At 49.2% G+C, this 57,671-nt stretch carries 56 protein-coding genes (2 of these 56 running past the window's edge); 15 read left to right on the forward strand and 41 right to left on the reverse strand.

Annotated features, from left to right (window positions below; all coding sequences use genetic code 11):
* On the reverse strand, positions 1–356 hold the 5' portion of the coding sequence (locus WG68_RS03040; protein WP_046556176.1) for a DUF2589 domain-containing protein. 253 nt of this gene lie to the left of the window's left edge; only the first 356 of its 609 coding nucleotides appear in the window; its start codon is at positions 354–356; its stop codon lies beyond the left edge, outside the window.
* Between the two features lie 442 nt (positions 357–798).
* Between WG68_RS03040 and WG68_RS03045 the strand changes: the two genes are divergently transcribed.
* From WG68_RS03045 to WG68_RS03075, 7 genes are read left to right on the forward strand one after another with little or no spacing between them, the layout of a single operon-like run.
* Positions 799–1,062: a superinfection immunity protein gene (locus tag WG68_RS03045; RefSeq protein ID WP_046556177.1), complete on the forward strand. Its 264-nt coding sequence runs from the start codon at positions 799–801 to the stop codon at positions 1,060–1,062.
* A 13-nt stretch (positions 1,063–1,075) separates the two neighbouring features.
* Positions 1,076–1,771 carry a YIP1 family protein gene (locus WG68_RS03050; protein ID WP_046556178.1) on the forward strand — a complete coding sequence of 232 codons (696 nt, stop codon included), beginning with the start codon at positions 1,076–1,078 and terminating at the stop codon, positions 1,769–1,771.
* Positions 1,772–1,793: 22 nt separating this feature from the next.
* Positions 1,794–2,942, forward strand: coding sequence for an efflux RND transporter periplasmic adaptor subunit (locus WG68_RS03055; protein WP_046556179.1), 1,149 nt, complete (start codon positions 1,794–1,796; stop codon positions 2,940–2,942).
* A gap of 1 nt (position 2,943) precedes the next feature.
* Positions 2,944–3,654, forward strand: a complete 711-nt coding sequence (locus tag WG68_RS03060; protein ID WP_046556180.1) for an ABC transporter ATP-binding protein — start codon at positions 2,944–2,946, stop codon at positions 3,652–3,654.
* Complete coding sequence (locus tag WG68_RS03065; protein WP_046556181.1) at positions 3,647–4,885, forward strand: ABC transporter permease; 1,239 nt, start codon at positions 3,647–3,649, stop codon at positions 4,883–4,885. The genes WG68_RS03060 and WG68_RS03065 overlap by 8 nt, the downstream gene beginning before the upstream one ends.
* Positions 4,878–6,005, forward strand: a complete 1,128-nt coding sequence (locus tag WG68_RS18995) for a sensor histidine kinase (RefSeq protein ID WP_052748927.1) — start codon at positions 4,878–4,880, stop codon at positions 6,003–6,005. Before WG68_RS03065 ends, WG68_RS18995 begins: the two co-directional genes overlap by 8 nt.
* Positions 5,989–6,741, forward strand: a complete 753-nt coding sequence (locus WG68_RS03075) for a LytR/AlgR family response regulator transcription factor (RefSeq protein WP_046556182.1) — start codon at positions 5,989–5,991, stop codon at positions 6,739–6,741. Before WG68_RS18995 ends, WG68_RS03075 begins: the two co-directional genes overlap by 17 nt.
* 21 nt (positions 6,742–6,762) lie before the next feature.
* On the opposite strand, the gene WG68_RS03080 is transcribed toward WG68_RS03075, so the two are convergent.
* The 3 genes from WG68_RS03080 to WG68_RS03090 form a co-directional block, all read right to left on the reverse strand.
* A complete protein-coding gene (locus WG68_RS03080) occupies positions 6,763–7,077 on the reverse strand; it encodes a HigA family addiction module antitoxin (protein WP_046556183.1) in 315 nt (104 codons plus the stop codon).
* 16 nt (positions 7,078–7,093) lie between these two features.
* Positions 7,094–7,375, reverse strand: coding sequence for a type II toxin-antitoxin system RelE/ParE family toxin (locus tag WG68_RS03085; RefSeq protein ID WP_046556184.1), 282 nt, complete (start codon positions 7,373–7,375; stop codon positions 7,094–7,096).
* A 72-nt stretch (positions 7,376–7,447) separates the two neighbouring features.
* The gene (locus WG68_RS03090; RefSeq protein WP_083981785.1) at positions 7,448–8,353 is read right to left on the reverse strand and encodes a tRNA/rRNA methyltransferase; all 906 of its coding nucleotides are present in this window, start codon (positions 8,351–8,353) and stop codon (positions 7,448–7,450) included.
* Positions 8,354–8,483: 130 nt separating this feature from the next.
* Between WG68_RS03090 and WG68_RS03095 the strand changes: the two genes are divergently transcribed.
* Both WG68_RS03095 and WG68_RS03100 read left to right on the forward strand, forming a co-directional pair.
* Positions 8,484–9,335, forward strand: a complete 852-nt coding sequence (locus tag WG68_RS03095; RefSeq protein ID WP_046556186.1) for a 23S rRNA (adenine(2030)-N(6))-methyltransferase RlmJ — start codon at positions 8,484–8,486, stop codon at positions 9,333–9,335.
* A complete protein-coding gene (locus tag WG68_RS03100) occupies positions 9,336–10,145 on the forward strand; it encodes a S1/P1 nuclease (RefSeq protein WP_046556187.1) in 810 nt (269 codons plus the stop codon).
* A 23-nt stretch (positions 10,146–10,168) separates the two neighbouring features.
* On the opposite strand, the gene WG68_RS03105 is transcribed toward WG68_RS03100, so the two are convergent.
* The 5 genes from WG68_RS03105 to WG68_RS03125 form a co-directional block, all read right to left on the reverse strand.
* Positions 10,169–10,714: a hydrolase gene (locus tag WG68_RS03105; protein WP_046556188.1), complete on the reverse strand. Its 546-nt coding sequence runs from the start codon at positions 10,712–10,714 to the stop codon at positions 10,169–10,171.
* Between the two features lie 14 nt (positions 10,715–10,728).
* Positions 10,729–11,412 (reverse strand): hypothetical protein, encoded by a 684-nt coding sequence (locus WG68_RS03110; protein ID WP_046556189.1) that lies wholly within the window; start codon positions 11,410–11,412, stop codon positions 10,729–10,731.
* Positions 11,405–11,977, reverse strand: a complete 573-nt coding sequence (locus tag WG68_RS03115; RefSeq protein WP_052748928.1) for a sigma-70 family RNA polymerase sigma factor — start codon at positions 11,975–11,977, stop codon at positions 11,405–11,407. Before WG68_RS03115 ends, WG68_RS03110 begins: the two co-directional genes overlap by 8 nt.
* 50 nt (positions 11,978–12,027) lie before the next feature.
* Positions 12,028–12,660 carry an energy transducer TonB gene (locus tag WG68_RS03120; protein WP_161796345.1) on the reverse strand — a complete coding sequence of 211 codons (633 nt, stop codon included), beginning with the start codon at positions 12,658–12,660 and terminating at the stop codon, positions 12,028–12,030.
* Positions 12,661–12,752: 92 nt separating this feature from the next.
* The gene (locus WG68_RS03125; RefSeq protein WP_046556191.1) at positions 12,753–13,076 is read right to left on the reverse strand and encodes a DUF440 family protein; all 324 of its coding nucleotides are present in this window, start codon (positions 13,074–13,076) and stop codon (positions 12,753–12,755) included.
* A gap of 118 nt (positions 13,077–13,194) precedes the next feature.
* Here WG68_RS03125 and rlmA point away from each other — a divergent pair, with 118 nt between their 5' ends.
* Positions 13,195–13,992, forward strand: a complete 798-nt coding sequence (gene rlmA / locus WG68_RS03130; protein WP_046556192.1) for a 23S rRNA (guanine(745)-N(1))-methyltransferase — start codon at positions 13,195–13,197, stop codon at positions 13,990–13,992.
* A gap of 19 nt (positions 13,993–14,011) precedes the next feature.
* Here rlmA and WG68_RS03135 read toward each other — a convergent pair whose 3' ends face one another.
* Both WG68_RS03135 and WG68_RS19000 read right to left on the reverse strand, forming a co-directional pair.
* A complete protein-coding gene (locus tag WG68_RS03135; RefSeq protein ID WP_235357658.1) occupies positions 14,012–15,223 on the reverse strand; it encodes a serine hydrolase domain-containing protein in 1,212 nt (403 codons plus the stop codon).
* A 16-nt stretch (positions 15,224–15,239) separates the two neighbouring features.
* Entirely contained in the window at positions 15,240–17,921 is a 2,682-nt protein-coding gene (locus tag WG68_RS19000; RefSeq protein ID WP_083981780.1) for a S8 family serine peptidase, read from the reverse strand.
* 155 nt (positions 17,922–18,076) lie between these two features.
* On the opposite strand from WG68_RS19000, the gene WG68_RS03145 reads away from it, so the two are divergent.
* Genes WG68_RS03145 through WG68_RS03155 form a run of 3 tightly spaced genes read left to right on the forward strand, consistent with a single transcriptional unit; the run spans position 18,077 to position 21,496 of the window.
* Positions 18,077–19,501 carry an efflux RND transporter periplasmic adaptor subunit gene (locus WG68_RS03145; RefSeq protein ID WP_046556194.1) on the forward strand — a complete coding sequence of 475 codons (1,425 nt, stop codon included), beginning with the start codon at positions 18,077–18,079 and terminating at the stop codon, positions 19,499–19,501.
* Between the two features lies 1 nt (position 19,502).
* Positions 19,503–20,270: an ABC transporter ATP-binding protein gene (locus WG68_RS03150; RefSeq protein WP_046556195.1), complete on the forward strand. Its 768-nt coding sequence runs from the start codon at positions 19,503–19,505 to the stop codon at positions 20,268–20,270.
* Entirely contained in the window at positions 20,267–21,496 is a 1,230-nt protein-coding gene (locus WG68_RS03155; RefSeq protein WP_046556196.1) for an ABC transporter permease, read from the forward strand. Before WG68_RS03150 ends, WG68_RS03155 begins: the two co-directional genes overlap by 4 nt.
* Before the next feature lie 43 nt (positions 21,497–21,539).
* Here the strand turns inward: WG68_RS03155 and WG68_RS03160 are convergent, their stop codons facing one another.
* Positions 21,540–21,956: an MAPEG family protein gene (locus WG68_RS03160; RefSeq protein WP_046556197.1), complete on the reverse strand. Its 417-nt coding sequence runs from the start codon at positions 21,954–21,956 to the stop codon at positions 21,540–21,542.
* A gap of 169 nt (positions 21,957–22,125) precedes the next feature.
* Here WG68_RS03160 and WG68_RS03165 point away from each other — a divergent pair, with 169 nt between their 5' ends.
* Both WG68_RS03165 and WG68_RS03170 read left to right on the forward strand, forming a co-directional pair.
* Complete coding sequence (locus tag WG68_RS03165) at positions 22,126–22,701, forward strand: thymidine kinase (protein WP_046556198.1); 576 nt, start codon at positions 22,126–22,128, stop codon at positions 22,699–22,701.
* 82 nt (positions 22,702–22,783) lie between these two features.
* Positions 22,784–24,307: a sensor domain-containing diguanylate cyclase gene (locus WG68_RS03170; RefSeq protein WP_046556199.1), complete on the forward strand. Its 1,524-nt coding sequence runs from the start codon at positions 22,784–22,786 to the stop codon at positions 24,305–24,307.
* Between the two features lie 20 nt (positions 24,308–24,327).
* Here the strand turns inward: WG68_RS03170 and WG68_RS03175 are convergent, their stop codons facing one another.
* The 29 genes from WG68_RS03175 to WG68_RS03315 form a co-directional block, all read right to left on the reverse strand.
* Positions 24,328–26,430 (reverse strand): YjbH domain-containing protein, encoded by a 2,103-nt coding sequence (locus WG68_RS03175; RefSeq protein WP_083981781.1) that lies wholly within the window; start codon positions 26,428–26,430, stop codon positions 24,328–24,330.
* Entirely contained in the window at positions 26,427–27,179 is a 753-nt protein-coding gene (locus WG68_RS03180) for a capsule biosynthesis GfcC family protein (protein WP_046556200.1), read from the reverse strand. Before WG68_RS03180 ends, WG68_RS03175 begins: the two co-directional genes overlap by 4 nt.
* The gene (locus WG68_RS03185; protein ID WP_046556201.1) at positions 27,176–27,871 is read right to left on the reverse strand and encodes a YjbF family lipoprotein; all 696 of its coding nucleotides are present in this window, start codon (positions 27,869–27,871) and stop codon (positions 27,176–27,178) included. Before WG68_RS03185 ends, WG68_RS03180 begins: the two co-directional genes overlap by 4 nt.
* Before the next feature lie 111 nt (positions 27,872–27,982).
* Positions 27,983–28,366 (reverse strand): hypothetical protein, encoded by a 384-nt coding sequence (locus WG68_RS03190; protein WP_046556202.1) that lies wholly within the window; start codon positions 28,364–28,366, stop codon positions 27,983–27,985.
* Between the two features lie 92 nt (positions 28,367–28,458).
* Positions 28,459–30,435: a polysaccharide biosynthesis protein gene (locus WG68_RS03195; protein WP_052748930.1), complete on the reverse strand. Its 1,977-nt coding sequence runs from the start codon at positions 30,433–30,435 to the stop codon at positions 28,459–28,461.
* A gap of 116 nt (positions 30,436–30,551) precedes the next feature.
* A complete protein-coding gene (galU, locus tag WG68_RS03200; protein ID WP_046556203.1) occupies positions 30,552–31,445 on the reverse strand; it encodes a UTP--glucose-1-phosphate uridylyltransferase GalU in 894 nt (297 codons plus the stop codon).
* 39 nt (positions 31,446–31,484) lie between these two features.
* Entirely contained in the window at positions 31,485–32,654 is a 1,170-nt protein-coding gene (locus tag WG68_RS03205) for a nucleotide sugar dehydrogenase (protein ID WP_046556204.1), read from the reverse strand.
* 204 nt (positions 32,655–32,858) lie between these two features.
* Positions 32,859–33,467, reverse strand: a complete 609-nt coding sequence (cysC, locus tag WG68_RS03210) for an adenylyl-sulfate kinase (protein ID WP_046556205.1) — start codon at positions 33,465–33,467, stop codon at positions 32,859–32,861.
* Positions 33,468–33,519: 52 nt separating this feature from the next.
* On the reverse strand, positions 33,520–35,247 hold the full coding sequence (locus tag WG68_RS03215; protein ID WP_046556206.1) for an SLC13 family permease: 1,728 nt from the start codon (positions 35,245–35,247) through the stop codon (positions 33,520–33,522).
* Entirely contained in the window at positions 35,244–36,665 is a 1,422-nt protein-coding gene (gene cysN, locus WG68_RS03220; RefSeq protein ID WP_046556207.1) for a sulfate adenylyltransferase subunit CysN, read from the reverse strand. The genes WG68_RS03215 and cysN overlap by 4 nt, the downstream gene beginning before the upstream one ends.
* The gene (cysD, locus tag WG68_RS03225) at positions 36,665–37,585 is read right to left on the reverse strand and encodes a sulfate adenylyltransferase subunit CysD (protein WP_456059085.1); all 921 of its coding nucleotides are present in this window, start codon (positions 37,583–37,585) and stop codon (positions 36,665–36,667) included. The genes cysN and cysD overlap by 1 nt, the downstream gene beginning before the upstream one ends.
* Positions 37,586–37,765: 180 nt before the next feature.
* On the reverse strand, positions 37,766–39,175 hold the full coding sequence (locus WG68_RS03230) for an MBL fold metallo-hydrolase RNA specificity domain-containing protein (RefSeq protein WP_046556208.1): 1,410 nt from the start codon (positions 39,173–39,175) through the stop codon (positions 37,766–37,768).
* A gap of 22 nt (positions 39,176–39,197) precedes the next feature.
* Positions 39,198–40,352: a polysaccharide pyruvyl transferase family protein gene (locus tag WG68_RS03235; RefSeq protein ID WP_046556209.1), complete on the reverse strand. Its 1,155-nt coding sequence runs from the start codon at positions 40,350–40,352 to the stop codon at positions 39,198–39,200.
* Positions 40,349–41,416 carry a nitroreductase family protein gene (locus tag WG68_RS03240; protein ID WP_046556210.1) on the reverse strand — a complete coding sequence of 356 codons (1,068 nt, stop codon included), beginning with the start codon at positions 41,414–41,416 and terminating at the stop codon, positions 40,349–40,351. Before WG68_RS03240 ends, WG68_RS03235 begins: the two co-directional genes overlap by 4 nt.
* Before the next feature lie 229 nt (positions 41,417–41,645).
* Entirely contained in the window at positions 41,646–43,256 is a 1,611-nt protein-coding gene (locus tag WG68_RS03245) for an asparagine synthetase B family protein (protein WP_046556211.1), read from the reverse strand.
* Positions 43,240–44,565, reverse strand: a complete 1,326-nt coding sequence (locus tag WG68_RS03250) for a lipopolysaccharide biosynthesis protein (protein ID WP_046556212.1) — start codon at positions 44,563–44,565, stop codon at positions 43,240–43,242. The genes WG68_RS03245 and WG68_RS03250 overlap by 17 nt, the downstream gene beginning before the upstream one ends.
* 150 nt (positions 44,566–44,715) lie before the next feature.
* Complete coding sequence (locus WG68_RS03255; protein WP_052748931.1) at positions 44,716–45,366, reverse strand: transposase; 651 nt, start codon at positions 45,364–45,366, stop codon at positions 44,716–44,718.
* 221 nt (positions 45,367–45,587) lie between these two features.
* A complete protein-coding gene (locus tag WG68_RS19005) occupies positions 45,588–47,474 on the reverse strand; it encodes an acyltransferase family protein (protein WP_052748932.1) in 1,887 nt (628 codons plus the stop codon).
* Positions 47,475–47,575: 101 nt separating this feature from the next.
* Positions 47,576–48,994, reverse strand: coding sequence for a hypothetical protein (locus WG68_RS03265; RefSeq protein ID WP_046556214.1), 1,419 nt, complete (start codon positions 48,992–48,994; stop codon positions 47,576–47,578).
* 399 nt (positions 48,995–49,393) lie between these two features.
* On the reverse strand, positions 49,394–51,412 hold the full coding sequence (locus WG68_RS03270; RefSeq protein WP_052748933.1) for a secretin N-terminal domain-containing protein: 2,019 nt from the start codon (positions 51,410–51,412) through the stop codon (positions 49,394–49,396).
* Positions 51,413–51,490: 78 nt separating this feature from the next.
* Positions 51,491–52,063, reverse strand: a complete 573-nt coding sequence (locus WG68_RS03275) for a hypothetical protein (RefSeq protein ID WP_046556216.1) — start codon at positions 52,061–52,063, stop codon at positions 51,491–51,493.
* Complete coding sequence (locus tag WG68_RS03280; protein ID WP_046556217.1) at positions 52,060–52,623, reverse strand: hypothetical protein; 564 nt, start codon at positions 52,621–52,623, stop codon at positions 52,060–52,062. The genes WG68_RS03275 and WG68_RS03280 overlap by 4 nt, the downstream gene beginning before the upstream one ends.
* Positions 52,620–53,726 (reverse strand): hypothetical protein, encoded by a 1,107-nt coding sequence (locus WG68_RS03285; protein ID WP_046556218.1) that lies wholly within the window; start codon positions 53,724–53,726, stop codon positions 52,620–52,622. Before WG68_RS03285 ends, WG68_RS03280 begins: the two co-directional genes overlap by 4 nt.
* Positions 53,727–53,740: 14 nt before the next feature.
* Positions 53,741–54,607, reverse strand: coding sequence for a type II secretion system protein GspK (locus WG68_RS03290; RefSeq protein ID WP_161796346.1), 867 nt, complete (start codon positions 54,605–54,607; stop codon positions 53,741–53,743).
* Positions 54,597–55,271, reverse strand: coding sequence for a prepilin-type N-terminal cleavage/methylation domain-containing protein (locus WG68_RS03295; protein WP_046556220.1), 675 nt, complete (start codon positions 55,269–55,271; stop codon positions 54,597–54,599). The genes WG68_RS03290 and WG68_RS03295 overlap by 11 nt, the downstream gene beginning before the upstream one ends.
* Positions 55,268–55,696, reverse strand: a complete 429-nt coding sequence (locus tag WG68_RS03300; RefSeq protein WP_046556221.1) for a PilW family protein — start codon at positions 55,694–55,696, stop codon at positions 55,268–55,270. Before WG68_RS03300 ends, WG68_RS03295 begins: the two co-directional genes overlap by 4 nt.
* Positions 55,686–56,087, reverse strand: a complete 402-nt coding sequence (locus WG68_RS19010) for a pilus assembly FimT family protein (RefSeq protein ID WP_052748934.1) — start codon at positions 56,085–56,087, stop codon at positions 55,686–55,688. The genes WG68_RS03300 and WG68_RS19010 overlap by 11 nt, the downstream gene beginning before the upstream one ends.
* A 15-nt stretch (positions 56,088–56,102) precedes the next feature.
* Positions 56,103–57,299, reverse strand: coding sequence for a type II secretion system F family protein (locus WG68_RS03310; RefSeq protein ID WP_046556222.1), 1,197 nt, complete (start codon positions 57,297–57,299; stop codon positions 56,103–56,105).
* Positions 57,299–57,671 carry the end of a GspE/PulE family protein gene (locus tag WG68_RS03315; protein WP_046556223.1) on the reverse strand. 1,295 nt of this gene lie beyond the right edge of the window, so the window shows 373 of its 1,668 coding nt (coding positions 1,296–1,668); its start codon lies beyond the right edge, outside the window; its stop codon occupies positions 57,299–57,301. The genes WG68_RS03310 and WG68_RS03315 overlap by 1 nt, the downstream gene beginning before the upstream one ends.

Genomic DNA, 57,671 nt, shown 5'->3' on the forward strand with positions numbered 1-57,671 from the left:
TCGATAGTAATTTCTTCAATCCGCAATGCTGGTATCGTCAGCATGGTTAAAAATGGCACCTTTATCGATACTTCTGTCGAGATAAAATTACTGCTGACATCCGTACCCGGTGGCAAACCCTCATCGGTTAATTGCTGTGCCGTCTTGCCAACATGCGGGTTGGGTGTTGACTTGGTAAAGTCAAAATCAACATAGCGTAAGGCTTTGCCACTGCCGCTATCTTCAAACCCTACCGCCTGGATAAAACTAACCTGCGACATAGACGCCGCATGTTGTGCCTGCACGGCCGCCTGCAACGGGCCGCCAATGTAGACGCTGAAATCTAAACTATTGAGTTCCTGCACCAAATTTGGCATAACTCTCACTCCCTGCTAGCTGTACCTACTCTGTTAAGGCTTTTCGGTTGCCGCCAACTACTCACTCGCCGGCTGTTCACTACAGCTACTACAGACGGTACATCAGCACCAGTCCGGCAGTATATTAAGCCTAGTGGCTAGTGCTGAAATAACAAGCAAAAACACAAAGGGCCTGATGACATTTTGCTGATAATGCACTGACAAAATCTGCAGGTATTGCACCGCCCGCCGCCTGCTGAGCAATTTACCTGTCGTATGTCATGCCGCCCCCTGTCTGCGGCGTTTGCCTTTAGCCATAAATTTGCCGGAAATCACCGCAATTAACCGCTTATCATATTTTTACCCCAGTAATCGCATTTTTACCTTAGCATTCATCTTGTTCAATAAACCTTTGCAAAAAGTCGTTACATTTAACTTTTCGGTAAATTAGCAGGAGCATGTTATGTTTGAACCGTCAGAGTGGTTACATTTATTTGAGCAAAGCAGTGTCGGGTTTTTCCTTTGGTTTATCCCGCTATTTTTTGTCATTTATTTTATTCCTACCCTGGTTGCGTTGTTTTTTAACCGCCAGCATCTGGGGAAAATTGCCATAGCCAATATTCCGGCCGGCCTGTCGATGATTGCCTGGTTTGCACTGATAGGCTTAGCATTCAGTGGCAGACTGCTTACTAAAAAAGAAAAATTAAACAACATCGTTGTGAAGTGACTGGAGAATACTTATGAGTAAAAATGTTGGTCAGGCGCTGGTCGATATCTTTGTCGCACCCAAGCAAGTATTTACTGCATTGCCCGAGAAAAAAAGCTGGAGCTGGATAGCCCTGTTGCTCATTATCGTGGTGAGTACCGTCAGTATATGGTGGTTCTTTGCTGGCATGAGTCCGGAATGGATCGTCGAGCAACAGTTGGCATCTGTTGCCCATACCATGACACCTGCCGAAATTGAGCAAAGCCGGGCAGTTATGGGGCAAATGGCTGATAAAACAGGAATTATTGCGATTGGCGGCACAGTGATCGTAACGCCAATTTTGCTGGCCTTGGTGGCAGCTTACCTGATGCTGGTGGGAAACCCCGGCCAAAAACGCCCTTATGGTGACTGGTATGCTATGGCCGTCTGGAGTTATATGCCATACGTGATTAACATGCTTGGGTTGATGATATTGATCCTGTTAAGCAGTGATCCGAATATGTTACTTAACACCGCAAATTATCTGTCATTGAACCAACTACTACTCGGCTTGGAGACTACTCATTCCTGGTATAACTGGGCTGAAAACCTGAACTTAATCTATTTGTGGATAACAGCTTTGTTTGCTATTGGCCTGCACAGCTGGAGTGGTTACAGTGCCGCGAAAAGTAGCATCTTAGCCGCCTTACCCCTGCTGGTTATTTTTGGCCTGTGGGCTGTGTTTATCTGAATCGAGTAAACGGAATTAACCGATGAAAAAAATGCTGATATTGCTGGTGATTGTTGCGGTACTGGTGGGGCTGATTAGCCTGAGCCAATACCGCAAACAACAACAAACAACCAGTGTTACCACAGCGCTGGTCAGCGAAGGCGCATTGGCCGACAGCATTCTGGCGTCTGGTAACCTGGAGTTTAATACCCAAATTCAGATCCGCTCTGAAGTGACCGGCCGGGTACTGGAAGTGCTGGTTGAAGAAGGTGATGTGGTTGAACAAGGCCAGATACTGATGCGGCTGGACGACACCGCATTTGCAGCAGATGTGAACCGCACCCGTGCTATGGTGCAAAGTCAGCAAATAGATATTGCCCGCGCTAAAGCGCAACTGGCTGATTTACAGCGCCAGTTCAGCCGGCAACAACAGCTATATAGCAGCGGGCTTATTCAGCAGGAAACCATAGATAGCTTGCAAAGCCAGCTGGATATTGCCGACATTAATGTCCGCTCGAGTGAAGCCGCATTGCAACAGGGTCTGGCTACCCTGGCCATGGCCGAAGATAACTTAAGCAAAACGGTGTACCGGGCACCCATTGCCGGCTTACTTTCCACCGTAGACATTAAACCAGGTGAAACCGTAATAGCGGGCAGCACCAACATTATTGGCAGCCCGCTGATGACCCTGGCCGACCCCAGTGCCATCCTGGCTGAACTGCGGGTAGATGAAGCCGATATTGCCAATGTGCATCTGGGCCAACAGGCTGAAATTTTTGCTGCGGCTTATCCGCGCCAGGCAATTAAAGGCGAAGTGATTCAAATTGCTACCTCGGCCCGTTACATGAACCAGAGCCAGAGCTTATCATTCCGGGTTAAGGTGTTATTGCAGCCGGAAGATATTGCACTATATCCGGGGATGAGTTGCCGCGCAGAAATTATTCTGGCGCAAAAGCCGCAAAGCTTGCAGGTGCCTATTGCCGCTGTTCAGCAAAATGAACACTATTTTGTCTGGATAGTACAGGATGGATTAGCCACAAAACGCCAGGTAACCCTTGGCATGGCCAGCGATATTGCCCAGGAAGTGTTAACCGGTGTACAGGTTGGCGATGAGGTTATTACCGGCCCTGCCCGCACCATGCCTGGCCTGACCGAAGGGCGGCGTCTGACGACAGAACTGCGGGATAACTAGTATGAGTAACGCCGTGATCCAACTGCAGCAAGTCAGCAAACGCTATCAGATGGCCGATGAAACGTTCTATGCATTAAAGCAGGTTGACCTGACCATCACTGAAAATGACTACGTTGCGATTGTCGGGCCTTCAGGCTCAGGTAAATCAACCTTAATGAACATTCTGGGCTGCCTGGATACACCAAGCGCAGGCCACTATCAGCTGGCCAACCGGGACGTATCAACCATGAACGAAACCGAGTTGGCTGAACTTAGAAATGAAGCTGTTGGCTTTATTTTTCAAAGTTTTAACTTATTACCACGCGCCACTGTGCTGGCCAACGTTATGCAACCTCTTATTTACCGTGTCATGGCCAACAGCACACGCAAAGCATTGGCGCTGCAGGCATTACAGCGGGTTGGCCTGAGTGACAAAACCGGCCATTTACCCAATCAGTTATCCGGAGGCCAGCGCCAGCGGGTGGCAATTGCAAGGGCGCTGGTTACTAAGCCACGCATTTTGCTCGGTGACGAGCCCACCGGCAATCTGGATAGCAAAACCACTAAAGATATTATGGCATTATTTGATCAGTTACATCAGGAAGGCCATACCATTATTCTGGTTACCCATGAGCAGGACATCGCCGACCATTGTCAGCGGGTGATCCGCCTGGTTGATGGTGAAATTGAACAGGATTTTCGTAATCCGCAGGAACACGTCGCCCATGCTTAAATTATTACATGCCGGATTTGAAGGTAGCAAAGCGGCTTTCGGCTCTATTCGTGCTCATGGCCTGCGCAGTGCACTGACCACTCTGGGTATTATTATTGGCGTGGCCGCCGTGATAACGGTAGTGGCTATTATGCAGGGCCTAAGCCATAGCATTACCAGTCAGCTGGATGACTTAGGCAGCGATATGATTACGCTTAAAGCCTACACGCCAACCAATCAGCAAATGCTGGGGGTACAGAACCGGCTGCATTATGACGACTTTTTGCTGTTAAAAACCCGGGTAAACAATGTCGAAGATATGACCGCCAGTATGCAGGCCTTTAGTATGGGCTCTCAGGTGCAATATGGCCGTAACACCGCTCAGTCGCAAATTATCGGTACCGACAGCAGCTATCAGAATGTGGTTCGGGTTTACCCGGACGCAGGCCGCTTTTTATCCGGCAGTGATGATGATCGCCGCCGCCGGGTAGCTTTTATCGGCTCGTCGCTGATTAAGCAGCTTGATTTGCCGGCTAATCCGGTGGGTGAATTTATTAACCTGTCGGGTGACTGGTTCCGGATAATAGGTGTGGCCGAAACCCGCGGTAGCCTGTTTGGTTTTGATCAGGATAATTATATTATTGCGCCGTTCAGCACCATCCGCTCTTTAAGTGGTGAACGTGCCGCCCGCAATATAGAAGTGATGTTCCGGCCGGCAGCCGGGGCTGATCCACTGCAAATTCAGCAACAAATGCGTACTATCTTACGCCAGCACCATAAACTGGCCGCAGATACACCCGACCCCTTTGAGTTTGTCAGTGCTGAGCGCATGATAGCGCAATTTAATACCATTACCCGCAGTATTACCCTGGTCGCTGGCGGTGTGGTCAGTATCAGCTTACTGGTGGGTGGCATTGGCGTAATGAATATTATGCTGGTATCGGTTACCGAGCGTACCCGGGAAATTGGCATTGTTAAGGCGCTGGGCGCCACCCCGCAGTTTATTTTGATCCAGTTTCTGGTAGAAGCGTTGGTATTATCGCTGTTTGGCGGCATTATTGGCTTAGCGCTGGGTGCTGGTGTTGCCAGTTTTATTGGCTTAATGATGCCCGCCATGCCAGAAGCACTGATACCACTATGGGCCGTTCTGCTGGCCATTGGCTTTACCACCCTGATAGGAGTTGTATTTGGCCTGGCGCCAGCTATTAAAGCCTCGCGTTTAAACCCGATAGATGCATTACGTTATGAATAACCAGCAAAGTTACTGGCAGCAGCACTGGTATTATTGCTGGCACAGCAGCAAAGCCTACCGTAAAGGACAGGCATTAAGCTTGGTGTTATTTATACTGTTTTTTCTACTGTATTCCCTCCCCTTTATGCTGGGTGCGCAAGCTGAGTTTATTTTGTTTTTCTTGCTACGCTATGTATTGGAAGGTATCAGCTTTATATTGCTAAGCCATTTTTTTCTGCGCCCCGTGCTTAAGATCCATTTTCTACGGGGTTATTCCTGGCGGGCAGCCATTCAAATTATAATTTGGATGAGCCTGGCGGCGCTGATATTGGCATGTGTTAGCACCTTTGTCTCTTTTTTGCCTGCTTTGGCGAAAACCGATATGCAGCAAGTTACTCTGGTTAATAAAGACAGTGTTGAAGGGCTACAAATGCATTTTAGCCGTGCATCCATGCTGGTTATGCTGTGGTTGATGCACATCAGCTTGTTTTTGTTTTGGAGCTTAATTTACCTTGGCTGGCAAATGCGCCAAAGCCGTAAAGCCTTGCAGGAAGAAATGCAGCAAGCCAGATTACAGCAGTTAACCAATCAACTAAACCCGCATTTTTTGTTTAATGCACTAAACAGCATCCGGGCACTTATTTTTGAAGATCAGCACAAAGCCGCAGATACCGTGACCCAGTTAGCCGAATTATTCCGGGTGCATTTACAAGCACACTTGCGGCCCACTGCCAGCGTGCAGGAAGAATGGCTGTTATGTCAGCATTACCTGAAAATAGAACAGGTCAGGCTGGAGCAACGCTTGCAGGTAGAGGTGGATATTGCCGATGAGGTAGCTCAGCAACTTTTACCCACACTATGCCTGCTAACCTTGCTGGAAAATGCGGTAAAACATGGTATTAGCCCTAACGCTGCGGCCGGCAACATCCAGATAAGCGCCAAGCGGCTGGGTAAACGCTGGCAACTACTGCTCACTAACTCCGTCGGTGCAGCCTCCAATAGCCAGTGTACCGGCACTGGCTTAGCCAACTGTCGCAAACGCCTGCAACTGATGTTTGGCGATAAAGCCAGTTTCGAAGCTGACCTGGGTAATGGCCACTATACGGTGCGCATGGAGCTGCCTTATGCCTCATCATTATAAAACCTTAATTGTTGACGATGAGCGGCTGGCCCGCAACGAGTTAAAGCGCTTATTGCTGCCCCACCCCGAATGCGAGATAGTGGCCGAAGCCGCCAGTGCCACAGCAGCATTGGCTATACTGGCACAGCAAACTATTGACCTGGTATTTATGGATATTCAGATGCCGGAAATCAGCGGTATCGAGCTGGCTAACGACATTCCGGAAGCTACCCGCTTTGTGTTTGTCACCGCTTTTAACAGCTACGCACTGGATGCCTTTTCATTAAATGCTGTCGACTATTTACTTAAGCCCGTCGCGCCAGAGCGGCTGGCAAAAACCATCGCCCGGCTACCGCCACCACAAGCCAGCCCGACAACTGCAACCAACACCGAACCGCAGCCAGCAGTGAACTGCCTGCCAGAACATCATGGTATTTTACTGAAATTTGGCGATATTAACCGTATTGTCCGGCTACAGGAAATTTACCGTTTTGAAAGCATCGGCAACCATGCGGCTGTTTACACCAGCTATGGGAAAAGCTTTATTCACAGCTCCCTGGCGCGAATTGAGCAAAAACTAGACCCGCTATTTTTCTTTAAAACCAGCAGAGCTGACATTATTCGGATTGGATCAATTAGTCATTTGGAGCCTGCGATAGCCGACGGCGGATTAATTGCCGTATTGCAAGACGGTCAACATATCAATGTCAGCCGCCGCCAGGCGCAGCAACTTAAACACCAATTCAGTACATTCTAACTGGGGTTGTATTGCCTCAACTCACGCTGCATTTAACGGCCTAATACGTGCAACTTCGTCTTTAACAACTTGTGCGGCTACCCATAAATCAACAGCACGCTGCGCATTTAACCAGAACTCAGCTGAGTTGCCAAACAAACGGCTTAAGCGAAGTGCCATTTCTGGGCTGACCGCACGGCGTTCGCGCAGCAGTTCATTTACTGACTGACGCGACACGCCTAACGCTTCAGCAAGCTTTGTCGCTGTTAACGCATAGTCTGGTATAAAATCTTCTCGTAGCATCTCACCAGGGTGGGTAGGTTTGCGCTGCAAGCCAACGGTATTTAGAATTGTCATAGGGGTACCTCTAAATTCAGTGGTAATCGCATACTTCAACATCGTATGCATTACCCTCTACAAAACGAAAACAAATCCGCCACTGGGTGTTTATTGAAATAGCATGCTGCCCTTGCCTGTCTCCTGACAACGCATGCAGTCGGTTGCCGGGTGGTACTTTCAGATCATCCAACTGCTTTGCCAGATCAAGATATTCCAGTTTACGGGCAGCTCTTTTTGCTATTTCAGGCGGAAACTTCTTTGTCCTGCCGCTAACATAAAGTTCCAACGAGCGTTTATCTGCAAACGTTTTAATCATGCGTCAAAGCGTAGCTTGTCACGTGACACGTGTCAATTATACTGGGTCGTTTTACATTCAGTATTTATCAGATCAACCAAGCTGCTGCCGGTACCACTCACCGACGATTAAACTGGCCGCGACACTGACATTCAGCGATTCCACTTTGCCAGTGCCTGGTATTTGCAGTGCAATATCGGCGCTATTTGCCACGGCTTTTGATACACCAAACATCTCCTCGCCAAATACTATTACCACTTTTTGCGGTAAGGCCGTGTTATACAACGACTGGCCGCCATGGCTTGATGTGGTTACCAGGCTATAGCCCGCTTGCTTGCATAGCTGCAAGGCTAGTGGCATATCATCACAGCTAAGCGGCGAAATAAACTCGCCCCCACCCTCGGCCGTGCGCAGCGCTGCACCCGACTGCAATAACTGCGGCTCGCGCATAATAATACCGGTTACCCCAAAATGGGCGCAGGTACGGGCAATCGCCCCTAAGTTGTGCGGGTTGCCTACGCCGTCGAGGGCCAGTAAACAGTCATGCCGGGGTATAGTTTGGTTTAAATAACTGGCAATACTGCTAATGGGCTTACGTTTTACCAGCAACACGATACCGCCATGGTGCTGGCTGGCGGCAACTTTCTCCAGCTCAGCATCATCAACAATGTGATAGGCCTTTTTTGCTGCGGCCAGGTACTTCATGACATCAGCAAATTTCGGTGCCAGTTGCTGGGATATATATAAGCGGATAATCGCTTCAGGCCGCTGGCTAAACAGCACCCGACAGGCGTTGTCACCGTATACTTTACTTTCATCCTGCACCGCTTTTGCCGCGTGCCCCTTGCCACCGGCTGCACCGCGGTTAGGCTTACCAGCGCCAGCCTTATCAGTTTTTGTCCACGGCTTTTGTAAGGCTGTATGTTTATGGTCTTTATTGCCCGGTTTGGCTTGTCGCTGTTGCTGGCTGCGGCCAGCGCGTTTGGGTTGATCAACCATGAAAAAGTCCTGAATACCGTGATATGGCGCCAATTTTAGCATTGCTGCCCTGCTATTACTTGTATTTTTCAGCTAGCTCAGTATCCTTGGCGGCATCATTTATGCGCACTTTTTCCGGGGTTATTGCCGCATGCTTAGTTATCGTCACAGTTATCATGCCGGCAATCATGCCGATGTGTTAAAACATCTGGTACAGGTGGCCATTCTTGATTACCTGCTGCAAAAAGATAAGCCGCTGTGTTACCACGACAGCCATGCCGGTGCGGGTTTATATAGCCTTGGCAGTGAGCAGGCACAAAAAACAGCCGAATATCAGCAGGGCATTGGCCGTTTATGGCAGTATCAGGCCAAGTCTGCCGCACTGGCCAGCTATTTAAATCTGATTAACAGCCTGAACCCGGATAATAACCTGGCATTTTACCCCGGCTCACCGAAAATTGCGGCCATGCTACTGCGCCCGCAAGACACAATTCAGGCTACCGAGCTGCATCCCAGCGACTTCCCCATTTTGCAAAGCCAGTTTGCCCGGCGCCGCTACAGCCGCATTGAACATCTCGATGCCTGGGCCGGTTTTAAAGCCATGTTACCGCCACTGGTAAAACGTGGCCTGGTGCTGATAGACCCACCGTACGAACTGAAAACCGAATATAGCGATGTGGTGGCGGGGCTGGCAGAAGCGTACCGGCGTTTCCCACAAGCTACTTACGCTATCTGGTATCCGGTGATTGAACGCCCGGCCATCGAAGCCTTTATTAATGCCATTGTTGCTACCGGCATTAAAAACCAACTGCGCATTGAGTTTTGCCCGCAGCCTGATAAAGCCGGTTTTGGCATGAGTGGTAGCGGCATGCTGGTGATAAATTCCCCCTATACCTTAGCGGCCAGTATGCGTGAAGCACTGGCCGAGCTGGCGCCGATGCTGGCAGGCAGTGATCATCAAGGTAGTAACCTGTGGCAAGTCAGCCAGCTGGTAGGAGAATAAATGCATTTAGTAAATAAGATAATCCGCGTTAACGGCATCTGCTTACTTAGCATCATGTTACTGCTGCTGGCAGCAGAGACTCAGGCGTTTGGCCGTACTGGTCATAATATGATTTGCGACATGAGCTATCAGCTGGTGCAGCCGGCTACCCGCAACAAACTAGATAAGTTATTACAGGCCACACCCTATCAACGCTTTGGCCCGGCCTGTGTCTGGCCTGATGAAGTGCGCTCGCAAGATGAATTTGCCTGGAGCCGGCCACATCACTATATTAATTTACAGCGTGGCGAAACCAAGGTTACCCGCCAGCACTGCCCCGAAGTGGGTTGTGTGGTATCGGCCATAGAAGATATGCAGCGCCGGTTGCAACAGGATAAAACAGACTGGCAGGCGCTGCTGTTTTTGAGCCATCACATTGCTGATTTACATCAGCCGCTGCATGTTAGCTTTGCTGATGATTTGGGTGGCAACCGCACTGCCGTTTACTTTTTTGGTGAGCCCTCCAATTTACATGGCGTGTGGGATACCGCCATGCTGGTTAAACTGGGCTACAACGAGCCGGCAAAACAGCAACAATTGTTTGCCAGTTTAACCCCGGCAATGCAGCAAAAATGGCAAGACAGCGACCTGATGACCTGGACCAATGAATCGGCCAGCATCACCATCGGCCTGTATCAGCAGTACCGGCCGGGCATGTTAATTGATGACAGTTATCTGACTAAGCATCAGCAGGTGCTGGAACAACGCCTGCTGCAAGCGGCTGTGCGGCTGGCGGCAACCCTTGATGCATTATTTGCTGGAAAAGAATAACAGCTTAACCGCTAACTGAAAAGTTAGCGGATCCAGCCTTTGCTGATCTGGCGAAAGCTTTCATGATCGCCGCGCTCTAACCATTCAAACGCCAGCATTTCTTTGCTGATTATCTGGCAACCCGCCTGCTGCATCCGGCTAAGTGCCAGTTGCTTATTATCAGGCGTGCGTGATCCCACCGCCTCAAAAACCACAAACACCTGATAACCTGCTGCCACTAAATCCAGCGCAGTTTGCAGCACACAAACATGGCTTTCGGTACCTATCAACACAATTTGCTGCCGGCCAAGGCTAACCAGTTGTTGTTGCACTGCAGGCTCACGCCAGGCACTGAAGTGAATTTTCTCCATTACCGCCTCGTCACTCAGCAATTCACGGATGCTGGCGACGGTATGGCCCAGCCCCTTGGGGTAATGCTCAGTGGCCAGCAACGGAATATCCAGCTGCAACGCCACTTGCAATACCCAGGTAGCCGCCTGCTCTAACGCCTTTGTGTCATAAATTGCCGGCGCCAGCTTTTGCTGAATATCTATCAATAACACTAAGCTGTTGTTAGCTTGTAATAACATCACCGTTCCACTTGTTAGCTTTGTTGTTGCACCACGGTTGGTTGTGGTGATGGGCATTGCCGCTCAGCGCCAGACGCGGGCAAAGCGGCAATCGCTAAAATATATCCGCTTGGCGCAAACTGCAATTCAACCCATTGCGGTTGCAGCTGCGGTGCTATCTGCATTAGTGCGCTGAGCTCATGCACCAGCTCTAACGCCAGATGCAATTGCTTGTTGTCGCACATCGCAATTTGCCATTCATCATCATGCTGGGTCAGCAGCCCTACCTGGCGCTGTAGTTCAGTGGCGCGCGTTCCCGCTTGCTGCAATTCACGTTGCTGCTGCTGTAACCGGCTTAGCCGTTGTTGCACCCTCTCTGTCTGAGCACGGTCTTTGCTTTTACTATCTGTGCTGGCAGCCGTTAAATGATGCCACTGTACACTAAGCTCAGCCATGTTGCTGCTGCCTGCGCTAATGACTGTGTCAATTTGATAATAAGTTGGCAGCTTAGCAGGATTAACCCAGCTGAGCACTAAGACTAAAGCCGTACAACCCAGCGCAAACTGAGAGAAATACCCCCATGAGCGCCAGTTATTTTGGCTGATCCGTTGCTTCGCCTGCTGCCGGATCCGCTGTTTCAGCGCCATTGGCATTGGTTGCCCGGCTTTCAGGTTTTTATATAGTTTCGCTAACTCATCGTCTGAATCGTGATTAGACATTATCGTCTCCCATCAGCTGAGCTAAACGCTCACGCCCATAGCGTAATCTGCTTTTAATAGTTTCTGGCAGTTCAGCCGTAATATGCGCGATCTCCTCCAGGCTAAAGTCTTCTAATTGCAGCAAAATAGCCTCGCGTTGCAACGGTGGCAAGGCAACTAAAGCCGCCGCCAAACGCTGCTTTTGCTGCATGCCTGCCAGCTGTTCAGTAACAGAAGCATCATCAGCTGCGAAGCTATCCTGCCACTGGCTGCCCTGCCAGCGTTGCTGCCTGCGCAGCTCATCCAGCAAGGCGTTTCTGGCAATAGTAAATAACCAGGTTTTAAAGCGGCTTTGTGCCCGGTAGCTGTGCCGGTTTTCCAATACTTTTAACCAACACTGCTGGCTGATATCCGCCGCCAGCTGCGCATCAGCCTGGCGCAACAAAAAGTGATACAAATCATCACCACATTGCTGTATCAACCGTTCCAGAGACTGTAACTCGCCACTTTGCTGAAACTGCTGCATCAGCTCATCGGCGCAGCTGGTGCGGTTAAACCAGCCTGGCAGTATTAAAGACCATGTCATAAGCCACATCCTTCTGCTTGGGTGTATTGACCAGAGCGCCTTAACTGAGCTTAGCCAGCATCCACGGTAAAATCGAGTACTACTTGTAAATTACTCTGCCGAATCGCTTTACCGTCAATAACTTGCGGCTGATATTTCCAGCGCCGTAAAGCTCTGGCAGCTTCGCGTTCAAACACGCCTCTGGGTTCAGCTTGTAGTACTTTAACATCGGTAACAGCACCTGCTTCGTCGATGCTGAAACTGAGTTTTACCCAACCACTGATACCATCGCGCAGTGCATCCAGCGGAAAGCGTGGCTCCACCCTTACCACTGGCGTCGCCGCGCTATCTATACCCGCACCAAACCGGCTTATGGTGGGAGTAATATCAGGTGGCGCAACCGTCAGGGTTGGCCCGGGTAAATCTACTCTGGTTACTTCTGATATGTTGCGTGGCGCAGCTTCAGGCGGCACTACCGGTGGCGGGGGTGTCGGTAGTGTTTTCACCACCACTGGCGGGTCTTCCGGGTTTACAAATAATTCTACTACCGGCAACGTCACTTGCACCGGCCGTTCGGCCAGGGGCGGCTTTATCAGCAGGTACATCATGGCAAACAAACTAAAAGTAACCAGCGCTGCCAGCAACATGCTGCTGAACATCCGGTTTAGGGTACTGACATGGTTTGAAAAGTGAATGCTGTGCATAGGGTGTCCTCCGTGTTTAATCATTAGACGACGGAGGACTGACCAGGGGGTTAAATTATTTTAAATATTATTGGCTACGCCAGCAAAAAGAATTAATCACCGCGCCATTGGGCATGACACAGCGCATCATGTTTTTCGCGGCTGAGTAAAATACGGGCCAGTACCCTGTCAGCCTCGCCATCAAGGCCGGTTAAGCCTATCTGCGCTTCATAATGCAGCTCTGGCTCTAAATCCTGCATGATCAACTCTACCCACTCCGGCCCCGGGATCACTAAGTCCACATAACCGCGCTGCTCATATTGCTGCTGGTACAGGCCATAATCTGCCGCGCTGAGGTTTTCTGCAGCCAGCTCCTCAAAAATATCAAAAGCGTGATCACAAAGCTCATCCATCGACCACAATTCTAAATCTTGCATATTACCTGCCTTAAAAACCTGGTTTTACTACTGCATTTTGGCCGGCAGTATAGCAAGGCTTTGCACGCAAAGCTGCCATGCTGTTAAACTGTGGCGGTTAATTTCAGCGGAATGTCGCATGTATACTTGTCCCCTTTGTCAGCAGAACTTGCAGTTAATAAACCGTCAGTACCAATGTGCCAGCAAGCACAGTTTTGACCTGGCCAAAGAAGGTTACGTTAATTTACTGCCGGTGCAGCAGAAAAATTCAAAAGATCCCGGCGATAACAAAGCGATGATGCAGGCCCGCCGCGCTTTTTTGCAAAGTGCTGCCTATCAGCCGCTGTCTGATGCGCTGAATCAGGTGGTGCAAAACGCTGTGCCGTCAACAGTGCTGGATTTAGGCTGTGGCGAGGGCTATTACAGCGGTCGCTTACAACAGGCGTTAAGCAACGACACTACGCTTAATGGTATTGATATTTCCAGAGCCGCGATTAAATATGCTGCCCGCCACTACCCGGCCATTCGTTTTGCGGTGGCCAGCGCTTATCAGCTGCCGTTTGCTGCCCATTATTTTGATACTGTTATCCGTATTTATGCGCCATCAGATAACCACGAATTACAGCGGATCATTCAACCGCAAGGCTTGTTAATCAGCGTCAGCCCGGGGCCGGCGCATTTAGTAGAAATGAAACAAGCGGTATACCGCGAGGTAAAACTGCATGATGATAAAGTAAAACCCGAGCCGGGCTTTAGCCATATCAGCCGGCAACGCCTTAGCTACCCGCTGCTAATCACCGCCCCTGAGCAATTAGATAACCTGTTGCAAATGGTGCCACTGGCCTGGAAATTCACCCCGGAAAACCGCAGTGCCTTTGTGACATCAACCAAACAAATCAGTATCGATTTTTTACTGGATGTTTATCAGCGACACTAAAACAGCTTAGCGAGCTTAACTAACACTGTGTTTGGCCGGCGGTATCAACAGTACAGTTAGCTAAGCGGGTTTGTTCCTGTTGTTGCATGGCCCCAAACATGGTGGCCCAAAAGGTAGTAGTAAGCTCATTTACCACATTCGACTCAGCATTAAGTAATATAACCAACCCCAGCTCACGCTCACGTGAATACGCCAGTTCTGCCCGAAAGCCCTGCACCCAACCACCGTGATAAATCAGCTGTTCAGCGCCAAACTGATATACCCGCCAGCCCAGGGCATAATGCGCATCTTTAATATAATTTCGCCATTGCGGCCGGCGTAAATCGCGCGGTGTTCTCACCCGTTTTTCAACGATTTTATCCAGCACTTTTTGTGGCATCACTTGCGGGTAATAGCCCAGTTGCGCAATCAGCCAGTGGCTTAAATCAATGACACTGGCATTAACGCCAGCGGCCGGTGCAAACCGGTAATAACTCTGGTTTACATTACGCGCATGCCAGCTGCCTCTGGCCCGGATATGCGGACTGGCCCGGTTTTCATTCAGTAAGTAAGCTTCCAGCCCTACTGACGCCGTAGGCAACTGCAGTGGTTCAAAAATATTCTTGCGCAGCGAGCTGGCGTAATCACTGGTGGTGGTTTGGCTGATAATGGGCTCAATCAGGCTGAACAACACATTCTGATAACCGTAGCACTGGCCGGGGTTACACAATGGGTCAATTTTTTGAAACTGTGGCAGTATCCGCTCCGGCATGACATTGGCTTCAATCAGGTTGTCATAAGCGTTGGGCATTACACCGCTACTTTGCGCCAGTAAATGTTCAATTTTTAATTGCGGATTATATAGCGCATTTTTAAAGGAAAACTCCGGAATATACTGTACAACCGGCTCATCCCAGCGAAAGTGGCCGCGCTCTTCCAGCAAACTGGCCAGCCCTGCCGCAAAGGTTTTTGATACCGAGGCGATTCTGAATACCGTATAGGGATCAACCTTGGCATCACTGCCAAGCGTTCTAACCCCATAGCCCTTAGCACTGATTATTTTATTTTTATAAACAATGGCATAGGCCGCACCCGGAATAGCATGTTCAGCCATTTTCTCGCTAAAATAACGGTCAAACTCTGCCAGCTCCGGGCCAAGCATTTCTATTGCCAGCGCTGACTCGCTGACAGGCTGCGCCAGTGGCGCCGTTGTTAATATCAGAAGTGTTATCGCTAAAAATACCCGTACCAAAATTACCTCTTAATCATTAACGCCAGCCTTTTGCGCCCAGATGTCGCCAACCTAACCAGCCGCACAATAGCAACCAACTATATGCCAGTGTGCCTCCACTGCTGCCAGTGTCAGCGCTGCTGCCTGGCGGATTTACCCGCACTGTGCTGTCACTGCTGCTCTGGCTCAGACCGTCATCGGCCGTAAAACGAAATACCAGGTTGGCGCTGCTGCTTAGCTGCGGCGCAGTAAAACTGGCCGTTAACGTGCTGGCATTGGCCAGCACCACGGCTGGCCCGGAAATTTGCTGCCAACGATAGCTTAAAACATCATTATCACTGTCAGTTGCCGTTGCCTGCAGTTGCACTACACTGCCACTGCCAGCCACAATATTAGCCGTGGTCGTCACTACAGGGCTGTTGTTGGCACAATCCGTATTGCGTTCCAGCGTGGTAAGCCCGGCTAACCAACTGGAGAACGCCAGATTTCTTGGCGGACACAGGCTGGTATTCTGGTAACTGAATGCCCGCAAACTGGCCAACTCGACAAAATTCTGCGGCAAGGTACCATTAAAATTGTTATCAGCCAACCATAGTACCTGCAAATTACTAAGTTGTGCCAGCGCTTGCGGCAGCGCGCCAGTAAACTGATTAGATTCAACAAACAACTGCTGTAACGGCGCTAACTGGCCAATACTGGCTGGTAAAGCACCGCTGAAATTATTAAACGACAGGTCCAGCTGCCGTAGCGCGCTTAGCTGACTAATGGCTGCAGGAATACTGCCTGTCAAACCATTTTGCCACAGGCTCAGGCTTTGCAGGGTTGTCAGTTCCAGCAGTACCGCCGGGAAACTACCCGTTAAACTGTTAAAACTTAAATCCAGCTCAGTGAGCGCCGTCAAGCCGCTCAGCGCTGCTGGCAGCTCACCACTTAAATTATTGTTATTTAGTGCCAGCCCGGTTACCTGACCACCACTGCAACTGACGCCTGCCCAGTTGCACACCGCAGTGGCCGGATTTAACCAGCCGCTATTATTCAGCCAGCTCTGGCCAAGCGTATCGTAATACAACTGCACCAGCGCGTTGCACTGAGCCAGCGGTACCGCCAGGTTGTTCTGCCCGCTGCAGTAGTCGTCGTTACGGGGCTGCACTGTTACCACTGAATCGGCAAATTGCAGCTGAGCCGGCTGACCGGCAAATAACCACTGGCCAGAGTAAATGCCATCATTGGCGCCGTCGCGCTCGCTTAGCGCAATACGCTGGCCAGTCGTTAGCTCGGTTACCGTCGGTAATATGCTGGCACCACTGCACGCTAAGCTAAGCACCCTGATATCAAGCGTGCTGCCAGGGGTAAGATACATGGTGGTCGGGCCGGGCATAATCCGCCGGGCCAGTGGGGTTTGACACTCCAGTGCGCCACTAACGGTTGCCTGGCTGCTACCCGCGTTACTGGCCAGCAGTAATTTGCCGCTTAGCGTATGCTCACTAATCAGCGGGTCGTCGCTGGTTTTGCCACTTAACAAAATACGGGCCCGCAACGCTCGCCAGTCCAGAGCCGGGTCAGCTGCTTTTAACAAGGCTACCAGGCCGGTGACAACCGGTGCCGCCATTGAGGTGCCGGCCACTGCCGCATAACCGTTGTTTAAATCGGTGGTTTGAATGGCAACGCCTGGCGCCGTTACATCTACCCAGCTGCGACCATAATTGCTAAAGCTGGCTTTAGTTTGTTGCTGAGTATGCGCCGCGACGCTGATAATATTAGCTAAATCATAAGCGGCCGGGTACAACGGGCTTTGGTTGCCGCTGTTGCCCGCGCTGGCGATAAATAAAATGCCGGCCTGCTGCTGACGCGCTATGGCTTCATATAACGCCTGCGACTCCCCCGGGCCACCCCAGGAATTATTACTGGCGATAATATTGATACCGCGGTTTTGCTTTAAATCCAGAATATAGTCCAGACAAGCAATAGCATCACTGACAAAACCGCTACCGGTTTCATCCAAAAACTTGCAATGCAGTAGCTGCACCTGCCAGTTGACACCGGCCACCCCTTCGCCATTATTGGTTGTGGCGCCAATAATGCCATTGATCTGGGTGCCATGGCCGTCCAGATCCAGCGGGTTGCTGGTATTGTTGGCGGTATCTATACCGTAAATATCATCAATATAACCGTTGCCATCATCGTCCTGGCCATTGACGGTTTCCGCAGGATTACGCCAGAGATTGGCCTGCAAATCAGGGTGCTGATATGCCACCCCGGTATCAATTACCGCCATCACCAGTTGGCCGTCACCGGTACTGTGTTGCCAGAAACCAGGGGCGTTAATGCCCTGCTGCGCGCCTAAATGCCATTGCTGGTTAAATTGCGGGTCGTTGGGGATTTGCTGTTTCTGCAGGCGAAAATCGGGCTCAGCAAAGCGAACCCCGGGTAAGTTGCGGTAATAACGCAGCGCCTGTTGCAGCTCAACGCCATCAGCAAGCAGCACCCTTACCAGGCCAGCTGAGCGCTGTTCTAAACCAGCATTATCCAAACCAATCAGTTCCACTTTACTGGCATAGCCACTGCTAAACTGACCTTGCACCGCACTTAACAACGGTGTGCTGTGGCGCTCACTCACCTGGTCGGTTGCGATAATTAACCTGCCAGCTTCAGCCGGCAACGGCCCGGTTAGCATTGCCCCCCCTCCCAGCAACAGGGCACTGATGAATTGCCTGCTCATACAGATCTCCAATGTATAACAACTGATTAGATAATAAGCTATACGCCCGATAATACCTATCCGGCGCAGTTTTACACAACCTTTACCGAAGGCAACTGTTATCGCCGCGGTTAAGCAGTTATATTGCTGAAAAATTTTCAGTTGGAGTATTTGCAGTGCGCTACGCTATCTTAATCATAATATCGCTGATTATTGCAGGTTGGTTCTGGCTGCCGGTAGGCGAATCAAACCCGGTTCGCTTTCAACTCGCCACCCTGGATCGCGGTGATATTGAAAGCGTGGTGAATACCGCAGGCACCACCCGGGCCGTGGTGACGGTAGAAGTTGGTACCGAAGTGTCGGGCCTGATCACTGAACTGTTGGTCGATTTTAATGACCTTGTCAGCCAGGGCCAGCTGATTGCAAGGCTGGACGATCGCAGCTTTCAGGCCAGGGTGCGGCAAAGCGAGGCCGATGTGGTGATGGCCAATGCTAATCTGGCTCAGCAGCAGGCCGGGCTGCAACGCGCCAACGCTGAACTGGCACGTGCTGAACGTGCTTATAGCCGGCAACAACAATTAATGCGCCAGCAACTGAGTAACCAAAGTGATCTGGACAGCGCCCTGGCAGACTTTGATATTGCCAGCGCCCAGATAGCCCTGGCCAAGGCCCAGATCCAAAGCGCCGACGCCCAGCTGTTACAACGCCTGGCCGCACTGGAGCAAGCGCAGCTTGATTTAGATCGCACCAATATCCGCTCGCCGGTTAATGGTATTGTTATTGACCGTCAGGTTGATATTGGCCAGACGGTAGCCGCCAGCCTGTCGGCCCCCACCCTGTTTACCATTGCCCAGGATCTCAGGCAGATGCAAATTGAAGCCGATGTTGACGAGGCCGATATTGGCAAGTTGCAACAAGGCCAGCAAGTGCGCTTTCAGGTTGATGCCTATCCACAGCGCCAGTTCAGCGGCGAAGTAGCACAAGTACGTAAAGCCGCCAGTAACGTGGCCAGCGTGGTAACCTACAAAGTGATTATTAGTGCCCCTAATCAGCAACAGCTGCTGTTACCGGGCATGACAGCCAACCTGAATGTGATCCGCGGCCGGCAAACCGATGTGCTGCGGGTACCCAATGCCGCACTGCGGTTTCGCCCGGCCGGCGTCAGCCAGAGCAGCCGCAACCAGGCCGATCCAACTGCCGAGCTGCTGGCCCAGTTGCAATTACCGGCCGATAAAGCCAGCAAAGTTCGCCAGCTTTACGCTGATTTTGGCCGCGCCATGCAAACCATGCGCAGCAATAGCGGGGCAACCGACGCACGCCAGCAAATGCAGCAGTTACGCCAAAAGCTCAACAATGATATCCGGCTGATATTAACTGCTGAAGAGTATCAGCAGTTTAGCGAGCTAGCGGCGGCGCGGCGCCAACAGCGGCAGCAAACCGAGCAAGGCACCCCTGCCCGGGTCTGGTTGCTGGATGCCAAACAGCAACCTTATGCAGTGGATATCAGCATTGGCCTGGCCAACGACGAATACTCAGAAGTGCTATCAGGCAAGCTGAGCCAGGACGACGCCGTCATTGTGCGTGCGGTAAGGGCTGACTAATATGACAAGCAACGAAACAGCGGGCGTTGTGCTGCAAACCCGCCAAATTGAAAAACACTACCAGATGGGCGAGCAAACCGTCAAAGCCCTGAAGGGTGTTACCCTGCAGATTAACAAAACCGATTTTACTGCTGTGATGGGGCCCTCCGGCTCGGGTAAATCCACCTTCATGAATATGCTGGGCTGCCTTGATTCACCCAGCAGTGGCCAGATCCTGGTGCAGGGTGAAGATGTCACCCATCTGTCTGCCGCCCGGTTAGCCGAAGTGCGCAATCAATATATTGGCTTTGTATTTCAGCAGTTTAACCTGCTGCCCCGCACCACGGCGCTGGACAACGTGATGCTACCCCTGCTGTATACCAAAAACAGTAAAGCAGCAGCCATCGCCCGCAGTAAAGCGTGTCTGGAGCTGGTTGGCCTGGGCGAGCGGCTCGATCATCATCCCTCGCAGTTATCGGGCGGTCAGCAGCAGCGGGTGGCCATTGCCCGGGCGCTGGTTAACCGGCCAGCCGTTATTTTAGCCGATGAACCTACCGGCGCGCTTGATACCGAAACCGGCCTGGAGATTATGGCGTTATTTCAGCAGTTACATCAGCAAGGTACCACTATAGTGCTGGTTACCCACGAGCCTGATATCGCAGCTTTTGCCAACCGACAACTGGTCTTTCGTGATGGCCAGTTACTGTCTGATAAACGCACGGTGCCGGCCAATGCCAGCGACGCCCTGCGCTATTTTCGGCAAACCAAACTGGCAGAGGCTTTAGCATGAACCTGATGCTTCTGTTAAATGTGGCCTGGGTTGCCCTGAGAGTGAATTTAATGCGCAGCATCCTGACCATGCTGGGTATTATTATCGGGGTGGCTGCGGTGATTATTATGCTGGCGCTTGGCAGCGGCGCCCGCTATGAAGTAGATCAGCAGATAAAAAGCCTGGGCGGCAATGTGTTTGTCATTTTTGCCAGTGGCCGTTTTTCCGGCGGCGCCCGCCAGGCCAGCGGCGCCAGCCAGGGCTTGACTGAAATGGACGCACTGGCCATTGAAAACCAACTACCCCAGGTCAGCATTGCCGCCCCCGTGTTACAGGCCAGCGGCCAGATTGTTTTTGGCAATATTAACTGGGCCCCCAGCATTATTGGCGTCGATAATAAAATTTATCAGGCGCAAAGCTGGCAGGTGGTTAACGGCCGCACCTTTAGTGACACTGAGCTGGCCAGTGCCGGCCGGGTGGCGGTAATAGGCCAGACCGTGCAACGCGAATTGTTTGGCGCAGGCGATCCGCTGGGCCAGACCATACGGGTAAACAAGGTACCGGTAACTGTGATTGGCGTACTGAATAGCAAAGGTCAGAATACCCAGGGTAACGATCAGGACGATATTATTTTTATGCCGATAGACACTGTGCGCAAACGTATCTCCGGTATTACCTTATCCAGCCCGAAAGCGGTGCGCTCCATCATCGTTCAGGTCATAGATGAGCGCGATATGGCGCTGGTGGAACAGGAGCTAGATGCGCTGCTACGGCAACGCTTGCGCAGCACCGGCCCGAATGCCCCCTTTCGGATCCGCAATTTAGCAGAAATGGTCGAAACCCGGGCGCAAACCATGCAAATTTTCAACGGCTTACTGGCCGCCGTGGCCTCAGTGTCCTTACTGGTTGGTGGTATTGGTATTATGAATATCATGCTGGTATCGGTCACCGAGCGTACCAGGGAAATTGGCCTGCGCATGGCCGTTGGCGCCAAACCGGCTGACATTTTACGTCAGTTTCTGATTGAGGCCGTGCTGCTATGTGGCTTAGGAGGCATTTTCGGTTTAAGCCTGGCGGTCATTGTCACCAGCGTGCTGGAACGTTTTGCCGGCTACACCGCTATTATTCAACCCGAAGTGGTGCTAATGAGTATTGGCTTCTCCGCCCTTATTGGGGTGTTTTTTGGCTACTACCCGGCCAGTAAAGCCGCTAAGCTACAGCCAATAGATGCGCTGCGTTACGAATAAACCGCCATTTAGCGCCCGGCTGTTGGTTAGCCGGGCGGGCCAATTACAACAGTGCTAACAGCACCAATCGGATCCAGATAATCCACAATACTAAACAACCTAGCAGAAATACCCTGAACCGTAACCGCACACTATTACTGCCAATATGCACCACCGTATGCATAACCCGTAACACCACAAAGGCTGCTGCCAGTGCCACAAAGCCGATATCGGCAAGGGCAAACTGCAGAATAAACAGCACACTGAATATAAACAGCATCGGCATCTGAAACTGATTATCAAAGTTACGGCTGGTTGCTATCACCTGCTCGTTGGCGCCCGTCAAATTCATGGTCCGAAACGCACTGGCATTAATCTCTTTGTTTCTGGCAGCATTGATCCGACGCCGGCCCATCACTATCATTACCGCACTGGTCAGCAGTACCTGGGCAAACGCGGTCAGTAACATCAATTTTTCCATCAGTTTTTCCTGTATATCGTTATTATCATGGACAGTAGCGCCATTACCGGCAAAGTATGCCTGTGCTTAAGTTGCTTGCCAATATCTGATTGTCAGCAACGTTTACAGGCCTGGCCGCTTTCGTTATGCTTAGCCGTCAATTTTCAGGATTATTTTCAGGAGCCAGGCAATGGCCCAACTTTACTTTTACTATTCGGCAATGAATGCCGGTAAATCAACATCCTTACTGCAAAGCGCCTATAACTATCAGGAACGGGGTATGACCGTGGCCATTTACACGGCAGCGCTGGATAATCGCTATGGTCTGGGTAAAGTCAGCTCGCGCATTGGTCTGACAATGGATGCCCATATCTTTAACGCTGGGTTTAATTTTACCGGGCATGTGCAGCAGCTTAAAACAGCAGGCCGGCTGGATTGTGTGTTAATTGACGAAGCGCAATTTCTCAGTAAAGCACAGGTGCGCCAGCTTACCGACATTGTTGATGAGCTGAATGTGCCGGTGCTGGCTTTTGGCCTGCGCACCGACTTTCTAGGCGAAACCTTTGCTGGCAGCCAGGCGTTACTGGCCTGGGCCGATAAACTCATTGAACTGAAAACCATTTGCCACTGTGGCCGTAAAGCGAATTTTGTAGTGCGGCTGGATGCCAATGGCAACGCCGCCACCGCCGGCAGTCAGGTACAAATTGGCGGTAATGAAAGCTATGTTTCAATGTGTCGCCAACATTTTAAGCAGTTGGTCTGGTAGCCAGTTCCGTAGCCCGTCAATCAGCACTATTTGCCAGCACGGCTAAATCCGTTATAGTAATAAAAAACAATACCAGGCATCTATGGCTGACAGTGCAGATACCCACCCCCATTTCTGGGCGCTTCTTGATAAATTGCCGGTCGCGTTGCTTTATAAAGAAAGCGCCAAAGCTGAGATTTTGGCCAATGCCGCAGCCCGGCAGTTATTCGGCTTTACCGCCAACCAGCAATCGCTGAACTTATCGCAACTGTCAGAAATCCGGCTGCTCGATCAGCAGCAAAAAAAAATCAGCCTGCTCAGCAACCCGTTATTACTGGCATTGGGTGGAACTGAGTTTAGTCAGCAGGTTATACTGGAGCTCAAAGGCCATGCCGCACCATACCAACTGCAGAGCCAGCTGATTAAGTTACAGTTTAGCCTGGGTAATACCATTATTGTTACCTTGTGCCCGTTACAGGCAGCAGCCAGCAGCTCCCCGCTAAGTAAAACGGCAGTGCCAGCACCAGATATCGCCGAGCTGGAAGAAGCCCTGGCTTTTGACAAATTAATGTCGCTAATTTCAACAGAACTGATTAACGTCAGCAGTGATGCCCTGGATCTGCATGTTGAAGACGCCCTGGCAGCATTAGGCGAGTTTTGCCATGCCGACCGCAGCTATTTATTTCAGTTTAATCATGATATTACCGAAATGAGTAATACCCATGAATGGGTGAGGGAGGGCATCAGCGCCCATAAAGACAACCTGCAGCATATCCCAGAGCATGCCCTGCCCTATTTTTTCGAAAAAATTCAGCAGGATCATATCTTCGCCGTATCAGATGTCAGCCAATTGCCGCCAGAAGCGGCCGGCGAACGGCAGGAGTTTAACAACGAAGATATTCGCTCGGTATTATGCACCGCCATGCTCGCCGGCCAGCAACTAATAGGTTTTGTCGGCTGTGACATGGTGGCACGGCAACGCAACTGGACCAGCAATGATCTGCGTCGAATCAAACTGGTTGGCGAAATGATTGCTAACAGTATCCAGAACGTTAACTACCGCAGCTCGCTGCAACAGATCCAACAAGAGCTGCTGGCTGCCAACCAGGAACTGCAAAAGCAGGCAAACCAGGACGGCTTAACCGGCTTAGCGAACCGTCGCCAATTTGACGAAAAATTACTGGAAGAAATTCAGCGCAGCGCACGCAGTGGATTACCGCTGAGCCTAATGTTATTAGATATCGATTTATTTAAACCCTTTAACGACCACTATGGCCATCAGGCCGGTGATGAAGCACTGCAACAGGTGGCCAGTGCGCTTAGCAAAGAAGCTAAGCGGCAAGGCGAAATAGCCGCACGTTATGGCGGTGAGGAATTTGCTTTAATCCTGCCGGGCAGTGACAACCAAACCTGTCAGGAGATAGCACAGCGGGTGCAACAGCATATTAAAGCACTGAATATACGCCATGCTAAGTCTGATGTTGCCTCTTACCTAACGGCCAGTATTGGCTGCTACAGCTTAGTGGCCGATAAAGACACCAACGCCAAACAGATGTTAAATAAAGCCGACAAAGCGCTGTATCAGGCCAAAGCCGCTGGCCGCAATAGGGTTATCGCGGCCAGCTGAATCTGTACTCAGTGCCTGCTTTAATCCTGAAAAGGCGAACGTTGCTCGGTGGTATTATACAACATACTGGGCCGATTCAATGGCTGGCCACCGTCACGCGAAATCGGCACCCAGGGCAGTTTACCCCGACCTATTGCCGGTTTTAGTGAGAACAAATCAAATGGGATCGATACATAAAAGCCTTTAGTGAAACTACCCTCACCATAATCAGCGGATGATGCATTAGTCACAGCAGCATAAGCCCCTACTACAATGCCACTGTCAAAGCGTTTGGCAAAATCAACATTGACGCCCACATCTTTTGCCAGAAACCTGCCTATATTAAATGTCAGCAAAGTATTGTCTAAAAATTCGGGCTGCCAGTAAATATTGGCATGCCCTGTTAGTACCTTATAATCAAAAAAGTCGAAATCATTTTCATAAGAGCGTTGTTGCACATAGTTAATGTCAAAACCATATGCCAGGTTCGAGTCTACCGGGCGGTAAAGCAATTCGCCCCCCAATCCACCGTACATAGTTTCCAGATAGCCGCCATACACCTGGCCATAAACATTTGGCGCTAATCGGTCTTGCCAATGGCCAAATAAATTTTCCAGCTGTACTTTGCTGCGGGTAACGTACTCCCTTACAAAGGTACGTACCCTTGGCAACGGCGTATCCAACGCGTCCACTTTAAAATTAAACTGGTTGAAGTTTTCCAACAAGGTAATCTTTGCAGCACCTTGTAAAGCAGTTGTGCGATTAAATTGATAACCTGCTGTTGCTATGACTCCGGCCTGATACAAATAAAACGCTTCCGGGTTACCAAATGTCTGGATCCAGAAAGTTTCCATACCCGTACCAAAACCCGATATCTTATCGGGAGTATAATTAGTCAGCGTATCACTACTGACATCGCTGCGCACGTAGCTTGAGCGCAAGTCATGCTCAAAGCCCTGATAACTGGCAACCGCAACAAATTGCTCGGCGTCAATAACCGTTTCAACCATCGGAAGCTGGCCCGCAAAATTAATGATCCGGTAGCGTTTAATCGTGGCAGGTAATACCGAGGCTAAAATACGCCCCATCCGCTCGTTAGCTACTTCATAGTCACGGTAAGCTAATTGGTTACCATACAAGGTGATTTCATCATCGGTGATTTTTGAGCGGCGCACCAGAAAGCCGGCCTCATGAAATAAGTCCTGCACCAGTTTCGCCCGGTCGACTTCATTAAACTCAAACAGATTAGGTTCAGCGCTTACAGCGCGCGGCGGTTGTTCAATTTTAATTTGCCGGATACTGTGCATATTCAGCGCATAGTTCACACCAAAACCGACCGTATTGCCACGCTGATAATTCAGATTAAAATCAAAATTACCCCAGTTATACACCGCACCAATATTCCAGCGGCTGTCCTGCTGCAAATCACCTGCCCGATCGCGCGAATAATCATTGCCTTCATATTCCAGTTTTAATCTCAGTGGTTGCCAGGGGGTCTGGTACTCAACCCCGCCAAATAACGACGCCTGGCCTTTAAAAAACCGCTGATAATCAATTTTGCCACCTGCTCCGCTAAAACCCCATGGCCGGTTACAAAAACTGTCCCGGAACTCGCAGAACGGATTGATGGTATTGCCGGCAGAGCCTAAATATCCCCAGCCCATTCCCAGATGAAAATCTAAAGGTCCCCATTGTTTACTGAGCGCGATAAATTCACTTTCAAAAAAACCGGTACCACCAAAATCAAGAAAACCAACAGCAACCTGGGGAAGATAGCGGCTTTCCTCCCGCAAGCGGAATTTTACATCAATGCCTTTATCTTTGAGGGTCTGATCGCCACTAAAACCGGGAGAATCGCTGTATAAACGAGTGCGCACATCAGTATAGCGAACTGTAGATTCCAGCCAGGGGAACAACTGAATACTAACCGACCAAAAGCGGTATTCTTCATTGTCGCTATAGTTGATAGACAGATTACCATCGGTAGCCATGCGGGCGGTTGGGGTCTGTAACAATCCTGTTCCGCCACGTACCGCCTGAGAAGGTCCGGCCGGCTGTTGTTGTAAGGTACTTGCTGTGGCTGTCAGTAACACCATAGCAGTGATGATAGAAACTAAAAAAGCACAACGCACCACCAATATCATCGTACTACCCTGTGTATAGCCAGCTCTACTAACAGCTGATTTATGGCTGCAAACTCACCACCAAACAAACTACTGTCGAATGGCACAAACAATTGTGCGCCTGGCATTAGCTCTACATGTTGTTGATTCCAGTTCGCGACACCTGCTTTAATAACCTTACCATCAGGTTGCACTATAAAGATCCAATCCTCACTTGCCCCGGCAAAACGGCGCACCTGTTTAGCAAACACCTCAGCAGAAGCGTTGCCATAATGGCTGATCCGCTCCGCTTTAGCCAAACCAAATACCGTTATATGCTGCGGCCGCGCCGTTAAATACAAGCGGTAACTGCCAATGGCAAATTGGGGAGTAAATGCCGCGTTTAAGCGGGCCACATCATAATCGATGTTAAGTACTATTCGCTCTGCCAGTTGCCAGTGCTTTATTTGAAACCTCAGTTGTTCAATAGTATCAACATAGGCGCTATCTTGCTGCCATTTACCTTTTAGCACAGTTAAACGCTGTAAAAGTTGCTGACGCAACAATTCCGGCCGCTCACTATCATCACGAAACAGGGCGGAAGCAGGCCAGTACCAGTCTTGTTGTAATGCAACAGGTTGTAATACCTCTGCCAGTCGCGGGAGCTGCCCAAACTGATAAGTTTGATCATTAAGTTGCACAGTAACTTGTGTCGCTGCAACTAGCTTGGCACTTATACTGCCAGCTAACAGCAGTAAACAAAGCCGCAACAGATAACGCGCTGAAATCATAAACTATGAGCCTGTAGCAGTCGGCCAATGCGGCTAATATAAGTCATTTCAATAGGGTCGGTTTGTGGCGATAGCTGTTGGCGACTTTGTACCAACAAGCCGGTTGCACTGTCAAACCAATAGGTGTTATTAAAAGATTTGTTCACGCCAATAAAATTAGCCTGATTGGGGTATTCAACCCTTTCTTCAAATACCAATGTTTTAATACTCTGATCAAAAAATGCTAAATCCTGCAGGCCTGCCGCTTTAAATTCAGAGTTTATCTGATAGCCATATTCACCTTTACTCCAATCGGCCAGCCGCAGCCAGCTTGCCCGGAACAATTCATCAGGTAAACGTTTTAATGGATCGGCGGCACGGTTGGTTAGATATAGCAAATCATTACTAAGGCCAGAGGTACGAACCAGTCGCCCTTGTTCCAGCACTAGCAGCACGCCATCAGCAGATATCCACTTATGCTGCTGTTGCTCTATAAACGCCAACGCTAAAACCGCCTGTGGCCGGTCACCATGACGCAAATAAAGCAAGTCTGTTGCTGATGCATTCACCTGTGCCAGGCTTAAACTGGCATCTGTTGGCGGTGTGAATGCATAACTAAGCATATCAACATAAGCACGATAAGTGCCTGCACAACCGACTAAAGCTCCCAGCATTATTAACAGCGCAAGGTTACGTATCACATTTAAATTCATCTAACTTTAAGTCCGCATAGCATACCGCTAAATACCAATATAATCGCCTGTTTAGCTACTTTTTTGCAATAAAAAAGCCGCCTGCAGGCGGCTTTTAAACTGTATATTACGTTACTGCAAAGTAGGTGCGTAAGTAAAAGTTACAGGTACAGTTGCCGTAATGGTACCGGTGTTAGTACCGGTGCCAGTTCCAGTAATTGTAACTGTCGTGGTAGTACCAACACAGGCGCCATCTACCAATGGATCATCGCCTTCACAGACTTCTACCGGCGGTGGTGGCGGTGGTGGTGGAATGATTGGCAGCGTTGTACCACTGTTATTAGAGATAATAGCAGCAGCAACCGCAATACCTACAGCACCAGCAGCGATTTGTTCAACAGCAACACCACCTAAAGTACTACCAGAGGCGGCAGCACCACCCGCTCTGTCTTGCGCAACAACACCTGCAGAGGCAAAAGCCAAGGCAACGGTTACGGCAACAACTAATTTTTTCATAGTTCGTCCCTCAATTAACAAATAAAAATCCGATATGGCAGCAGCTTAAACTAAACATTACTGATACTCAACCGGAATCATTAAAAAATTCTTCAGGCAATCTGCTTACGGTCAATAACAGACACATCACTTACCAAAGCGACATTATCTATCGCCATAGCTGCTGCCGGCTTGGTTGTACTCACGTCACACGCTGCCCGCACCACCAAATCACTGGTGGCGCAGCTATAATTAAACTCAGTTGGCGCACTGCGGATTAATTCAATTATTTTCTCAACTGAAAATTCCTCACAAGCTTCATCTAACCGCGTAAGCAAATGCAGCATTTCAGGCCAACTTAAATACACCTCATCAGCCGCCATTATCCGGCTATGATCTGTTTGCCGGACATTTTTGCCGATTAACAACTCCTCATACAACTTTTCACCTGGGCGCAGGCCGCTGTAATGGATTTGAATATCACCATTGGGATGGATCTCATCTTTTACCTCCAGCCCCATCAGATGAATCATCCTTCTGGCTAAATCAGCTATTTTTACCGGCTCGCCCATATCCAGTACAAATACATCGCCTCCTTTGCCCATGGCTCCGGCCTGGATCACCAGCTGCGCCGCTTCAGGAATAGTCATAAAATAGCGGATAATATCTTTGTGGGTAACAGTTACCGGACCACCCTTGCGGATTTGTTCCCGGAACAATGGCACCACCGAACCACTTGAACCCAATACATTGCCAAAGCGCACCATACAAAATCGAGTGGTATTCTGATGTTTGGCCAGCGCTTGTAGTACCAGTTCAGCCAGGCGTTTTGATGCCCCCATCACATTGGTTGGCCGCACAGCCTTATCGGTAGAAATTAATACAAAGGTGTCCACTTTGGCTTTAATCGCCGCTTCTGCAGTATACCAGGTTCCAAATACGTTGTTGCGAACCCCTTCAACTACATTGTATTCCACCAAAGGTACATGCTTATACGCCGCAGCATGGTAAACAGTATTAACGGCAAAAGTACGCATTACGGTTTCCATGCGATTCAGTCGCTGCACGGTACCCATTACTGGAATCAATTCAACTTCCAGGCTATCACGCTGGATCAGCGCGTTAAGTTCCTGCTCAATGTTGTATAAGGCAAACTCAGACAATTCAAACAACACCAGTACTTTCGGCTCATAACGGATAATTTGCCGGCACAACTCCGAGCCAATAGAGCCCCCGGCGCCGGTTACCATTACCACTTTATCTTTAATATCAGCATTCATCAGTTTGCTTTTCGGTGCTACTGCATCCCGGCCAAGCAAATCCTCAATTTTCACATCCTGCAGCTCATCAATCCGCATAGAGCCATCAACCAGATCACTCATGCCGGGAATCGACTGCACAGGTATGGGGAGCTCATCTAATGCATCCAGTACTTCGCGGCGTCGCGCCCGGCTGGCAGAAGGCAACGCCAGCAATACGCGGCTGATGTTTTTATTTTTGATTATCGCGGTGATCTGCGAGGGCGAACCTACCGGGATCCCCAGAATGGTAGAGCGTTGCAAAGTAGAGTCGTCATCAATAAACATTACCGGGTGAAACTGCTCGCCATTTAACAGTGCATGCGCCAGTTGCCGGCCAGAGGAGCCCGCGCCGTAGATTAACACCCGGGTTTTATGGTTATTATTACGTTGCACCAAAAACATTCTGGCCAGTAACCGCGCGCCGCCAGAACTGATTAACGCCAACATCGCGTACACAAAAATCAGGTTACCCTTATTTTCTACGCCCAGCAACGCAAAGGCCAATGCTAATATAAAAGCACTGCTTACAATGCCGGTCAGTACCGCACCCAATGCATGCTGGCCGATATAGCGGATTACCGCCCGATAAAGGCCGAGCTTAATAAAAATAAACAGGGTAACCGGCAAGGCCACGGCAAAAGATATCGCAATATCTGCTACCTTGGCCGTATCACCATTTTGAGTTAAAAAATAAGCCGCAATTAATGCGCTGATTAAAAAACAAAGGTCTACACAAACAGAAATAATACGTTTAACCGAACGAGGCAGGGCCAGTAACCAAGCTAGCATTGTAAACTCCCAACCAAAAGCAGCGAAAACTGTACAGCACAGTGATAAATAGATCTAACATTAGCAGTAGATCGCCATAAATTACAGGCACTAACCTGAGACACCACTATCATTCACTACTTATTTAGTAACGTTTGCAGCCAGCTATTGAAGCTGGCTCCAAGATGATTATCGCGCAAGCCGTATTCGACAAAAGCTTGCATATAGCCCAGCTTGTTACCACAATCGTGGCTGCGACCAATAATATGATAAGCATTGACAGGCTGGCTTTTCATCAGAATCGCAATGGCATCGGTTAGTTGTATCTCATCGCCAGCACCCAACGGGGTGCGTTGCAATGCCGGCCAGATCTCCGGCGTAAAGACATAACGCCCTACCACGGCCAGGTTAGAGGGCGCATCTTCTTGCCGCGGCTTTTCGACAATTGCCGTCATATTAACCGACTCGCCAACCTGTAACATTTGGCCAGCAACGTCCGCCACCCCATAATTTGACACATTTGCCATTGGTACTGGCTCTACCATCACCTGGCTAACATTAGTAGCAGCAAACAACTGATTCATCTGTGCCAGATTGTCCCGGCTCAGGTCGCTGTCATAGCCATCAATAAGCACATCGGGCAACAACACCGCAAAAGGCAAGTCGCCAATCAACGGCCTGGCACACAGTACCGCATGGCCTAAACCTTTCGCCTCACCCTGGCGTACATGCATAATGGTCACGTCTTTGGGGCAAATCGCCTGAACTTCATCCAGTAACTGCCGCTTTACCCGCTTTTCCAGCATAGATTCCAGCTCAAAGCTTTTATCAAAATGGTTTTCAATGCTGTTTTTGGAAGAGTGCGTCACCAACACGATTTCTTTAATACCCGCCGCGATACATTCCTGCACAATATACTGAATAAGCGGCTTATCCACCACAGGCAGCATCTCTTTAGGAATAGCCTTGGTGGCTGGCAGCATTCTCGTACCCAAACCAGCTACAGGTATAACCGCTTTTGTTACCTTCATTTACACTCCAGTTTTTAAAAGTGACTCACAACTACGCTGCTAGTCACTACCAAACAAATCACGGGTATATACTTTGTCTGTCACATCTGCCAGCGCATCGTTCTGGCGGTTAGCCACAATCACATCAGAGATATTTTTAAATTCAGCAAGATCTTTAATTACCCGGCTATGGTAAAACTCTGACTCGCTTAATTCAGGTTCAAACACCACCACCTCAATACCTTTGGCTTTAATCCGCTTCATAATACCCTGAATGGCCGATGCCCGGAAATTGTCAGAGCCAGACTTCATCACCAGCCGGTATACGCCAACAATTTTTGGCTGACGTTTTAAAATAGCCTCTGCAATAAAATCCTTACGGGTACGGTTGGCCTCTACAATAGCCTGAATAATGTTATTCGGTACATCCTTGTAGTTTGCCAGCAATTGTTTGGTATCTTTGGGTAAACAGTAACCGCCATAACCAAAACTGGGGTTGTTATAATGCTTACCAATGCGCGGATCCAGGCCTACGCCTTCAATAATTTGCCGGCTGTTTAAACCATGGCTTTCGGCGTAACTGTCCAGCTCATTAAAATAAGCCACCCGCAATGCCAGATAGGTATTACTAAATAACTTTATGGCTTCGGCTTCTGTGCTATCGGTAAAAAGCACTGGCACATCCTGCTTGACTGCGCCTTGCTGCAACAAACCAGCAAACTGCTCTGCCCGCGGGCTTTGTTCACCGACGATAATCCTGCTGGGATGCAAATTGTCATATAATGCACGGCCTTCGCGCAAAAACTCCGGTGAAAATATCAGGTTGTCGGTTTCAAATTTCTGGCGGGCACTGGCAGTATAGCCTACCGGCACCGTCGACTTAATCACCATTACCGCCGTCGGGTTAATGGCCATAACATCACGGATCACCGCTTCTACACTGCTGGTATTAAAGTAATTGGTTTGCGGGTCGTAATCCGTTGGCGTGGCAATAATCACAAAATCGGCTTCGGCATAGGCCAGCTGCTTATCGAGCGTAGCAGTAAAATTCAGTTTTCTATTCAGCAGAAAATCAGAAATTTCCACATCTTCTATCGGAGATTGTTTCGCATTTAACAGCGCTACTTTCTCTGGCACTATGTCAACGGCTACCACTTCATTGTGTTGTGCCAACAGCATAGCATTGGATAAACCGACATAGCCGGTACCGGCAATCGCGATCTTTAACATCGTCATTAATGTCCTTGTTTCACTGACTTGCCAGGTAAGAATGCAATGTCCTGGCTATAAGTATTCAATAATCACCCTGAAAACCGCTGGCAATAATAGCATTTATCCCAATTTCTTGAAACGCGAAATATAGCGAGACTTTATAATAGCAACAGCCATGATAACACTGTTGCTCATTTGTACACTAATGACCTGAACTGATGCTTAATCCGCGAGGCGCGCAGGCACCACGCCACACCACTGCAAATAGGCCAGCACCTGCCTGGCGGCTTGTTCAATGCTAAGCTGCGCCGTTTTCAGGTGAATATCCGCTGCCACAGGCGCCTGGTACGGTGAACTGATACCGGTAAAATGCGCAATTTCTCCGGCGCGGGCTTTTTTGTATAACCCCTTGGGGTCGCGCTGTTCGCAAACACTTAAGGGCGTATCAACAAACACCTCAATAAAGGCATCGCCTGCCAGAGCTTTGGCCTGCGCCCGGTCGCTGATAAAAGGCGAAATAAAAGCCGTGCCGACAATTAAGCCCGCATCCAGCATTAGCCGGCTAACTTCGGCAATGCGCCGGATATTCTCTACCCTTGAGGCATCATCAAACCCCAAATCCTGATTCAGGCCATGGCGCACATTGTCACCATCCAGCAAATAAGTATGGCAGCCCAAATCAAACAGCAGCCGGTCTACCGCATTGGCAATGGTTGACTTACCCGAGCCCGACAGCCCGGTATACCACAATAAACAAGGCTGATGGCCGTTGCGACCCTGGCGCTCATTATGGCTTACCGCGGCGTTATGCCAGACAATATTGTTAGTCATTGCTACTGTCCTTAACTTTTAGGCTGAAAATATCATTAGAGCGGAAATTCTATTAAAATGGAAACACCAGGGGTATCAGCAACACACTCAGCACCACATAGGTTACGGCCACCGGCGCACCTACCAACAAAAAGTGTTTCAGCTTATAACTGCTGGCGTTAAATACCATTAAGTTGGTCTGGTAACCATAAGGGGTTACAAAGCTGGCTGAGGCGGCAAAGGCCACCCCCATTACCATCGGCATAATATCGACGCCCATGCCCTTTGCCAGGCTGTACGCCACCGGAAACATCAGTGCGGCAGCAGCGTTATTGGTAATAATTTCTGTCAGCAGGTAGGTGAGTAAAAATATGCCCACAAAGGTCACCATTGGTGCTTGTCCGGCTAACGCATTGGCGGCGAAATCACTTATATTTTGCGCCAGCCCCGTATGATTCATGGCACTGGCAATACACAGCGCGCTGGTCACAATCAGCCATATTTCAACCGGAAAACGCCGCTTTATCTCGTTAATGGTTAAACAGCCACTAAATAACAATGCCGCCAGCAAATAAATCGCCGCCAGCAGCAGCGAGGTACCAGTGAACACCGTACCGGCTATCATCGCCACAAAACCCCACCAGGTTAAGCGCTCACGCCAGCCGCTTAACATATGCTCGGGTTCAATGCCTGATAACAAATAAAAATTCTTACTGATATTGTGCCGGCTGGCAAAATCGGGGCCGGTGGCCAGCAATAAAAAATCGCCGGCTTTTAACTCAATTTCACCCAGCTTACCGTTTACCCGCTCGCCCTCGCGGCGCACCGCCACCACAGCGGCATCAAACCGGGCCCGAAAACCACTATTTTTTAATGTTTTACCCTTTAATACAGACTCTTCCTTAATAATCACTTCGGTCAGATTCTGGGTCGCCAGACCGTTTTCATCGGCAAATAAGCTAATGCCGGCAAACTGTTTCAGCACATTCACTTTATGCACATTGCCGGTAAAAATAAGCTTATCACCGGCTTTTAGCACATCGTAGCGGGCTACCGGCCGGATCACCTCGTTATCACGAATAATTTCTGTTAAAAACAGCTCATCTAAATGGCGTAAGCCTGCTTGCTCGATACTCTGGCCAATTAACGGCGAATCGCCATTGAGCTTGGCTTCCAGCAGGTATTCGGTAATAGCCACATCAGGCGTTTTTTCATCGGGTAGCGCATAACTCATAATAAACAGCACCAGGCTGCCGCCTGCCAGCACGCCCAAGCCAATCAGGGTAAAATCGAAAAAGGCAAAGCCCGCTTCACCGGCTTCTACCAGCATGGAATTAACAATTAAGTTGGTTGAGGTACCGATTAAGGTCAGGGTGCCGCCCATAATGGCGGCATAAGACAGCGGGATCAGCAGTTTAGTGGCCGCTACTTTCTTATTAGAGCGCACCGCATTTAACATTGCGGCTACCACCGCCGTATTATTTAATACCGACGAAGCCAGCGCCGAAAAACCAATAGTACGCCAGATAGAGCCCGGTACCGAGCGGGTAAATAAAAAGCGCGATAAGCGCCTGAGCAAACTGGTTTTTTCAAGCGCAAAAGAAATAAGCACCAGCAACACCAGGGTAGCCAAACCCGGGTTAGCCGCGTTACGCAGCAGCAAAGCGCTGTCAACAAAGCCCAGCGCCAGCAACGCCAGCAGCATGGCCGCGAAAATACCCGCCGAATGCGCCGAATAGCGGATCAGTGCTGCAACCAGCAGCACCAACATCACCACCAGCGCAATGGCCGGCAGGCTCATTTACGGCCTTTTTGCGACAATTCCGGAAAGTGTTTGCGCAGCAGCTGAATTAACTCCAGTTCAAAGCCACTCAGACCACTAATCTCCTGCTCAGCCACCGGCTCAGTTTGCGCCACCAGGGCCGCATCTACCATACCTGCGGCTACCGTCAGGTTAGTTAAGCGGTCAATCACAATAAAAGCGCCGGTTTGCTTATTTTTTAAATAGGCATCAAAGGCCACGGCTTCGGTTAAGTTAATGTCCACCAGACCAATTTCGTTTAACCCCAGGTTTTGCGCATCACGCTCTTCCAGGGTATTAACGTCAATGCGGTGGTGTAACTTAGCTATTTCGCCGCTAACCAGCTTACAGGCAAACTTAAAGTAATAATCGCGCTCGGTTTTCATCGGCTGCTCGTGCATCCAGATTAACTTGGCACGCAGCCGTGACGACACATGCGCCAGCACGTCTTTTTTCACCAGCATATTGCCGCGGCTGATATCGATTTCATCGTTCAGCGTCAGGGTTACCGCCTGCGGTGCATGCGCCTCAGTCAGCTCACCATCGAAGGTAACGATAGATTTAACAGTAGAGATAGTACCGGCCGGCAATACGCGAATGGTATCGCCTACCGCGACACTGCCAGCAGCAATAGTGCCGGCAAAGCCACGAAAGTCTGAGTTTGGCCGGCTCACCAGCTGCACCGGGAAACGAAACTCCGGGCTGTCAGCCGAGGCACTGATTTCCATGGTTTCCAGATACTGCATCAGCGTTGAACCGCGGAACCAGCTGAGTTTCTCACTGGGGTTGACCACGTTATCGCCTTCCAGCGCCGATATCGGCACAAAGCGAATATCCGGAATATCCAGCGAGCCCGCCAGCGTTAAATACTCTTCCTGAATTTCTTTGTACCGTGCCTGCGAGTAATCCACCAGGTCCATTTTATTAATGGCCACAATAACATGCTTAATACCCAGCAAACTGCAGATAAAGCTGTGACGCCGGGTTTGGGTTTGCACCCCTTTGCGCGCATCGACCAGAATAATGGCCACATCACAGGTAGAGGCACCGGTGGCCATATTGCGGGTGTATTGCTCGTGGCCCGGGGTATCGGCAATAATAAATTTGCGCTTGTCGGTTGAAAAATAGCGGTACGCCACATCTATGGTAATGCCCTGCTCACGCTCAGATTGCAGGCCATCGACCAGTAAGGCCAGGTCAACCCGGTTACCCTGGGTACCCGATTTTTTACTGTCTTCAGTAATGGCCGCCAGCTGATCTTCAAAGATCATTTTACTGTCGTGCAGCAAGCGACCAATTAAGGTGCTTTTGCCATCGTCAACACTGCCGCAGGTAATAAAGCGCAGCAGCTGTTTGTTCTCGTGTTGCTTTAAGTAAGCTAAGATATCTTGTTCAATTAATGCTGACGCGTGGCTCATTAAAAATATCCTTCCATCTTTTTCTTTTCCATTGAGCCACTGCTATCGTGGTCAATCACCCGGCCCTGGCGCTCTGACGTTTTGGTCAGCAGCATTTCCTGAATAATTTCAGGCAGGGTTGCAGCAGTCGACTCTACCGCCCCGGTTAACGGGTAGCAGCCAAGGGTTCTGAAACGCACTTGCTTAAGCATCGGTGTTTCGCCCTCTTTTAATGGCATGCGCTCGTCATCAACCATAATTAAGGTACCGTCGCGCTCTACTACCGGCCGCGCTTTGGCAAAATACAAATCCGGTATCTGAATATTTTCCAGATAGATATATTGCCAGATATCCAGCTCAGTCCAGTTCGACAACGGAAACACCCGGATACTCTCGCCTTTATCTACCCGGCCATTAAAAATATTCCACAGCTCAGGCCGCTGATTTTTCGGGTCCCAGCGATGATGCTTATCGCGAAATGAATATACCCGCTCTTTCGCCCGCGACTTTTCTTCATCACGGCGGGCGCCGCCAAAAGCGGCATCAAATTTATATTTATCCAGTGCCTGTTTTAAGCCCTGGGTTTTCATAATGTCAGTATGCTTGCCGCTACCATGGGTAAAGGGGCTGACATTCATCGCCAGGCCATCCGGGTTTTGATGCACCAACAAATCCAGATCCAGATCTTTGGCTATCTGGTCGCGAAAGGCGATCATTTCCTTAAACTTCCAGGTGGTATCAACATGCAGTAACGGAAATGGAATTTTGCCCGGATAAAAGGCTTTACGGGCCAGATGCAGCAACACTGAAGAGTCTTTGCCAACGGAATACAGCATTACCGGATTATCAAACTCGGCGGCTACTTCGCGGAAAATATGAATAGATTCATTTTCCAGAGCCTGAAGGTGAGTCATTCCCTTAGTTTGCATAGACGTATGCATAAATCACTCCTGTTGATTTGTTGCCATAGCTTACAGAAATAGTCATTGTAGTACCAGATATACCCTAACGATAAACCACCGGCGGCGGCACAAAAAAGCAGCAGTGTAGATGGCTGCAGCAGGCAGAAATATACCGCTGTGCAGGGCACAGGTTCAAGGAATTGTTTGGTATAAGATATGCTAGCTTGCTACCACCGCCTTAACCCCACGTGTCTGCAACAACCGCAGCAAGCTTTGTTTAGCATGATCATCACCATGCACAATCCGCACTTCGCCCGGTTTGCGGCGCATACGGCCAATAAAATTCAGCAGCCCCTGCTGGTCGGCATGGGCCGAATAGCCGCTTAACGTCAGTATTTCAGCGTTAATGGTAATACGCTCGCCGTCTATTTCTACGTAGCCGCCCTTTGGGCCATAACGCTGAATAGCCGCGCCCAGCGTACCGCGAGCCTGATAACCAACAAACACCAGCTGGTGCGCTTTATCAGGCAGTAAGGCTTTTAAGTAATTGACTACCCGGCCGCCCTCGCACATGCCGCTGGCCGCAATCACAATGGCCGGCTGTTTAGTGCGGGCTAAAAACTGCACTAACTCTACATGCTGGCTGTGGCTGTCGATGGTATGTAACTGGCTAAAGCTCAGTGGGTGGCGGCCTTGTTGTAAACGCTTTTTGGCTTCGCTGTCCCAGCAGCACTGCAACTTGCTGTAGGCCTCGGTAAATTTGGCCGCCAACGGCGAGTCGACAATAATCTGCAGCTGCTCCCACGCTAAATCGCGGTGAATTTTCTGGCCGCGCAACCGGTGGATAATAGCCTCCAGCTCGTAAATCAGCTCCTGGGTGCGGCCAATACTAAACGCCGGAAACAGCACGGTGCCGTTATCCTGCAAGGAGTGCAGCAACACCTGCTCTAACCGCTTAACACGCGCACGGCGGTTATCATGCAGCCTGTCACCATAGGTGCTTTCAATCACTACCACATCGGCGGCATAAGGCGCTTTCGGCGCGGGTAGCAGCGGCGCATGCGGCGCGCCTAAATCACCCGAAAATACCGTTTTAAAAACACGACCACAGGCGGCATGATGTTTTAACTCGACATAAGCCGAGCCCAGAATATGGCCGGCCGGTTGCAAGCGCAGCTGGGGCGCAGCACCCGCCAGCTCTGGCAGAGCCTGCCACTGCTTAAACTCGCACGCTACTATTTGCCGGCGCAACCTGGCCAGTACGCCGTTAATCAGCGTGGCATCGCGGCTAACCCCCACTTTTATCGCATCTTCCAACACCAAGGGTAATAAAGTGGCCGAGGCTTTAGTGCAATAAATAGGGCCACTAAAACCAGCCGCCAGTAAATACGGAATACGCCCGACATGGTCAATATGCACATGGGTAACAATCAGCGCTTTGATATGGCTTAGCGGAAAAGAGATTGCTGAATTGGCTTTATTACCACTACCCTGCTCGTCGCCCTGAAACAGGCCGCAGTCGATAAGCAGGCCGTAATCATCTGCTATGCGATACTCATGGCAAGAGCCGGTAACCCCATCTACCGCGCCATGGTGGATAAACTCTGGTTGTGGATAAATCATCGACATCCTGTCTCCTTAGGTCAGCTATTCAATGTGACACAGCCACCGCTTGCCAAACCTTTCTCCACAGCTCCTCACTTTGTTGTTTCCAGTGCTCTCGCTGCAGTTGTAGATTTTTATCGTCTTTTTCAGCAATCACCCGCAACAGCAATGTTTCAATATCTTCAATTTGCAAATCAGGGGAAATAAGGGCATAAGGCTGTAAGTAGTCTTCGAACAGGCGCTCATACTTATGACTCCAGCTAGTGCCCAGACAAGGCACTCCTTGTGATAAAGCACTAACACAACCATGAAAACGTGAACAAATTACCGCTTTACTGGCGCCAATAATGCCTTTAACTTTAATGGGATCGACCTCTGTAATATAAGGCAGCTCGCCACCCACCGTCTGTTGCAGCTGCAAACACAAGGCCGCATCGGCTTGCCCCTCGTGGTTTAACAGCACCGGTTGCCAGCCCGCTTGGCGTATTACCATCACGCAATCTGCTAACACCGACAGATAACGCTCGCGCCAACGCAGATCTGTATTGCGGGCATCCTGCATATTACTGTTAGGAATGATCAGCACATTTTCAGCACCGTGTTGATAATAGTCTGGTACTTTACCTTTCACCAAATTAGTAAAGTCAGGGAACATAACCAAATTGGGAGCATTCCCCACTACCCCTGTCAGGTAAGTAAAGCTACTTTGCTCGCGCGCACAAACCAGGCTAGCCTGTGGTAAATGCTGTTGTAATTGCCTTACATCTTTACTGTTACTAAAAGGACCAAATGCCTGGGGTAAAAACACGAAAGGGATAGTACGCTTAGTGCAGCGCTTCAATGTGGCAAGCATAACGCGGGTATTGGCACTGCCCCATTGATCACCATAAGCAAAACCCGATGCATCAAGCACCATATCAATATCTGCCGGTGTAACAATACCTAAGTTAGTGATCAGCCATTGCCGCACTCGTTTAGGTATCAAATAACTTAGGGCGGTTAAATCAAGCCCGCCTTTTCTTAATGGCAACAGCTGCAAGGCTCCCACCGCGGCACGGGATAAATAAGGAGAGTTACGATTAGGCGCAAGCACCGGAATAGCAGCCGGATACTGTTGGTTAATTTGCTGCAATACCGCATGTAACATCAACTCAGCGCCTTTATTGACAAACTGCACGCCACGAATTTCAATATATTTCATGAGATATCTTTAAATAAAATGGCATCGGCTTTCTTCTCAGAGTAAGGAATGCCGCCCTCAGCCAGGGCATAACCTACCGCTATCAGCATCACAGGACGCTGAAAGTACTGCAACGCTAAAACCTTGCTTAGCTGGCGTTCATTTGGCTCACTGTCTGGCCAATTGATCGGGCAACTGGACAGCCCCAGGGTTTCCAGTGCCAACATAAACTGCATTGCTGCCAACGCCGCGTCAATATAAATGACATGCCGGTCACGCTCTTCCGGGTAGCAACTTAAATCACCTACCAGTGTTACCACACAGGGTAGGTTTTCTGCAAACCCTACTGTCCCCATAGCGCAGGAGGCTACAGCTACCGCTTTAGCTGGCGAGTTGGCGACATAAAACTGAAAAGGCTGCCGGTTGCAGGCCGAAGGGGCCAGCTTAGCGGCCTGCATGGCCTGGATCAGCAAAGGCATGGGCACTGGCCGCGGTTGATACCAGCGCACCGAGCGGCGACGGGTAAATAACTGTAGCAGTTCGGTATAGCTAATGTTGGTGTCGGGCACGTTATGGTGGGCATAAGGCACTTTTCCACTGGGCAAGGCAACTGTAACCACCGGTGCCGCAGTAAAGCGGGCTTTCGCCGGGCTGACCATAGCACTGGGGCCACATACCCGAAAATATTCGCTTAGTACGTCACGCGCCCAGACTAGTTCATTCTGGCAAAACGTAGGATTTTGCTGCGCGTTTAAGTAACAGTCTACCGTTTCCGCAATATAATGCTCAGCAAACACATCACGCCGCGGCCGCATTATAAGGCCTTTTTCTAAGCGATGAATATTACGCCTTAACAAAGCAGAGCTATTAGCAATATAAGTTAACGCACGATGATAGGCCAGGCTGCCTAACAGTACAGCACGATGTTCACGATAGAACTGGCGGCTAGCTAGCGCATAGTAAAGCGATGCCAAAAAACCATTGCGGGAAAAAACCAACATTAATAATAATTTCAGGCGGGCAATGGTAGCCTTAACAAAGCGAATTAGCACTCGAGGAAAAAACGTCTTTACCACACGTTTCATTAAGAGGTATTTTCCAGTCTGAATAAAAGATGCGGAACATCTTAAAAGAACCCGCTCAGAAGTAAATGCTTTCAAAAATTTAAATTTACTGAAAACTGACCGAAAAAAAACCAACCTTAAATTTTAGGTTGGCTATAGATTCATGAATTGGATTGATTTAGGTTGGAGCCGGTCTGATTATACCGCAAAGTTAAGACTTTTCCGCTGTTTTTTTAGACACAATTATAAGTTATTTATTCTTTTTTATGCCGAATTCTTGTTTGCATTGTGCTATGCAATATTCGGCAAGGGTACCGAACAAAGTGCCACTGCGCTGACTAAGCCGCAACTTAAATGCTAACCAACGCGAAAAAGGCACCAGTGCATACAATTTATTGTCGTCCAGAAAATAATTAAACCAAGAATACATCCGGGTAAGCCAAGGGTATTTTTTTATACTGGCATGACCATAAGGTGTCGTATTACCACTATAGCGACACATGGATAATTCAACAAAATTTATCCATAAGTTTTTTTTTCGTCGCAAGTTATAGGGTACTTGCTGCCAAAATGCCATAAAATCGCCATCCCAAAATGGCATCCACCAATCTAACTGAAAAAAATCATAGTAGCGGTTAGAGTTGATAATAAATTTGGACTGTCGCTCACGATAATTCCACGCTTCAGCCACCGAATTCAGGTTTTTAATGCCCTGCTGTGCCGCCATTAAGTGTATTTCTGCTATCTGCTTGTCAATTTTTTGCTGCAATGCGGCACTAAGTGGCCCCCGGTTATTCTGGTAATGTTTACTGATCACTGCCTGTTGTGACTGAGCTAACCCTTTGCCATGCACTACTTCGCCGTTGCTGTGTAGATCACCAGAAAAAAAGGCCGCGGTATGGCCCGGCGCAATAACAGCATCGGCGGCAATCAGTTTTTGTGCTAACAACTGTTGAATCGCCGGAAAAACCTGAATGTTGGGTACGGATACCAAACCATGTACAAAATTAAGATAGGCGCTAAACTGTGGGTTCTGCTGCAAACGAGCCCAGGTGTGGCGTTGATAACGTACGCAATGCCAGCTAAACCCCAGCTCCGAAGCAATTTTTTTACTCAGTTTTACTTCAGCACTACCACTACGGCCAAAGGTAAAGCACAGTACATTGGAATAGCCGGCCTGTTTAAGGTACAACGCCAGCGCACGCGAGTCGTAACCGCCACTGAGGGGAATGACAATTTGCCGGCCGTTAGCATAACTTATCAGCCTGGCTACCACTTGCCGAACCACTGCATCAAGCCGCGCTTGCCAGACGGCGATATTGGCCTCTGCCTCGACATGGTTACGTGGAATAAAACAATAATAATATTGTGTGATCAGTTGCCCTGTTATCAGATTCAGCTGCAACAGTTCGGCTGCCTGTAGCTGCTTAAGCCCGGCTAGCAGGGTGTCACTGCCGGTGACAAAGCCCGTATGCAGAAACTCCTGTTGTACCAGCGGGTCAGCAGACAACTGACAGCCCTGAGATTTGGCCAGCTTTGCCGGCTGATCAGAGACATGCAACTGCTGCGCTTGCAGCACATAATACAACGGCCTGCTGCGTACCTTATCGCTAAAACAAAATAGCTGTTGCTGATAACGCAAGATCACTGAAAAATAGCCGTTCAGGCTGGCTAAAAATGCAGCTAAGCCATTTGCAGCAATAGCGCTGTGTAACGCTGCTTTTAATGCGGTAACACTCAGTTTATTTTCGCCTGAGTAAACATGGCCATACAACCAGATGTCGTTTGCGGTACTGATTTGGCCGAAGCTACCGGCCAGATCGACATTTACCTTATATAACTCATTATTGTGTGGCAGCACTCTGACTCCTGTTTGCGCCTTTTTTATAACAAAAATAGATAGCCATCGCGGTAAACACCAAACTATGAAGCACCCCCACTGCAGCAAAAGAAGCAATCGCGAGCACAGGGTTAGATGCTGTCAGACCAAAGTACCACAACACACCAATTCTCAAGCACAGGGTAATAACATTTAACGCAATGGCCCAGTGCTGTACCTGCAATACCATTACAGCTTTAATGCTTGGAGTATTTACAAAGGCAAAATACAACCATAGCGCCATCCAACTGGCATAGTCACCACTGGCCGCCCACTCCTTGCCAAACACGGACACAAATAAATCAGCGCCAGCAATAATGAAAATACTAAATGGAATAAGGCCCAATAATGCAAGGCTAAGGGTAGCCCTAATCAGTATTGCCACAAGCGGCTGCTGCTGTTGCTGTGCCTGAGTAAAGTGTGGATAAAATACATCACCAACCGCCCGCCCTAATAACATAGCCGGCAGCACCAGAATGGCCTTAGCCAGCGTATACCAACCAGCCACAGCAGCGCCATAAAAGGCCGCCAACATTAACACCGGTGCGCTTTGAGCGGCAGCGTTAAGCAACGATTGGGGCGCCTGAAATAGTACAAAGGCTCGAAACAGCTTTAATGTGCGGCGCAAGCGCAACCAATAACGGCGCGAACCGGCATAGCGTAACACGCTCAATGGTTGCCAGGGTTTTACTACTACACTGCTACCAATAACTTGCAGCAGCAAGGCATGCAGCGCGCTGGCCAGCACAGCTATGGTAATCAGCACTGCAGAAATGCTCTGCCATAAACCAAATAGAAGCTTAGCCACATTAACAATAAGGGCCTGCAGCATATCTACCTTGGCCAGAGCTTTAAACTGCTGTTGCTTGATCAGCACCTGTTGTGCTATCTGCAGCCTGGCAGCAAATAATGTAGCCAGGGGGAGTAAAAACACCAAATTGCCAATATTCTCTACCGATAACAACTGCAGCAACGGCTGCTTAAACATCAGCAATAACAAGGTTAACAATAGGCTGAACCCCAGCGCTACTGCCCAGGCCAGGCTGGCAATATTGCGGGCCTGTAAACGGCTACGCCCTTGCACAATGGCCATTGGTAAACATAATGCAGCAAGCGGAAAAAATAATAATAACAAAGCATTAAAGGCACCCAATTCGCCAAACTCTGCCGGGCCATAAATACGCAGCACCAACGGCATAAAGCCAAAGTTAATCAGTTGCACCACAATAGTACCGCTTAATAACAACGATACCTGCCGTACCAGTTTATTTCTGAATAGGGAATTGACCACGAAACAACCTGTAAAAAAACAGCGATAACAGCGCCCAGTATAACATCAGCACAACCTTTTAACGCCAGCGCCTTTTTATTAGGGACGCACCCTATTTTTTTTATTAGGGACGCACCCTATTTTTTTCTATTTTTTTATTTTTACTTTACTTTACTTTTTGGGCCTACCAACTTTTTTACTGCGTAGGCTACGTCCAAGCCGCAGCTCCAACTGCCCTACAAAATCATCATTACCACAAGGTAAACCTTTGTTGAAGCATTGACGCAACTTAAGTAAATCCTGCTCTGGTTCATTAAGCCCAAGCCAGCTTTGCCAATCAGAATGAAATGTTTTATGCCTTTTTGCCCAGGTTGCACACTTTGTTATTAAGGGATCGATCAGATTACCACAGTAGTATGCAGCACTTGACCAAACATAATCTTGAGCATGAGCCACCATACCAGCGCGAACTGGGTTTCGATTAACATAGCGAATAGCCTGCCACATATGTGTATCATCAAGAGGTGATGAATAAAACCGGCCCTGCCATAAATGACCACTCCAGCCAAAACCACGATTAATACGCTGCGCGTAGCGCATATTCAAAGGCCGCATTACCAAATGCATGCTATCAATGGTGTTTGGTACTGCAACCAAATGAATATGGTTATCCATTAAGCAATACGCCAGAATATCCAAACCATGCAACTTACTATAATGTCCCAGCCATTTTATATAGTAATGCCTGTCGTCATCACTAAAGAATACTGGCTCACGCCGATTACCACGCTGGGTAATATGGTGTGGTACATCCGCAAACACTACACGATTCTTCCGAGGCATAAAGTGTTATTTCAGAGCTAAAACTTAACTTAAAATATACAGCATGAAACATAAAAACAACCAACAACTTTATTAGGGACGCACCCTATTTTTCAGGGACGCACCCTATTTTTTCAACTTTATTAGGGACGCACCCTATTTTTTTCTATTTTTTTTAGGGACGCACCCTATTTTTTCTATTTTTTTATTAAAAAAATTTCTCATTGTCGCTGCAGACGGATGTCCTGATACAATAAAGAGCCAAGGTGCTTAGCGCCTGCCGGGGTTAAATGCTCACCATCGTGCGATAAAAGCTCGCCGTCAGCAGTAAAAAGTGGGCACTGGCTTTCACTGTTGCACAACAACGTTGATAGATCGACAAACTGTTGCGGCGGCAACTCTTGTCGCATTACAGCCTGCACTTGCTGCTGCGCAGTACTTAGCGGGTTACGAAGTGCAATACGCTGTGCCAGTGTCATCTCCAGCAGCTGCTTAGCTGATACAGTACCAAACTTTTTACTACCAAATACTAATACCGGTTTAGCAAAGTCGTGCTGCAGCTGTTGTACACTTTGCGCCACGCGCTGCGCTACCCACAAATGCCACTGCGATGATAGCCAGATCACGTCGGCTTGCTGCATACGCTGTTGTAGTTGGGCGTTGTCATACCAGGCCATGGCCTTGCAGCGCGTCCGCATCGCCGGCTTAACCTGCAAGCTAAAATCGTCCGGTAAATACAGGTTGCCGCAATCAGCGTTAATTTGATAAGTAGACAACGACACATGTTGCTGCAACTCAGAGCTGTAAACAGCATTAACTAAATCTTTGGCGTAACTGTCGCCAATAAGAATAACCTTTAGCTTGCCACCATCGCTGCTAAATTCAGCCAATTGCAAGGCATCAAATTTAGCAGCGTTATAGTTATCAACCTGGATAAAGTTTTGTAGCAGAGCTTGATCGGCTGCAGTATAACGCGCCATAAAACCGTTGCTGTACCAACCGGCAAACCCCACAGCAGTAATAAATAGCAAGCCAGACAGCGCTGAAGCAAATACCGTATGGCGCGAAAAACGCTGTTTATTACGCCAAGGCTGCTCAATGTAACACCAGCTCAAATATGCCAGCACAACACTCAGCACAATAAGCAGCGCATAATGCCAGCTATATTGCTCAGCAGTAAGATGACGGTAAAAGGCAAACAATGGCTGATGCCACAAGTACAGCGAGTAACTTATTAACCCTATGCCGGTAAACAGCGGTAAGCTAAGTAAACGTGCCAACGCAAAATGTGGCTGCAGGTTGTATATCAAAAGTGCGGTACCAAGGGTAGGCAATACGGCCGCGATGCCCGGGAAGGCAGTGTCGTGGCTAAAATACAGTATGGCATACAACAACATGGCCAAACCACACCAGGCCAGCAGGCAGGCTGTTTTACCAGCTGGCTTTTGCGGCTCAGGACGATAAAACATTAAGCCTGCGACAATAGAACCAACCATTAGCTGCCACAGCCTGGTAGGCAGCAGGTAAAATGCCGAATCGGCATGTAAGGCAGTAATCCAGATACAAAGGATAAAGCTGGCGGCGCAAATAAAGCTTAGTACCAGCATAAAGCGGCGTTCAGATTTTGCCAGCAGTAACAACAACAGAGGAAACAGCAGGTAGTATTGTTCTTCTATCGCCAAGCTCCAGGTATGGATCAGCGGTTTTAACTCAGTGGCAGTACCAAAGTAACCGCGCTCACTCCAAAAGAATATATTCGACACGAAGCCTGCCAGCGCCACAAGGCTTTGGGAAAAGCTGTACATATCGGCCGGCAACAGGCTAAACCAGGCCAGCGGCAAACAGCACAGCACCACCGCAAACAACGCTGGTAAAATCCGTCTGGCGCGGCGCTCGTAAAAGCTAAGCATACTAAAGCGTTGCTGCTGCATTTCGTTAAGCAGAATACCAGTAATTAAATAGCCGCTAATCACAAAAAAAATATCGACACCGGTATAACCGCCAGGAAACAGATTAAAACCAGCATGAAACAGTAATACTGGCAATACCGCCAACGCACGCAAACCGTCAATGTCTTTGCGGTACCGTAATGCTGAATGCTTACTCATAACGTGGGCTGCGTCTCTGATAAAATGGCTATGCTTTTAGTAATAAAAAAACGCGCCCTAAGGCGCGTTTTTGGTTAACTAATCAGCCTAGGCTGAGTTAATTACTTCTTGTACTGGTCAGAGATTACGTTGATACGTGAAGTACCTTCGCGGTAGTACGGAGCCAGAGTGATATCAGCAGCGTTTGCATCAATTACGAAAGTTACGCTTAACTTCTCGTTATCACCTTTAGCCAGACCGAATGCAGTCATCATGTCGCTTTCAAATACAGTTGTTACACCGTTTTTAACAGCTTTCTTAGCAAGAGTAACCGGGCCGTATTTCACGCCAGTTTTACCTACTGCTTCCAAGATGATTTCAGCATCAGTCGCGCCCAGGTTAGATACTTCAACAGTGGTAGAGAACTGTGGGTAGCCAACTGGCAGGTAAGGAACGTTTACTACAGAAGCATCTAAACGAGTTTTACCAACACTTGCTGCATCTAAATATTTGAAGGTCTGATTAGTTACCGGAGCAACACCTGTGTAAACTACAGGGTGAGTTGCGGTAATTTCTGTCAGAGCAATGTCATTGCCCGCAGTTGTACCGAAGTTAACAACGAACGTGCCGTTACCAGCTGCGATTGCAGCAGCAATGGTTGCAGTGTTGAAAGTTAAAGTGTCACGTACATCATTTGCACCACAAGCTGCCGGAGCAACTGCACTACAAGAAAGCGTACCAGCTACCGAAACTAAAGCTGGAGGAGCACCACATGCTAAAGCTCCCAAGTTCGCTCCAAAAGTAGCAGTTGGCTTAGTTCCATCAGCACAGATTGCGATATTCGCAACGGTGTTAGCATTAAAAGTACCATTTAAAACCAGTGTCTCAGAAGCCACAACAGCCTGAACACCGGCAGTAGCCAGCTTCACGTTTACTTCAGCGAATACAGAACCTTTATCATTGTACTCGTCACGATCTAAGCGGTTAACGAAACCATCAAAAGCTGTTACAGCACTAACAGTACGCTGAGCAACACTGGTAGTTAATGCAGCTGAGTTATTGCCAGTGGTATCTTTAGCAACACCAGAAACACCATCAACGGCCTTGTAAGTTACATTACCAGCACGCGGTACGAAGTTAGTACCGGCGAAAATAACGTCAAATGCAGAGTTAGCGATAACCGGGTTACCTAACTGCACTTCCATCTCTAGCTTTGGAGCTACTGTAGCAGTACTAGGAGTCCAAGTAATATTTGTAAAAGTAAAAGTACCATTACCGTAGTCAATACTGAAGTCAGCAGCAAGTGTTGGATCAGCTAAAACAGTACCGATTGGGAAAGTCAGAGTGATTTTATCACCTGGAACCAGCTCAGCACGGTTTAAAACACGGATAGTTTGCGCCTGACCAGGAGCGGCAACACCTGCAGCAGCAGCTTCGGTTGTTATTACAGTTGGGGCAGAAATAGTTAAATCAGCAGCGCTTGCACCAAAGGCAAGAGCCATAGATGCTGCTACTAAAGAGGCGTTAAATACCTTTTTCATACGTTTAAATCTCCAATTTCATGAAATTGGAACAACACAATCCTACATTGTTCCAGTTGTTTTTTTTACTTTCTACAGAAAGCTGAGCTGTAAAGTTAAACCAAGGACGACTGCCCTGTGGCGCGCGCCTCTACTTCAACTTTCCGAGCCCTAGTTTATGTAAACGATACTAGAAGTCAACTTTATAATGCAAAATCGACTTAAATTATCGGTTTAACAACCTTAACAGGCTTTTATTGGTTATTTTAAAGCCGATTAAGCCATTAACATGCAGTAAAAACCCACTTAAACTCTGCATTTATACAGACTGAAAGCGCCTTGGTTTACTGCTTAACCACATGTTTTAACTAACTAAAACGTTAAACACCATACTTACCTGCTTCTGAAAAAGCAAGTGTTTTATTCCAACACCAGGAATTCCAGGGCACCAGTTAGCTGGCGCTTAATATCGTCCCATTCGTCAGAGCGGTTTATTACCCTTGGGGTAACCATTATTACCAGCTCGGTTTTAGTGCTTTCGCGCGCTTTAGTGCCAAATAACGCACCCAGAAAGGGTATGCGATGTAAGCCTGGCAAACCATCGCTGTTACTGGTGCGGTTTTCGCTGATTAAGCCACCCAGCACTATGGTTTGGCCGCTTTCGGCTACTACTTCAGTTTGAATGCTGCGCTCGAACACCTGAGGGTTACCTTCAACACTGCTGCCACCGGGCACCTCGTTACTGTTGGATTGGGTAATGCTCATTATTACCACGCCCTGGGCATTAATAGTAGGTGTGACACTAACATCAATACCCGCAAAGCGGTACTCGACCGAACGGGTAGTACCATTAACCGGGTCGGTAGTGGTTTTGCCCACTACAGGAATTTGCGTGCCGACATTAATATTGGCATTTACGCCGTCGCGCACCAATAAGGTGGGCTTAGATAACACATTTACCAGGCGGTTGGTTTCAAAAGCCTGGGCATTAACCGTATTCATACCACTGGCCCAACGCAGCACTGAACCACCAATATCTGCCGCACCAAAGCTGTTGGATATATTAAAGCGACCAGAGCTAAAAGCAGCATCTACGCCAAAGCGAAATTCATCGGTCAGGGTAACTTCAGCAATAGTAAGCTCCAGCATCACCTGCTTGGGCATCACATCCAAGCGCTGAATTAACGGCAACATGGCTTGATAATCAGTGCCTGAAGCATAAAATATCAAGGTATTTGAGCGTTCATCCACTACCATGCGCATGGTTTCATTTTCAGCACTGGTTGCCAATTGCGCAGCACGATTCTCAATTTGAGCGGAACGTTGCTCAGAGCTGCTTTGTGCCACACTGCGCTGCGCTGCGGCACGGCCGGAAATAAGTGCTGACACACTTTGGCCTAAATCAGAGGCTCTGGCATAACGCGGTGCATAAATAAAGTACTGCTGCTCAGTACCGCTGCTAGGCCTGTCTAACTGCTTTGCCCAATATTGAATACGGGTGATAAACTCGGCTTCGCTGGCAAACACCGCCACCGCCCCCAGTTGACTAACCGGCACAAAAGATACCCGATTGTCGCGGCCGCCACCGGGCGACATAATGCCTTCATTGGTTAGCAACTCGGTAATAGAGCTGACAAACTGCTCGGATGACAAGTAGGTTAGCTTTAAGAATCCGACATTACGGCTGCGACTGTTAGGCGAGTCCAATAACTCCAGCAATTCTAATGCGCGCACAACCTGCTGGCGCTCACCGGTTAAAAATAGTAAACCCTGGGCGTTATCAAACCCGGTTTGAACGTTAGCGATAGCACGTAAAGTCTCTAGTGCGCTGGTATTCATAATAAAACGTAAGGGCACAATTTGCCTGACGTTCAGGGCATTTGGTACGGTGTCGGCTGCGCGGCCATAGCCTACCGAGGTAATGTCGCTGCCGCTTTTGGGCAACATTGAAATATACAACATATCGTTCTGGCGCTTAACACCAACGCCACGTTCCAGCAATAATTGTTCGGTTAAGCTGAATAGTTTTTGCGGGCTGATTTTTTGTTGCACATTTAAGGTAACCGGTGCCAGATTAGCCAAGCCCTCACCCAGAATATAATTGGTTTTTAACAGCTCACCAAAGCTGTAATGCAGATAATCAACTATGGGCATATTGTCTGCAGCGATGGTAAGTGTTTCGGTTTTTGAAAAGCGGTCAGCAATAGCACTATCAGAGGTAAAGCCCTGAGTAGCCGAGACTAACGATGGCACCCGAATGAACGACTCTGAACTGCCAACACTTGTTTGCTCGGCGGAAGACTGTTGTTGCTCTGGCTGCACAATAACATCGCCCCTAAGGTAGGAGTCGTTAAGCTTATAGTTCTGCGTAGCAGATTGGGTAGCGCAGCCGGCCAGGATAAAACAGCTTAACAAGCTTAGCGTAAATTGTTTGTTCATTGTGGTTCCATTTATCTGTGTATTCTTAGCTGCTAAGCAGCAGGCTGAGCAAAAACCAGCTTAAATACAGCCTGGCTATTAAGGCAAATTATTTGCAACAGGGTCTGCCGGCTCAGGCGTAAATAACTGCAGCCACAGCTCACGCTGCTGATGCCTGAAGGTAATGCGCCGCGCCGTTACTGATACTACTTCATATTGGTGCAGGGTGTCGCCCTTTTGCAAGGCCAGCCGTTGTGGTGGCGCATTGGGGGCTTGCACATCTGTTACTGTCAGGTTGGCTATAGCCTGGCGCTGATTAACCACGGCCGTTAGCCGGTACATTTTATTGTCAATATACAGGGCGCGCAGCAAACCTTGCTGGGCATCTTGCTGCTGCTGGCTTAACCCCTGGCCAGCTTGTGTTGCTGGTTCGGGATCTGTTGCAACTATGGCAGCAGGGGCATCAAACTGTTGGTACAGCGCCAGCACGGCATCAGCTTCAGCGCTACTACTGGGTGAGAGGCTGGCCTGTGGCAGGCGCGGCAGCATATCAGATGTTGCTGCTGCCGAATCAGGCCGGTTAATGGCTATGTCCACTAACAATAACACTGCCGCCAGTAACACAACGGGTAAGGTTTTTATTAGCAGGGCCTTGGCGCGGGCTGTGTTCACTCGGCCTCCTGCGACGTTACGGCCAGCCTTAGTGACATATTGCCGTCGGCAGTGCCCATACTGTCGGGCGTTTGGGCACGCATAGTCAGTTGTTGTTCAATAATCACCATAGAGGGAATAATGGCACTGTGTTGTAATTGGTGTAATAGCTTCAGGTAGTTTTTTGCTTTGCCGCTAAAACGCAAATCCAGCACCAGGGTTTGAATACCGCTGTCGGCGATACCGTCGCGCCACGATGATAAGGTAATTTGCAACTGATGCGTAGCAAACAGCTGCTCGAGCTGTTGCTGGATCTGCAGTTTATAGCGGGTTAGATCATTGGCTGTACCCAGCTTGCTTTCGGCCGTGGCTAACAGTGTTTGTATTTGTTGCTGTGCTTGCTGCATGTCATCACCCAGGGTTAGCAGCGCTTGTGCCTTGTGGCGGGCGTTTTCACTGTATTGCAGTTGTTGCCAGTTATCCTGCCGGCTTTGCCACAGCGGTTGCCAGACAAAACGGGCCAGCAACAGGATTAGCAGCACTATTATATAGCCTTTATATTGCTGCCATACTTGGCTCATGGTGCCTCCTGCTGCAACTGAAAGCTGACGGTTGCCAAGTCCCGGTTATTCTGGCGACGCACATTACCCTCTAACCGACCCTGCACTACCCCGGGTTGCTGCATCAGCAATTGCAGGGCTTCAGTGGCAGATGGCGCTTCGATACGCAAGGTTACCTGCTGCAAGCGTTGCTGCACATGGCTAACAGTAATGGTTTGCTGGTACAAAGGGGCTAATACCTGCCACAGTTGTAACAGGTTATCTGACGCTGGTAATACCTGCTGCAACTGCTGATAGCGACTAACCATGCTGTCAATGTCGTCACGCTGGATCAACAGCTGATTGGCCTGCCGGTTGGCTTGCTGTAGTTGCAGACGGCTCTGTTGTTGCAAATGGCCGGTCCAGGCATCGGCAAGCAGTAAGTATAAGGTAATGCCGGCAACGGTTGGCCAGACATAGCGCAATAGCGCATGCAGGCCAGTAGTGCGCTTAAAGGCGGCTTTATTAACGAAACCGGCTAACGGCAGCCGGTGCAGTTGCCCCAGGGCCTGTAATAAACGCGGCGCAAGTTCGGGGGCACTAAGCGTGCTGGTTTGCTGCACATTGCCACCATGCGCCAGCATAAACTGCATGGCTGACTGCAACATACCGCCTTTAAGTGCCGACGCGGCACCGGCATGAGTTTGGCTGACAAAGATGTTGTTGTTACTATCCGGTGTTTGGTAAATAAGCACTTCATCGGTGCTACATTGTTGCGCCAGTAACAAGGTTTCTGGCAGGTACAGCCAGGCATTATGGGCGAGTACCTGCGGTTTAAACTGATACCACAGCACCGGTGTTTTACCATTTAACGGCTGACCAATACAATAACACCAGCCCTCACCACGGCTGCTTTGCTGAAACTTAACCAGCTTTTTGGCCTCGGCACTACGGGTAACCGGTAGCCACTGAATATGCTCAGTATAACCATGCCGGCTAACCAGCAATATTTTGCCTGTTAGTGCCGGCTGAGCCAGCAGGCCATGTTTTGCGCTTAGTTGGTATGCTTGTGCATCCAGATAAGATACCTGGCGTAGCAGCAGCTTTTTAATAGCGTTAACAAGGCGGGATATTAAGCTTGGCATGTCTACTTCTTTGTCTAGTCCAACCAGATAAGCGGAAATTGATTTTCAGGGCGAATGTAACAGATAAAGCGCCGTTTAGCTACCGCTGAGCCATGCGTTACCTCAAGCTCAATTAACAAGCGCTCGCCCCGCACAAATGAATAGTTTTCGTAATCGCCTATTCTGACCAAAGCACTGTAGCTGGCCGCGGTTAGCGCATTGGTGTTTCGCAGCCGTATAACCTCGTTGGCAATATCAGGCAGCAGCAAGGCGCGCAGCAAAGCATCGGGGGCATTAAGCGGGTTAAACCTGCTTACCTGCAAATTTGTGGTTAGCGCTGCTACAGTTCGATACTGCTCAGCGCTGATACCGGGCAACTGCTGCAACTCGCTGATGCTTTGTAAAAACATCTGCCGTCCGGCAATGGCGCGCAGCGGCCGGTGAATAACAGAGGGTAAATCTTGTTGTGCTGCCAGCTCAGAGATAATACGCACGGCATCTGCTTCAGGTAGTTGCAGATAACTGAACAACTGCTGCAACTCCGCGTCCTTGCCTGCAATAGATATTGACAGTAACCCTTCAATGTCCTGCAGACGAATTTGCACATTATCGGCAGGTGAAAACGCCATACCGTGAAAATTCCAGTGTTGGCTAATTTGGGTTGCCACCGTATTGTCAGCGCCAACACTGCCGGTTGCCGGTTGCGACAATAAGGTAAATAGCAGTTCGTTTTTCCAGTTTAACAATTGCAGTTCAGCACTGACTTTATCTTGTAAGGTGGTAGCAATTGCCACCTGCTGGCGGCTGGTAAGGGTAAAGTGCAGCGCCATCAACGACAAGATGGTGGTAATAAACAATACCTGAACCAGCGCCACGCCGCGCTTAGTGTACTTAGGCTTCATCGCGTTCATCATAAATGCTGGATTGGCGGTGACGATTATCATGTGGTAAGGCAAAGATGACTGGCTCATTCGGGCCCCAGCTAAGGTTCACCGCGTACGGTATCACACCAATTTCTGTAGCACGGTAAGCATCTTGCCAGCCTGGCGAGCCCTCACCTGACTCTGTATAACGAATTCTGGCTGCAAAGCTGTGCCAGCCAAAATAGTTAAAGCGGATATTGTCGCTTTGTAGCAGCACCAGGCTGTGATCCGGCGCGGGCTGCCCGCCAACGGTAAACAATGGCGCAGCGGCAAAACTGTATTCTGCGTATCGTAGCTGTTGCTGGCCGGATTCCAGCGTATGAACACTTAGCCTTACCCAGGCTTGGTAGCCGGTGTTAAACACCGGAGCGTTAGTAACAAAAATAAGTTGCTGAGCATCACCATAAAACAGATAGGCGGCACGTGCATCGGTGTCTCGGGCCAGATAATTAGCCGTACCGTGCAGCACCTGGCGCAAAAGTAATAACTTACGCGCGTCGCTGACATCGGCATTAAAGCCACCCAGCTCTTTTTGCCAGCGGTCGCTGAAAATAGAAAAACTGAGGCTGCCAATATACATCACTACGCTGAGCAACATCATCGCCAGCAGCACTTCTATCAGGGTAAAGCCTTTTGCTTTCATAACCCTTGCCAGCTAAGGGCAGTAAACTCATACTGCTGTTGGTAATCGCCTTTTAGCAATTCTAACTGTACCTGCCACAAATAAAATTTGTCATCCTGGGTAACAAAGCGCTCTGATTCAAACTCATAGCGTGGTGGTGGAGGAGCCTTATTGGTCACCGTCGCCGTCCAGCTAAACTGGTAGTCGTTAATTATGCCCTGCTGGGTAACGGTTTGAGCAGTATCAGCTTGCTGTAAGTTAAATTGAATGGTGTCGGCCAGTAATGGCACCAACCCTGACAATTCAACCGAGCGGCTGGCTTTAATGCTGGAGGTGGCTGCCGCCTGATATACCTGGCTGACAGTTGCCACCACGGTAAACAGGATCATGGCAGCAATTAATACTTCTATCAGGGTAAAGCCCCTGGCGTTGGCCTTAATGTTCATTTTTACCGGCCAGTAGCGCAAAAAGATCCAGTTGTTGCACACGCCCTTTAACAGATACGGCCAGGGTGTCAGGTTGCATATAGCCATTCTGATTAATAGTAAGTGCCTGGGGTTCAAAAAACAGGTAACTGAACGTAACGATTAGCTCAGGTTCGGCCTGTGGTGCAGTGGCTGTAAAAATAGCTTTGCCGTCTAACCAAAACTCAGCAGGTTGCTGGCGGCTAAAGGCGGTAAAACTTTGCTGTTGCAACCAGCGCTGTAAACTTTGCTGCTCATTTCTGGCCCGGCTGTTTTCAACCTGCTCTATCGTTAACGGCCCCACCAGCGCAATAGCCATGCCCAGTAAGACGATAACGATAAGCAGCTCTATCAGGGTAAAACCAGGTTTCATTAGGGCCGGCCTGTGTTAGAAAGTATCGTTAACAGACATGATACTGAGCAACATCACCACCACCACTGAACCGACAACGCCACCCATAAAGAGTATCATCAGGGGTTCAAGCAGGCTGGTGATTTTGGTTGTCCAGCTACTGAAGTCGTTACGGCTGCGGCTGGCAATTTCTTCAAACACCAATGACAACTGGCCGCTTTCTTCACCCACTTCTAATAACGACAAGTAAAAATCCGGATAAATGGGCGTATTACTTAAGGCCTCAGTTAAACTGACACCGCGTTTCACTTTAGCGCGCGCGGCGGCTACGGTATTACGTAAAATGCTGTTTTTTACCGTGCCGGCGGCCAGTTCAATGGCATTATCGAGCTTCACACCGGCATCCAGCATTAATGCCATGCTGGTATTAAAGCGGATCCGTTCTATCTGTAAAATAGCGTTTTTAATAACCGGTATTTTTATCAGGTTTTCATCCAGCCATTGGTTAAACACACCCTTTTTAGCTACTAACCTGATAGCGCCGGCCACTGCAGCTATGCCTAGCAGCAGCCACCATTGATATTGCTGCATCCAATTGCTGGCGCCAATCAGTAAGGTGGTATAAACCGGTAAGTTATCACTGTTGTCGAACATACCCGACATTTGCGGCACTATATAGTTAAACACGAACAGAATTGCCAGTAAGCACACGGCAAAGATCACGGAGGGATACACCAGTGCCTGGGTAATTTTAGACTGTAGCTCTTTACGAAACTTTAAATCCCGCGCCAGACCGGCAAACACCTCGGCCAACTCGCCACTGGCCTCACCCATTTTTATCAGGTTGATATATAGCGAATCAAAATGTTTGTGCTTAGACAATGCCTCGGTTAGCGACTCGCCTCGTTTTACGGCAACCGACAGCTCAGTTAACAGACGGCCAGACACAGTATTAGCTTTGCCTTTACTTAATATGTGCAGACAACGGTCAATTTTAACGCCGCTGCGCAGCAATAATGCTAACTCTGAGGTAATAAACTCCAGCTCGCTGAGCGATAGCTTATCTGACGAAAACAAGGTTAACGCCGAGGAAACCTGTTTAGGCTTGATAGACACCAGCAACAGCCCCTGCCCAAGCAGCAGTTGCTGCGCGTTTTCCAGGTTATCACTGTCTATCACGCTACTAACAATATTACCGCTGTTGTCATAAGCTTTAAATTCGAACAGCGCCATCAGCCTGCTACCCTGATAACTTCTTCTATGGTGGTTTGGCCAACAATAGCTTTAAGCAAGCCATCCTGCAGCAAGGTTCTGCCGCCGCGCTCAATATTCAGCTTACGTGCCGCAACCGGAAAGTTTTCGTCTTTAGGTAGTGATTTAATATCGTCATCACAGCGCAGATATTCAATAATCGCAATACGGCCGCGATAACCGGTATGGGCACAGGCTTCGCACCCTACTGCCTGCTGTAAATTTAATGCTTGCTGGTATTGTGCTGATAACGCTGCCAGGCCATAGCGTGCCGTTACGGCTGTCGCATCTGCATGTGGCACCGCACAATGGCTACACAACTTGCGTACCAGGCGCTGGGCAATAATAGAGACG

This window comes from Arsukibacterium ikkense (assembly GCF_000987775.1).
Taxonomy (GTDB): domain Bacteria; phylum Pseudomonadota; class Gammaproteobacteria; order Enterobacterales; family Alteromonadaceae; genus Alishewanella; species Alishewanella ikkense.

What these genes read in the sequence shown, in the direction of transcription:
- WG68_RS03175 (WP_083981781.1), bottom strand. Translation starts at nt 26,430, where the DNA reads ATGATATTGGTGGTGCGTTGTGCTTTTTTAGTTTCTATCATCACTGCT.
- WG68_RS03155 (WP_046556196.1), top strand. Translation starts at nt 20,267, where the DNA reads ATGAACCTGATGCTTCTGTTAAATGTGGCCTGGGTTGCCCTGAGAGTG.
- WG68_RS03165 (WP_046556198.1), top strand. Translation starts at nt 22,126, where the DNA reads ATGGCCCAACTTTACTTTTACTATTCGGCAATGAATGCCGGTAAATCA.
- WG68_RS03240 (WP_046556210.1), bottom strand. Translation starts at nt 41,416, where the DNA reads ATGAAACGTGTGGTAAAGACGTTTTTTCCTCGAGTGCTAATTCGCTTT.
- cysD (WP_456059085.1), bottom strand. Translation starts at nt 37,585, where the DNA reads ATGCATACGTCTATGCAAACTAAGGGAATGACTCACCTTCAGGCTCTG.
- WG68_RS03270 (WP_052748933.1), bottom strand. Translation starts at nt 51,412, where the DNA reads ATGAACAAACAATTTACGCTAAGCTTGTTAAGCTGTTTTATCCTGGCC.
- WG68_RS03060 (WP_046556180.1), top strand. Translation starts at nt 2,944, where the DNA reads ATGAGTAACGCCGTGATCCAACTGCAGCAAGTCAGCAAACGCTATCAG.
- WG68_RS03285 (WP_046556218.1), bottom strand. Translation starts at nt 53,726, where the DNA reads ATGCCAAGCTTAATATCCCGCCTTGTTAACGCTATTAAAAAGCTGCTG.
- WG68_RS03115 (WP_052748928.1), bottom strand. Translation starts at nt 11,977, where the DNA reads ATGACATGGTCTTTAATACTGCCAGGCTGGTTTAACCGCACCAGCTGC.
- WG68_RS03160 (WP_046556197.1), bottom strand. Translation starts at nt 21,956, where the DNA reads ATGGAAAAATTGATGTTACTGACCGCGTTTGCCCAGGTACTGCTGACC.
- WG68_RS03120 (WP_161796345.1), bottom strand. Translation starts at nt 12,660, where the DNA reads ATGCACAGCATTCACTTTTCAAACCATGTCAGTACCCTAAACCGGATG.
- WG68_RS03125 (WP_046556191.1), bottom strand. Translation starts at nt 13,076, where the DNA reads ATGCAAGATTTAGAATTGTGGTCGATGGATGAGCTTTGTGATCACGCT.
- WG68_RS03110 (WP_046556189.1), bottom strand. Translation starts at nt 11,412, where the DNA reads ATGTCTAATCACGATTCAGACGATGAGTTAGCGAAACTATATAAAAAC.
- WG68_RS03295 (WP_046556220.1), bottom strand. Translation starts at nt 55,271, where the DNA reads ATGAAAGCAAAAGGCTTTACCCTGATAGAAGTGCTGCTGGCGATGATG.
- cysC (WP_046556205.1), bottom strand. Translation starts at nt 33,467, where the DNA reads ATGACTAACAATATTGTCTGGCATAACGCCGCGGTAAGCCATAATGAG.
- WG68_RS03095 (WP_046556186.1), top strand. Translation starts at nt 8,484, where the DNA reads ATGCTTAGTTATCGTCACAGTTATCATGCCGGCAATCATGCCGATGTG.
- WG68_RS03050 (WP_046556178.1), top strand. Translation starts at nt 1,076, where the DNA reads ATGAGTAAAAATGTTGGTCAGGCGCTGGTCGATATCTTTGTCGCACCC.
- WG68_RS03215 (WP_046556206.1), bottom strand. Translation starts at nt 35,247, where the DNA reads ATGAGCCTGCCGGCCATTGCGCTGGTGGTGATGTTGGTGCTGCTGGTT.
- galU (WP_046556203.1), bottom strand. Translation starts at nt 31,445, where the DNA reads ATGAAGGTAACAAAAGCGGTTATACCTGTAGCTGGTTTGGGTACGAGA.
- WG68_RS03265 (WP_046556214.1), bottom strand. Translation starts at nt 48,994, where the DNA reads ATGAAAAAGGTATTTAACGCCTCTTTAGTAGCAGCATCTATGGCTCTT.
- WG68_RS03280 (WP_046556217.1), bottom strand. Translation starts at nt 52,623, where the DNA reads ATGAGCCAAGTATGGCAGCAATATAAAGGCTATATAATAGTGCTGCTA.
- WG68_RS03075 (WP_046556182.1), top strand. Translation starts at nt 5,989, where the DNA reads ATGCCTCATCATTATAAAACCTTAATTGTTGACGATGAGCGGCTGGCC.
- WG68_RS19005 (WP_052748932.1), bottom strand. Translation starts at nt 47,474, where the DNA reads ATGAGTAAGCATTCAGCATTACGGTACCGCAAAGACATTGACGGTTTG.
- WG68_RS03195 (WP_052748930.1), bottom strand. Translation starts at nt 30,435, where the DNA reads ATGCTAGCTTGGTTACTGGCCCTGCCTCGTTCGGTTAAACGTATTATT.
- WG68_RS03290 (WP_161796346.1), bottom strand. Translation starts at nt 54,607, where the DNA reads ATGAAGCCTAAGTACACTAAGCGCGGCGTGGCGCTGGTTCAGGTATTG.
- WG68_RS03055 (WP_046556179.1), top strand. Translation starts at nt 1,794, where the DNA reads ATGAAAAAAATGCTGATATTGCTGGTGATTGTTGCGGTACTGGTGGGG.
- WG68_RS03105 (WP_046556188.1), bottom strand. Translation starts at nt 10,714, where the DNA reads ATGTTATTACAAGCTAACAACAGCTTAGTGTTATTGATAGATATTCAG.
- rlmA (WP_046556192.1), top strand. Translation starts at nt 13,195, where the DNA reads ATGTATACTTGTCCCCTTTGTCAGCAGAACTTGCAGTTAATAAACCGT.
- WG68_RS03180 (WP_046556200.1), bottom strand. Translation starts at nt 27,179, where the DNA reads ATGATTTCAGCGCGTTATCTGTTGCGGCTTTGTTTACTGCTGTTAGCT.
- WG68_RS03100 (WP_046556187.1), top strand. Translation starts at nt 9,336, where the DNA reads ATGCATTTAGTAAATAAGATAATCCGCGTTAACGGCATCTGCTTACTT.
- WG68_RS03300 (WP_046556221.1), bottom strand. Translation starts at nt 55,696, where the DNA reads ATGAACATTAAGGCCAACGCCAGGGGCTTTACCCTGATAGAAGTATTA.
- WG68_RS19000 (WP_083981780.1), bottom strand. Translation starts at nt 17,921, where the DNA reads ATGAGCAGGCAATTCATCAGTGCCCTGTTGCTGGGAGGGGGGGCAATG.
- WG68_RS03150 (WP_046556195.1), top strand. Translation starts at nt 19,503, where the DNA reads ATGACAAGCAACGAAACAGCGGGCGTTGTGCTGCAAACCCGCCAAATT.
- WG68_RS03235 (WP_046556209.1), bottom strand. Translation starts at nt 40,352, where the DNA reads ATGAAATATATTGAAATTCGTGGCGTGCAGTTTGTCAATAAAGGCGCT.
- WG68_RS03080 (WP_046556183.1), bottom strand. Translation starts at nt 7,077, where the DNA reads ATGACAATTCTAAATACCGTTGGCTTGCAGCGCAAACCTACCCACCCT.
- WG68_RS03205 (WP_046556204.1), bottom strand. Translation starts at nt 32,654, where the DNA reads ATGTTAAAGATCGCGATTGCCGGTACCGGCTATGTCGGTTTATCCAAT.
- WG68_RS03085 (WP_046556184.1), bottom strand. Translation starts at nt 7,375, where the DNA reads ATGATTAAAACGTTTGCAGATAAACGCTCGTTGGAACTTTATGTTAGC.
- WG68_RS03230 (WP_046556208.1), bottom strand. Translation starts at nt 39,175, where the DNA reads ATGTCGATGATTTATCCACAACCAGAGTTTATCCACCATGGCGCGGTA.
- WG68_RS03310 (WP_046556222.1), bottom strand. Translation starts at nt 57,299, where the DNA reads ATGGCGCTGTTCGAATTTAAAGCTTATGACAACAGCGGTAATATTGTT.
- cysN (WP_046556207.1), bottom strand. Translation starts at nt 36,665, where the DNA reads ATGAGCCACGCGTCAGCATTAATTGAACAAGATATCTTAGCTTACTTA.
- WG68_RS03190 (WP_046556202.1), bottom strand. Translation starts at nt 28,366, where the DNA reads ATGAAAAAATTAGTTGTTGCCGTAACCGTTGCCTTGGCTTTTGCCTCT.
- WG68_RS03065 (WP_046556181.1), top strand. Translation starts at nt 3,647, where the DNA reads ATGCTTAAATTATTACATGCCGGATTTGAAGGTAGCAAAGCGGCTTTC.
- WG68_RS03170 (WP_046556199.1), top strand. Translation starts at nt 22,784, where the DNA reads ATGGCTGACAGTGCAGATACCCACCCCCATTTCTGGGCGCTTCTTGAT.
- WG68_RS19010 (WP_052748934.1), bottom strand. Translation starts at nt 56,087, where the DNA reads ATGAAACCTGGTTTTACCCTGATAGAGCTGCTTATCGTTATCGTCTTA.
- WG68_RS03185 (WP_046556201.1), bottom strand. Translation starts at nt 27,871, where the DNA reads ATGAATTTAAATGTGATACGTAACCTTGCGCTGTTAATAATGCTGGGA.
- WG68_RS03045 (WP_046556177.1), top strand. Translation starts at nt 799, where the DNA reads ATGTTTGAACCGTCAGAGTGGTTACATTTATTTGAGCAAAGCAGTGTC.
- WG68_RS03090 (WP_083981785.1), bottom strand. Translation starts at nt 8,353, where the DNA reads ATGGTTGATCAACCCAAACGCGCTGGCCGCAGCCAGCAACAGCGACAA.
- WG68_RS18995 (WP_052748927.1), top strand. Translation starts at nt 4,878, where the DNA reads ATGAATAACCAGCAAAGTTACTGGCAGCAGCACTGGTATTATTGCTGG.